Annotated in this window: 47 protein-coding genes and 1 tRNA gene (1 of these 48 running past the window's edge); 21 read left to right on the forward strand and 27 right to left on the reverse strand. The window is 62.6% G+C overall.

Annotation, left to right across the window (positions count from 1 at the left end; genetic code table 11):
* Positions 1 to 6: 6 nt before the first annotated feature.
* Positions 7 to 1,332: an isocitrate lyase gene (gene aceA, locus E8E78_RS21235; RefSeq protein ID WP_012273289.1), complete on the reverse strand. Its 1,326-nt coding sequence runs from the start codon at positions 1,330 to 1,332 to the stop codon at positions 7 to 9.
* A gap of 493 nt (positions 1,333 to 1,825) precedes the next feature.
* Positions 1,826 to 2,590, reverse strand: a complete 765-nt coding sequence (locus E8E78_RS21240; protein ID WP_280314412.1) for a secretin N-terminal domain-containing protein — start codon at positions 2,588 to 2,590, stop codon at positions 1,826 to 1,828.
* A gap of 124 nt (positions 2,591 to 2,714) precedes the next feature.
* Here E8E78_RS21240 and E8E78_RS21245 point away from each other — a divergent pair, with 124 nt between their 5' ends.
* From E8E78_RS21245 to E8E78_RS21255, 3 genes are all read left to right on the forward strand, one after another.
* Positions 2,715 to 3,890 carry a hypothetical protein gene (locus E8E78_RS21245; RefSeq protein ID WP_049274039.1) on the forward strand — a complete coding sequence of 392 codons (1,176 nt, stop codon included), beginning with the start codon at positions 2,715 to 2,717 and terminating at the stop codon, positions 3,888 to 3,890.
* A gap of 53 nt (positions 3,891 to 3,943) precedes the next feature.
* Entirely contained in the window at positions 3,944 to 5,653 is a 1,710-nt protein-coding gene (locus E8E78_RS21250) for a S8/S53 family peptidase (protein ID WP_280314411.1), read from the forward strand.
* A gap of 83 nt (positions 5,654 to 5,736) precedes the next feature.
* Complete coding sequence (locus E8E78_RS21255; protein WP_059395968.1) at positions 5,737 to 7,179, forward strand: SulP family inorganic anion transporter; 1,443 nt, start codon at positions 5,737 to 5,739, stop codon at positions 7,177 to 7,179.
* Between the two features lie 112 nt (positions 7,180 to 7,291).
* On the opposite strand, the gene fusA is transcribed toward E8E78_RS21255, so the two are convergent.
* Both fusA and E8E78_RS21265 read right to left on the reverse strand, forming a co-directional pair.
* Entirely contained in the window at positions 7,292 to 9,403 is a 2,112-nt protein-coding gene (fusA, locus tag E8E78_RS21260; protein WP_049276696.1) for an elongation factor G, read from the reverse strand.
* 73 nt (positions 9,404 to 9,476) lie between these two features.
* On the reverse strand, positions 9,477 to 9,902 hold the full coding sequence (locus E8E78_RS21265) for a hypothetical protein (protein ID WP_049276698.1): 426 nt from the start codon (positions 9,900 to 9,902) through the stop codon (positions 9,477 to 9,479).
* Positions 9,903 to 10,042: 140 nt separating this feature from the next.
* Here E8E78_RS21265 and E8E78_RS21270 point away from each other — a divergent pair, with 140 nt between their 5' ends.
* Positions 10,043 to 10,345: a hypothetical protein gene (locus E8E78_RS21270; protein WP_049276699.1), complete on the forward strand. Its 303-nt coding sequence runs from the start codon at positions 10,043 to 10,045 to the stop codon at positions 10,343 to 10,345.
* 3 nt (positions 10,346 to 10,348) lie between these two features.
* Here the strand turns inward: E8E78_RS21270 and E8E78_RS21275 are convergent, their stop codons facing one another.
* Together E8E78_RS21275 and gcvA are read right to left on the reverse strand one after the other, a co-directional pair.
* On the reverse strand, positions 10,349 to 11,599 hold the full coding sequence (locus E8E78_RS21275) for an aminotransferase class III-fold pyridoxal phosphate-dependent enzyme (RefSeq protein WP_049276700.1): 1,251 nt from the start codon (positions 11,597 to 11,599) through the stop codon (positions 10,349 to 10,351).
* Positions 11,600 to 11,834: 235 nt separating this feature from the next.
* Positions 11,835 to 12,731 (reverse strand): transcriptional regulator GcvA, encoded by an 897-nt coding sequence (gcvA, locus tag E8E78_RS21280; protein ID WP_016488207.1) that lies wholly within the window; start codon positions 12,729 to 12,731, stop codon positions 11,835 to 11,837.
* A gap of 255 nt (positions 12,732 to 12,986) precedes the next feature.
* Between gcvA and E8E78_RS21285 the strand changes: the two genes are divergently transcribed.
* From E8E78_RS21285 to E8E78_RS21295, 3 genes are all read left to right on the forward strand, one after another.
* Positions 12,987 to 14,369 (forward strand): amino acid permease, encoded by a 1,383-nt coding sequence (locus tag E8E78_RS21285; RefSeq protein ID WP_016498761.1) that lies wholly within the window; start codon positions 12,987 to 12,989, stop codon positions 14,367 to 14,369.
* 57 nt (positions 14,370 to 14,426) lie between these two features.
* Positions 14,427 to 14,924 (forward strand): PaaI family thioesterase, encoded by a 498-nt coding sequence (locus E8E78_RS21290; protein ID WP_151326180.1) that lies wholly within the window; start codon positions 14,427 to 14,429, stop codon positions 14,922 to 14,924.
* Between the two features lie 87 nt (positions 14,925 to 15,011).
* Complete coding sequence (locus tag E8E78_RS21295) at positions 15,012 to 15,707, forward strand: glutathione S-transferase N-terminal domain-containing protein (RefSeq protein WP_280314405.1); 696 nt, start codon at positions 15,012 to 15,014, stop codon at positions 15,705 to 15,707.
* 88 nt (positions 15,708 to 15,795) lie between these two features.
* Here the strand turns inward: E8E78_RS21295 and E8E78_RS21300 are convergent, their stop codons facing one another.
* Positions 15,796 to 17,412: an inorganic phosphate transporter gene (locus E8E78_RS21300; protein ID WP_156858384.1), complete on the reverse strand. Its 1,617-nt coding sequence runs from the start codon at positions 17,410 to 17,412 to the stop codon at positions 15,796 to 15,798.
* Between the two features lie 127 nt (positions 17,413 to 17,539).
* On the opposite strand from E8E78_RS21300, the gene E8E78_RS21305 reads away from it, so the two are divergent.
* The 7 genes from E8E78_RS21305 (at position 17,540) to E8E78_RS21335 (ending at position 22,144) form a co-directional block, all read left to right on the forward strand.
* Positions 17,540 to 17,926 carry a DUF488 family protein gene (locus E8E78_RS21305; RefSeq protein ID WP_049276673.1) on the forward strand — a complete coding sequence of 129 codons (387 nt, stop codon included), beginning with the start codon at positions 17,540 to 17,542 and terminating at the stop codon, positions 17,924 to 17,926.
* A gap of 11 nt (positions 17,927 to 17,937) precedes the next feature.
* On the forward strand, positions 17,938 to 18,369 hold the full coding sequence (locus E8E78_RS21310) for a GNAT family N-acetyltransferase (protein WP_084967517.1): 432 nt from the start codon (positions 17,938 to 17,940) through the stop codon (positions 18,367 to 18,369).
* Positions 18,370 to 18,489: 120 nt separating this feature from the next.
* Complete coding sequence (locus E8E78_RS21315; protein WP_049276675.1) at positions 18,490 to 18,879, forward strand: helix-turn-helix transcriptional regulator; 390 nt, start codon at positions 18,490 to 18,492, stop codon at positions 18,877 to 18,879.
* A 63-nt stretch (positions 18,880 to 18,942) separates the two neighbouring features.
* Complete coding sequence (gene uvrY / locus E8E78_RS21320) at positions 18,943 to 19,581, forward strand: UvrY/SirA/GacA family response regulator transcription factor (protein ID WP_049276677.1); 639 nt, start codon at positions 18,943 to 18,945, stop codon at positions 19,579 to 19,581.
* A 6-nt stretch (positions 19,582 to 19,587) separates the two neighbouring features.
* Positions 19,588 to 21,411 (forward strand): excinuclease ABC subunit UvrC, encoded by a 1,824-nt coding sequence (gene uvrC, locus E8E78_RS21325; protein ID WP_061203192.1) that lies wholly within the window; start codon positions 19,588 to 19,590, stop codon positions 21,409 to 21,411.
* A 33-nt stretch (positions 21,412 to 21,444) separates the two neighbouring features.
* A complete protein-coding gene (gene pgsA / locus E8E78_RS21330; RefSeq protein ID WP_016498771.1) occupies positions 21,445 to 22,005 on the forward strand; it encodes a CDP-diacylglycerol--glycerol-3-phosphate 3-phosphatidyltransferase in 561 nt (186 codons plus the stop codon).
* A 63-nt stretch (positions 22,006 to 22,068) separates the two neighbouring features.
* Positions 22,069 to 22,144: transfer RNA gene (locus E8E78_RS21335), tRNA-Gly, on the forward strand.
* A gap of 270 nt (positions 22,145 to 22,414) precedes the next feature.
* Here the strand turns inward: E8E78_RS21335 and E8E78_RS21340 are convergent.
* The 5 genes from E8E78_RS21340 to E8E78_RS21360 all read right to left on the reverse strand — a co-directional run bounded on the left by E8E78_RS21340 (position 22,415) and on the right by E8E78_RS21360 (position 27,994).
* On the reverse strand, positions 22,415 to 23,761 hold the full coding sequence (locus E8E78_RS21340) for an OprD family porin (RefSeq protein ID WP_049276627.1): 1,347 nt from the start codon (positions 23,759 to 23,761) through the stop codon (positions 22,415 to 22,417).
* Positions 23,762 to 23,948: 187 nt separating this feature from the next.
* On the reverse strand, positions 23,949 to 24,965 hold the full coding sequence (locus tag E8E78_RS21345) for a histone deacetylase family protein (RefSeq protein ID WP_174370012.1): 1,017 nt from the start codon (positions 24,963 to 24,965) through the stop codon (positions 23,949 to 23,951).
* 26 nt (positions 24,966 to 24,991) lie between these two features.
* Positions 24,992 to 25,924: a glyoxylate/hydroxypyruvate reductase A gene (locus E8E78_RS21350; RefSeq protein WP_197863786.1), complete on the reverse strand. Its 933-nt coding sequence runs from the start codon at positions 25,922 to 25,924 to the stop codon at positions 24,992 to 24,994.
* Between the two features lies 1 nt (position 25,925).
* Complete coding sequence (locus tag E8E78_RS21355; RefSeq protein ID WP_280314397.1) at positions 25,926 to 26,684, reverse strand: class II aldolase/adducin family protein; 759 nt, start codon at positions 26,682 to 26,684, stop codon at positions 25,926 to 25,928.
* On the reverse strand, positions 26,684 to 27,994 hold the full coding sequence (locus E8E78_RS21360; protein WP_280314394.1) for an MFS transporter: 1,311 nt from the start codon (positions 27,992 to 27,994) through the stop codon (positions 26,684 to 26,686). Before E8E78_RS21360 ends, E8E78_RS21355 begins: the two co-directional genes overlap by 1 nt.
* Before the next feature lie 155 nt (positions 27,995 to 28,149).
* Between E8E78_RS21360 and E8E78_RS21365 the strand changes: the two genes are divergently transcribed.
* Positions 28,150 to 29,127: a LysR family transcriptional regulator gene (locus tag E8E78_RS21365; protein WP_280314391.1), complete on the forward strand. Its 978-nt coding sequence runs from the start codon at positions 28,150 to 28,152 to the stop codon at positions 29,125 to 29,127.
* A gap of 19 nt (positions 29,128 to 29,146) precedes the next feature.
* Here the strand turns inward: E8E78_RS21365 and E8E78_RS21370 are convergent, their stop codons facing one another.
* Positions 29,147 to 29,662, reverse strand: coding sequence for a DUF4880 domain-containing protein (locus E8E78_RS21370; protein ID WP_019473643.1), 516 nt, complete (start codon positions 29,660 to 29,662; stop codon positions 29,147 to 29,149).
* 432 nt (positions 29,663 to 30,094) lie between these two features.
* On the reverse strand, positions 30,095 to 30,406 hold the full coding sequence (locus E8E78_RS21375; RefSeq protein ID WP_016498800.1) for a hypothetical protein: 312 nt from the start codon (positions 30,404 to 30,406) through the stop codon (positions 30,095 to 30,097).
* Between the two features lie 130 nt (positions 30,407 to 30,536).
* On the opposite strand from E8E78_RS21375, the gene E8E78_RS21380 reads away from it, so the two are divergent.
* The gene (locus E8E78_RS21380; RefSeq protein ID WP_049276622.1) at positions 30,537 to 31,190 is read left to right on the forward strand and encodes a S24 family peptidase; all 654 of its coding nucleotides are present in this window, start codon (positions 30,537 to 30,539) and stop codon (positions 31,188 to 31,190) included.
* 45 nt (positions 31,191 to 31,235) lie between these two features.
* A complete protein-coding gene (locus E8E78_RS21385; protein ID WP_059396385.1) occupies positions 31,236 to 31,892 on the forward strand; it encodes a LexA family transcriptional regulator in 657 nt (218 codons plus the stop codon).
* A gap of 336 nt (positions 31,893 to 32,228) precedes the next feature.
* Here E8E78_RS21385 and E8E78_RS21390 read toward each other — a convergent pair whose 3' ends face one another.
* Genes E8E78_RS21390 through E8E78_RS21405 form a run of 4 tightly spaced genes read right to left on the reverse strand, consistent with a single transcriptional unit; the run spans position 32,229 to position 37,787 of the window.
* A complete protein-coding gene (locus E8E78_RS21390; RefSeq protein WP_061203159.1) occupies positions 32,229 to 34,181 on the reverse strand; it encodes an acetyl/propionyl/methylcrotonyl-CoA carboxylase subunit alpha in 1,953 nt (650 codons plus the stop codon).
* Positions 34,178 to 34,993 carry a gamma-carboxygeranoyl-CoA hydratase gene (locus E8E78_RS21395; protein ID WP_049278012.1) on the reverse strand — a complete coding sequence of 272 codons (816 nt, stop codon included), beginning with the start codon at positions 34,991 to 34,993 and terminating at the stop codon, positions 34,178 to 34,180. Before E8E78_RS21395 ends, E8E78_RS21390 begins: the two co-directional genes overlap by 4 nt.
* A gap of 3 nt (positions 34,994 to 34,996) precedes the next feature.
* Positions 34,997 to 36,604, reverse strand: coding sequence for a carboxyl transferase domain-containing protein (locus tag E8E78_RS21400; RefSeq protein ID WP_016498805.1), 1,608 nt, complete (start codon positions 36,602 to 36,604; stop codon positions 34,997 to 34,999).
* A 19-nt stretch (positions 36,605 to 36,623) separates the two neighbouring features.
* On the reverse strand, positions 36,624 to 37,787 hold the full coding sequence (locus E8E78_RS21405; protein WP_049276703.1) for an isovaleryl-CoA dehydrogenase: 1,164 nt from the start codon (positions 37,785 to 37,787) through the stop codon (positions 36,624 to 36,626).
* Positions 37,788 to 38,109: 322 nt separating this feature from the next.
* Here E8E78_RS21405 and E8E78_RS21410 point away from each other — a divergent pair, with 322 nt between their 5' ends.
* Positions 38,110 to 39,792, forward strand: a complete 1,683-nt coding sequence (locus tag E8E78_RS21410) for an AMP-binding protein (protein WP_049276704.1) — start codon at positions 38,110 to 38,112, stop codon at positions 39,790 to 39,792.
* A gap of 190 nt (positions 39,793 to 39,982) precedes the next feature.
* Here E8E78_RS21410 and E8E78_RS21415 read toward each other — a convergent pair whose 3' ends face one another.
* The 3 genes from E8E78_RS21415 to E8E78_RS21425 all read right to left on the reverse strand — a co-directional run bounded on the left by E8E78_RS21415 (position 39,983) and on the right by E8E78_RS21425 (position 41,726).
* The gene (locus E8E78_RS21415) at positions 39,983 to 40,813 is read right to left on the reverse strand and encodes an RHS repeat-associated core domain-containing protein (RefSeq protein ID WP_049276705.1); all 831 of its coding nucleotides are present in this window, start codon (positions 40,811 to 40,813) and stop codon (positions 39,983 to 39,985) included.
* A gap of 416 nt (positions 40,814 to 41,229) precedes the next feature.
* On the reverse strand, positions 41,230 to 41,466 hold the full coding sequence (locus E8E78_RS21420; RefSeq protein WP_059395757.1) for a hypothetical protein: 237 nt from the start codon (positions 41,464 to 41,466) through the stop codon (positions 41,230 to 41,232).
* 98 nt (positions 41,467 to 41,564) lie between these two features.
* Positions 41,565 to 41,726 (reverse strand): hypothetical protein, encoded by a 162-nt coding sequence (locus E8E78_RS21425; RefSeq protein WP_162838450.1) that lies wholly within the window; start codon positions 41,724 to 41,726, stop codon positions 41,565 to 41,567.
* A 139-nt stretch (positions 41,727 to 41,865) separates the two neighbouring features.
* Here E8E78_RS21425 and E8E78_RS21430 point away from each other — a divergent pair, with 139 nt between their 5' ends.
* The 3 genes from E8E78_RS21430 (at position 41,866) to glgB (ending at position 49,568) form a co-directional block, all read left to right on the forward strand.
* A complete protein-coding gene (locus tag E8E78_RS21430; protein WP_084967441.1) occupies positions 41,866 to 43,884 on the forward strand; it encodes an alpha-1,4-glucan--maltose-1-phosphate maltosyltransferase in 2,019 nt (672 codons plus the stop codon).
* Positions 43,885 to 44,039: 155 nt separating this feature from the next.
* On the forward strand, positions 44,040 to 47,357 hold the full coding sequence (gene treS, locus E8E78_RS21435; protein WP_059395759.1) for a maltose alpha-D-glucosyltransferase: 3,318 nt from the start codon (positions 44,040 to 44,042) through the stop codon (positions 47,355 to 47,357).
* The gene (gene glgB, locus E8E78_RS21440) at positions 47,358 to 49,568 is read left to right on the forward strand and encodes a 1,4-alpha-glucan branching protein GlgB (protein ID WP_061203153.1); all 2,211 of its coding nucleotides are present in this window, start codon (positions 47,358 to 47,360) and stop codon (positions 49,566 to 49,568) included.
* A gap of 101 nt (positions 49,569 to 49,669) precedes the next feature.
* Here glgB and E8E78_RS21445 read toward each other — a convergent pair whose 3' ends face one another.
* The 6 genes from E8E78_RS21445 to malQ all read right to left on the reverse strand — a co-directional run.
* Positions 49,670 to 50,746: an autotransporter outer membrane beta-barrel domain-containing protein gene (locus tag E8E78_RS21445; protein WP_049275047.1), complete on the reverse strand. Its 1,077-nt coding sequence runs from the start codon at positions 50,744 to 50,746 to the stop codon at positions 49,670 to 49,672.
* Positions 50,747 to 51,065: 319 nt separating this feature from the next.
* Positions 51,066 to 51,860, reverse strand: coding sequence for an endonuclease/exonuclease/phosphatase family protein (locus E8E78_RS21450; RefSeq protein ID WP_059395761.1), 795 nt, complete (start codon positions 51,858 to 51,860; stop codon positions 51,066 to 51,068).
* Between the two features lie 181 nt (positions 51,861 to 52,041).
* On the reverse strand, positions 52,042 to 54,195 hold the full coding sequence (gene glgX, locus E8E78_RS21455; protein ID WP_059395762.1) for a glycogen debranching protein GlgX: 2,154 nt from the start codon (positions 54,193 to 54,195) through the stop codon (positions 52,042 to 52,044).
* A 152-nt stretch (positions 54,196 to 54,347) separates the two neighbouring features.
* Positions 54,348 to 54,632 carry a DUF2934 domain-containing protein gene (locus E8E78_RS21460; protein WP_084967438.1) on the reverse strand — a complete coding sequence of 95 codons (285 nt, stop codon included), beginning with the start codon at positions 54,630 to 54,632 and terminating at the stop codon, positions 54,348 to 54,350.
* Positions 54,633 to 54,646: 14 nt separating this feature from the next.
* The gene (locus E8E78_RS21465) at positions 54,647 to 57,421 is read right to left on the reverse strand and encodes a malto-oligosyltrehalose synthase (protein ID WP_059395763.1); all 2,775 of its coding nucleotides are present in this window, start codon (positions 57,419 to 57,421) and stop codon (positions 54,647 to 54,649) included.
* Positions 57,418 to 57,671 carry the end of a 4-alpha-glucanotransferase gene (malQ, locus tag E8E78_RS21470; protein ID WP_280314369.1) on the reverse strand. It continues 1,816 nt past the right edge of the window, so 254 of the gene's 2,070 nt are visible here — the last part of the coding sequence; its start codon lies off the right edge, out of view — the gene reads right to left on this strand; its stop codon occupies positions 57,418 to 57,420. Before malQ ends, E8E78_RS21465 begins: the two co-directional genes overlap by 4 nt.

Below are 57,671 nucleotides of genomic sequence, written 5' to 3' on the forward strand. Positions count from 1 at the left end.
CCACTATCAGTGGAACTGCTCTTCCTCGGTCGAGCCGGTCAGCGCAGTCACCGACGATGCGCCACCCTGGATCACGGTGGTCATGTCATCGAAGTAACCGGTGCCCACTTCCTGTTGGTGCGCCACGAAGGTGTAGCCCTTGCTGGCGTCAGCGAATTCCTGCTCTTGCAGCTTCACGTAGGCGGTCATGTCGTTGCGGGCGTAGTCGTGCGCCAGGTTGAACATGCCGTGCCACATGTTGTGGATGCCCGCCAGGGTGATGAACTGGTGCTTGTAGCCCATGGCCGACAGCTCGCGCTGGAACTTGGCGATGGTGGCGTCGTCCAGATTCTTCTTCCAGTTGAACGAAGGCGAGCAGTTGTACGACAGGATCTGGTCCGGGTACTCCTTCTTGATCGCTTCGGCGAAGCGACGGGCTTCGTCCAGGTCCGGCTTGGCGGTTTCGCACCAGATCAGGTCGGCATATGGCGCGTAGGCCAGGCCGCGGGAGATGGCCTGGTCGAGGCCGGCGCGGACCTTGTAGAAGCCTTCACGGGTACGCTCGCCAATCACGAACGGCTGATCGTACGGGTCGCAATCGCTGGTCAGCAGGTCGGCGGCGTTGGCGTCGGTACGGGCCAGGATGATGGTCGGTACGCCCGACACGTCAGCTGCCAGGCGCGCGGCCACCAGCTTCTGTACGGCTTCCTGGGTTGGTACCAGCACCTTGCCGCCCATGTGGCCGCATTTTTTAACCGAGGCCAGCTGGTCTTCGAAGTGCACGCCAGCGGCGCCTGCTTCGATCATGTTCTTCATCAGCTCGTAGGCGTTCAGTACGCCACCGAAACCGGCTTCGGCGTCTGCCACGATCGGCGCGAAGTAGTCGATGTAGCCTTCGTCGCCCGGGTTCTTGCCGGCTTTCCACTGGATCTGGTCGGCGCGGCGGAACGAGTTGTTGATGCGCTTGACCACGGTCGGTACCGAGTCAACCGGGTACAGCGACTGGTCAGGGTACATGGACTCGGCCGAGTTGTTGTCGGCGGCAACCTGCCAGCCGGACAGGTAGATGGCCTGGATGCCAGCCTTTACCTGCTGTACTGCCTGGCCGCCGGTCAGGGCGCCCATGCAGTTGACGAAATCTTTTTCTGGGCGGAAGGACGGGTGGGCACCTTGGGTGACCAGCTTCCACAGTTTTTCTGCACCTTGGCGTGCCAGGGTGTGCTCTGGCTGAAGGGAGCCACGCAGGCGAACGACATCAGCGGCGGTGTAGGTACGGGTCACGCCTTTCCAGCGCGGGTTCTCGGCCCAGTCTTTCTCGAGGGCTGCAATTTGCTGTTCGCGTGTCAGTGCCATGGAAATAAACCTCGTCGCATCGATCTTGGGTTAATTGTGCTGATGCTCGGGTGCAGATCAGGGCGCTTGGCGGCTGTCCTGTTCGCAGGAGTGCGGCGGCGAACGCGAAGGCTCGAAGGGGGAAGGGTGGGCAGACCAGGCGAAGGTGTGCTCCAGCAGGTCGGCTCGTGGTTGCCTTGCTGCGGTGCTACGCGATTGCCAGTACTGCGGTGATGCGCTTCCGTCCCTCGGGACAACTTCTTCGTTGCAGTCGCAATCCCGTCGAACCGCCTTGTGGGCCGTATAGACACGAGGCGCCTCCAGGGGTGGGAGGAGCACGCCTCGAAGGCCCTTGCCAGGGCCCCTGATTAGCGGGAGCGAGGCCATCATGCCCTTGGGAAAAAGACCCTGTCAAATGTTTTGTAGTGACTTTTTTCACTTACTACATCTTTGGTCTAATGCGACTTGGCGGTCAGTTTCTAGGCCTTTGGTCGAGGCCTTGAGTTGCCTGGGTTCAGTCGAGAAGGTCGACTTTTACACGCAAAGTCATGTTTTCACCGCGCTGGGTGCTGTAACTGCGGCTTGACGCGTTGCGGTCGGCTTGGCTCTGCTGGTTGTAGCCGGCCAGGGTGATCCATTCGCCGAGCTTGCCGGTGATTGTCGTGTCGGTACTTTGCACGTTCACTACATCTGCACGTTCCTGGCTGATGCGGTCATTATTGGTGCTTATTTGCAGACGAACCGTGTCACCGCTCAAGCTCGGCGTGACGTAGAAGCCCTGGGTCACATTGCGGTATTCGGTGTTGCTCTGTATGCGCCCATAGCCGTCGGTGCTGGTGCTGGTAATCGGGATACTCTGGCCAACCTGAATGAGCGCAGGCTGGCCTTCGCTGGCCTGCACCTGCTGCATGCCGCCGTCGCGGTTGCTGGTGCCGTAGTGGATGATGCGTGCGTTGCCGCGGTTGTCCTGGAAGTTGCTGTCGTTGTTGTCGACGCTGATCAGCAGCCGCTTGGGAGCGGTGTCCAGTTGCTGCAGCAAGGCGCGCAGGTCGTCGATGCGCTCGGGGCTGGCGTTGACGATCAGCTTGTTCTCGAAGGCGTTCACCGTGCCGTCCTTGCCGATGAATGCCTGCGCGGCAGGCAACAGTTCGGCGATGGCGCGGTGCTGCAGCGGCAACACCTCGGTGGCGGCCTGGGCGGCGAGGCTGGCAACCAGCAGCAGGGAAGTGAAAAGGGGGCGTAGCGGCATGTCCATGATCTCCGCAGGTGGAATCAACATGATGGCAAATTTGCCGGCTTCCTGCCGGATCTGGATCACGCCGGCGCTGTTCAGAAGGTCGTAATATCCTTATTTATCTTGTAGGCTATAAATTATAGTAGGAAAGATAATTTAGGATAATGACATGGCTCCTGTTCGTCCGCTCCTGCGCCGTGATCAACTCGCCAACGCTCTGGCCCAAGACCTGGCGGGCGAGTCGCTGATCGATTACAGCGCTGGCATGTTCCTGGCCGCGCCCCGGCGCACGGGCAAGAGCACCTTCCTCAACAACGACTTGATACCGGAATGCGTACGGCGCGGATGGCGACCGGTTTACGTGGACCTGTGGTCGGACCGCGACGCGGCCCCGGCGCAGCTCATCAGTGGCGCCATCGGCACTGCGCTGGCCAGTTTCGAAGGTGCGCTGGCCAGGACCGCGAAAAAGGCCGGTATCGAAAAAATAAACCTGCTGCGCACCCTGAGCTGGGATTTCACCCGCCCGCAACTGCCTGCGGGTACTACCTTGGCGCAGGCACTTTCCGTGCTGCATCAAGTGTCAGGGCAGATGGTAGTGCTGATCATCGACGAGGCTCAGCACGCCCTTAACAGCGAAGATGGCGTCAATGCCATGTTCGCGCTGAAAGCCGCGCGTGACCACCTCAACCGTGGCGACCGTCCGGACGGCTTGCGCCTGGTGTTCACAGGCTCCAGCCGCGACAAGCTGGCCAACTTGGTACTCAAGAGCAAGCAGCCGTTCTTTGGTGCCAGCATCACGCCATTCCCGTTACTGGGGCGTGAATATGTCGAATTCATCACGGGCTTGTGGAACCGGCGCCTTGCCGATAGCAATCAGTTCAAGGTAGAGGACCTGGCGTACGCTTTCGAGCGGGTCGGCCGCCGCCCGGAAATGCTCAACAAGCTGTTGGCCGAAGTCAGCGTCGGCCTGGGTGAGGCGGGCAACTTGGGCGATCTGCTGCGAACTGGGGCACTCAACCATCAGGCTGGTGTCTGGAGTGACTACGAAAGTGCCTGGAACGAGCTTTCGCCGTTGCAGCAGGCGGTGCTTGAGGTAATGGCTGAACGCACGCTAAGCCGACATTCATTTTCGCCGTTCACAGAGCAGACCTTGATCGACATCAGACGCAAGCTGGAGCAGGCCCAAGCAGAAGTCAACGCTAATACGCCTAACGTACAGAAGGCCCTCGATGCTCTGCGCGACAAGGAGCTGGTGTGGAAGGCCAATCGTGGCGAGTACGCGCTGGAGGATGCTTCCATGGCTGAATGGCTTGCACGCGACAAGGCAGTTGCTGGCCGTAGATGAACCTTTGAGTTGTCCCGCCAGTCGCACTCACAGGGAACGCGTGGGGTGATTGCATGAGGGGTGGTCTGATCCTGCTGTTATGGCTTTGCAGCCTTGGTGCACAGGCTGCACCGGATACGCTGCGCATCAAGCAACTGCAGCGTTGCGGCGACCTGTCCGGCGAAGGCGGGCAGCAATGGTGCCTGCGTGCCGAGGGGCTCGGTGCAGATGTGCCAAAGGTATGGCTTGGCGGTGTGCGACTGCCAGCAGCCGATATCGAGCGCAAAGGTGACCGGCTTACCCTGAACCTGGCGAAAAAAGCCCAGCGCAGCGCGCCTCTTTGGCTGGAATTTGATGGCCGCACCAGCAACCCGATATGGCTGACCCGCCAGCGCAGTCATGTTGTCGCCGCAGGGCCTGATGAAGTGGCGAAGAACATGGATGGCCTGACTACCTATGTCGACCTGGTCAGCCTGTTGATCGAAGAACAACACGACGGCCTTGGCGAGGCCCGGCGCATTGCCGGTAAATACGGCGCCCAGGTTGTCGGTGCAATACCGCCGCTCAATGTCTACCAGCTGCGCTTGCCGGTGGACGACCTGGTACAGCGTGACGCGATGATCCTGCGCATGGGTAGTGAGGTCAGCGTGGATGCCGTAATTGTCGAGGAGTCCGCCCCGGAGCGTGAGGAAGAGGGAAGTGGGCGTGACACTCGCGCCATCGACCAGGCAGACGAATGGGCCGCCAACCGCTTCATGGACGCCCTGTATTTCTACCAGCGACGGATTGGCGCTTCGCGCTTGCCGGTGCAGCCCGTGCGGGTTGGGGTAATCGAGCGTGAGGTGGACTTTGATGCCCCTGGATTCAGCCAATACCGAGGCGGCTGCGAGCAGGGCCAGACATGCCTGTACGCTCGCGACGGGGATCGCGCGACAAGCCATGGCAGCCATGTCGCAGGCATTCTCGCCGCGCACGGTGAGGGATTTTTGCCGGGGCTGGGCAAGCACAGCCCTGGCTTCGAGGTGATTGTAGAGCGCAACTCGGATGCAGGTATCACCGCCAACATCGCTGCATCGGTGAACCTGGTCGAGGATGGCGTGCGGGTGCTGAACTGGAGCTGGGGCATCCACCGGGTCGGCGCACGCGACGTCAACGGTGATGAGGTCGATTCGCTGGTGCGTTCCGGCCTGGCGATGAGTGGCTACGAGGAGTTGCTTGAGGAGTTCTTCCTCTGGCTGCGCAAAGAGCACCCGGACGTGGTGGTGGTGAACTCGGCGGGCAACGGTGCGTCGTGGTCAGGTACCGATGAATACCGCCTGCCGTCGTCGTTCATCACCGAACAACTGCTGGTGGTGGGCGGGCACCAGCGTAGCGACAAGGCGACGGCGGTCGAAGCCCCCGATCATGTGCGCAAGCGCCACAGTTCCAACATCGACATGCGCGTGGATGTCAGTGCCGCTGCCTGCGTGCGCCCGGCGACCGCCGCGGCTGCGCATTGCGGCACATCGTACGCAACACCCCTGGTGACTGCCACCGTGGCGGCGATGCTGTCGATCAACCCGGCCCTCACCCCGGAACAGGTGCGCATGCTGTTGCGGCGCAGTGCCCTGACCCTGGGTACCGAGCAGGATTTCGAGGCGATGGATGCCGAAGACCTGACGGCGCCGATCCTGCCTTCGGAGCGTGGTGGGCGCCTGAACCACCCCGACTTGGGGCGTTCGGCGCGCCTGGACATGCAGCGCGCGCTGGACCTGGCAGTGCAAAGCCGGGAGCGGGTGCGCTGAACGGTGGCCGCTGTCAGACAAATTCCGTAACATCGCGTCCCTCGTTTTTGTAACGTCCGCCCGTACTGCCCCACAGGAAACCCATGAAACCCGCCCGACTACGCGCCGACCTGCTCGCCGGCCTGACCACCTCGTTTGCCTTGGTGCCCGAGTGCATCGCCTTTGCCCTGGTGGCGCACCTTAATCCGCTAATGGGCCTGTATGGCGCGTTCGTCATCTGCACCCTTACGGCGCTGTTTGGCGGTCGACCGGGGATGATTTCCGGCGCGGCCGGCTCGATGGCGGTGGTGATCGTGGCACTCGTTGTGCAGCACGGCGCGCAATACCTGCTGGCCACGGTTTTGCTGGGTGGCGTGGTGATGATCCTGTTCGGCTTGCTACGGCTGGGCAAGCTGGTACGCCTGGTGCCGTACCCGGTCATGCTCGGCTTCGTCAACGGCCTGGCCATCGTCATTGCCATGGCGCAGCTTGAGCACTTCAAGGCGGGTGAGCACTGGCTCAGCGGCGCGCCGCTGTACCTGATGATCGGCCTTGTGGCACTCACCATGGCGGTGGTCTACGTGCTGCCGAAACTGACCCGTGCGGTGCCGCCAGCGTTGGTGGCGATCCTTGGCGTGGGCCTGCTGGTGTACCTGCTCGACCTGCCCACCCGCACTTTGGGCGACATGGCGCATATCGCCGGTGGCCTGCCGGGGCTGGCACTGCCGGATGTGCCCTGGAACCTGGAAACCCTGAAGATCATCGCCCCCTACGCCGTGCTGATGGCTATGGTCGGCCTGCTGGAAACCTTGCTCACCCTCAACCTGACCGATGAAGTGACCGAGAGCCGTGGCTTCCCGGACCGCGAGTGCGTGGCATTGGGCGCGGCGAACATGGTTTCGGGCCTGTGCGGTGGGATGGGCGGTTGCGCAATGATCGGCCAGACGGTGATCAACCTCAGTTCCAATGGCCGCGGCCGGCTGTCCGGGGTAGTGGCCGGGGTGATGATCTTGCTATTCGTGTTGTTCCTGTCGCCGCTGATCGAGCGTATTCCGCTGGCGGCGCTGGTCGGGGTGATGTTCGTGGTGGCTCAGCAGACCTTCGCCTGGGCGTCGCTGCGGGTGCTGCACAAGGTGCCGGTGAACGATGTGCTGGCGATCATTGCAGTTACCGTGGTCACCGTGTTTACCGACCTGGCCATGGCGGTGCTGTTCGGCATCATCATCGCGGCGCTGAACTTTGCCTGGCAGCATGCGCGGGAACTCTATGCAGACAGCCATGAGGATGCGGAAGGCGGCAAGCGTTATCAGGTACATGGCACGCTGTTCTTTGCCTCGACCGCCTCGTTCCTCAACCAGTTTGACCCGGCCCAGGACCCGGACCAGGTCACGCTGGATTGCCAACATTTGAGCTTTGTCGACTATTCGGCGGTTGCGGCACTCAAGACCCTGCGTGAGCGGTATGCGAAGGCGGGCAAGCATTTGCGCGTGGTGCATTTGTCAGAGCGGTGCAAGAAGCTATTGAAGCGGGCAGGTGAGCAGCACTGAGCCTGATTGTGGCCTGTACCGGCCTCTTCGCGGCTAAAGCCGCTCCCACAGGGGTATGCGATCCCTTGTGGGAGCTGCTTTAGCCGCGAAGGGGCCGGTACAGGGGAGCCGCTTACTCCCCGCGGTTTTTCTTGACGATCCCATCGGCAATGCTCGCCGGGGCTTCGGCATAGCGGGTGAACTCCATCGAGAAGCTGGCCCGGCCCTGGGTCATCGAGCGCATCGAGGTGGCGTAGCCGAACATCTCGCCCAACGGCACTTCGGCACGGATTACCTTGCCGGCGGGTGTTTCGTCACCGTCCTGAATCATCCCGCGGCGCCGGCTGAGGTCGCCCAGAATGTCGCCCTGGTATTCCTCCGGCGTCACCACCTCCACTTTCATCACCGGTTCCAGCAACACCGCGCCGCCTTTCTGCGACAGCTGCTTGGTGGCCATTGAAGCCGCGATCTTGTAGGCCATTTCGTTGGAGTCGACATCGTGGTACGAACCGTCGAATACGGCGGCCTTGAGGCTGATCAGCGGGTAGCCGGCAAGCACGCCGTTCTTCATCTGCTCTTCGATACCCTTCTGGATCGCCGGGATGTACTCGCGCGGTACCACCCCGCCGACAATCTCGTTGATGAACTCCAGGCCCTCCTTGCCTTCGTCGCCAGGGGCGAAACGGATCCAGCAATGGCCGTATTGGCCACGGCCGCCGGACTGGCGCACAAAACGCCCCTCGATCTCGCAGGTGTTGCGGATTTTTTCCCGGTAGGCCACCTGCGGCTTGCCGATGTTGGCTTCGACGTTGAACTCGCGGCGCATGCGGTCGACGATGATGTCCAGGTGCAACTCGCCCATGCCCGAGATGATGGTCTGGCCGGTTTCTTCGTCGGTACGCACGCGGAATGACGGGTCTTCCTGGGCCAGCTTGCCCAGGGCGATGCCCATTTTTTCCTGGTCGGCCTTGGTCTTGGGCTCCACGGCCACGGAAATCACCGGGTCAGGGAAGTCCATGCGTTCGAGGATGATGGGTTTGTCCATGTCGCACAGTGTGTCGCCGGTGGTCACGTCTTTCATGCCGATCAGCGCGGCAATGTCGCCGGCGCACACGTCCTTGATTTCGGCACGCTGGTTGGCATGCATTTGCACCATACGGCCGATGCGTTCCTTCTTGCCTTTAACCGAGTTGAGTACCGCGTTGCCTGAGCTGAGCACGCCGGAATAAACGCGGGCGAAGGTGAGGGTGCCGACGAATGGATCGGTGGCAATCTTGAAAGCCAGGGCTGAGAACGGCTCTTTGTCGTCGGCGTGCCGTTCGAGGTGCTTGTTTTCATCGTCCGGGTCGGTGCCGCGAATGGCGGGGATTTCCGACGGGGCGGGCAGGTAGTCGATTACCGCATCGAGCATCAGCGGTACGCCCTTGTTCTTGAAAGAGGAGCCGAGGATGGTCGGAACGATTTCGTTGGCGATGGTGCGTTTGCGCAAACCGGCCTTGATCTCGTCGATGCTCAGCTCTTCGCCTTCGAGAAACTTGTTGAGCAGTTCGTCATTGGCCTCGGCGGCTGCTTCTACCATGTGCGCGCGCCATTCGTCGGCAAGCGTCTGCAGTTCGGCGGGTATGTCTTCTTCGCGGTAGCTGGTGCCGTGGTCAGCGTCGTTCCAGTAGATGGCTTTCATCTTCACCAGGTCGATCTGGCCGATGAAATTCTCCTCGCTGCCGATGGCCAGCTGGATCGGTACCGGGTGGTGCCCCAGGCGTTGGTCGATCTGCTTGACCACACGCAGGAAGTCGGCACCCTGGCGGTCCATCTTGTTGATGTAGGCCAGGCGTGGCACATGGTATTTGTTGGCCTGGCGCCAGACCGTCTCGGACTGTGGCTCTACCCCGTCAGCACCGCTGAACACCACCACCGCGCCATCGAGCACGCGCAACGAGCGCTCCACCTCGATGGTGAAGTCGACGTGGCCGGGGGTGTCGATGATGTTGAAGCGGTACTTGTGCTCAAACTGCTTGGTCGAGCCTTGCCAGAACGCCGTGGTCGCCGCCGAGGTGATGGTGATGCCGCGTTCCTGCTCCTGGGCCATCCAGTCCATGGTCGCGGCGCCATCGTGCACCTCGCCCATCTTGTGGTTGACCCCGGTGTAGAACAGGATCCGCTCGGTAGTGGTGGTCTTGCCGGCGTCCACGTGGGCGACGATGCCAATATTGCGGTACAGCTCGATGGGCGTTGTGCGGGCCATGGCGGACTACCTGCGAATGGGCGGATTCCACCACGTTAGCAGACCGGTGGAATCCTGCCCTGCCGCCGGGCCGTCAGTCGGCCTGGGCTTGCAGCATCCACTGGCCATCCACTTCACGGGCCAGGCCGCTGGCCGTCAGCAGCGCCAGCAGACGCGAGTGCAGGGCGGCTTCGGTGAAGGTCTTGAGGGTGGTCAGGTCCAGTGTGCCGACCAGGTTGAGGTCGGCCTTGGTGTACGACAGCCAGGCCTTTTTCAGTACCTGGGCGACATCGCTGCCCGAGGTGCTGGCGAAGCGGCGGTGGCACTGGCCGCTTTCGAAGGTGAAGGTGTGGGCGTGGCTGTAGGTGCTTTCGTCGCCACCTTCAGTGCAGCGGTGGCAGCGGCACGGGCCTTCGCCGAAGGCGTTGCGCAGGTAGCTGTTGAAGTCCACGACGGGCTTGAGGGACAGGCGTTTGTCGACATCGAACAGGTCGGCGATCAGGGGTTCTTCGGCGCTCACTCGGGATCCTCGTGTGGTGGGGCGTGCATCGGCGGGCACCCTAACAGATCGGGGCATTCAGATCACCTGTAGAGACAACAGAGACCGCCTGCCGTACTCTACGCGCCCTTACGCCTATACACCCACTGAGGTAACCCCGCTTGAGCACCAAGTACCCGTACACCGCCACCGTGACCATCAGCGCCGAAGACCGTGGCGGAGATACCGAAGCTTCGGAAAACCCCAGCATGCGCGTGGGCCTGGAAGCGGTGACCGAAACCCTGAAGAAGGTGCATTTCGTCGGTACGCTCGCGGCTCCTGAGAAGCCGGCCACGCACATCTGCGTGACCCTGGAGAACGGCCTGACCTACTACGGCCCGATCGTCAACGGCCATGCCGAACTCGAAGGCGGCTGGATCGCCTTCGAATCCGAAATGCTGACCCCCGAAGAGCTGGGCCTGTAAGCCTCAGTTCAGTTCCACCAGGCACTGCTCGAGGATATCCAGCCCTTCCTCGAGCACCTCGGCTTCGATGGTCAACGGGGCCAGCAGGCGGATGATGTGCCGCGCCTTGCCGCTGGGCATCAGCAGCAAGCCCTTGGCCCGTGCCGACTCCATTACCTTGGCCAGTTGCGCCGGCGCCGGGCTGCCGTCGGCATTGACGAATTCGATGCCGCGCATGGCGCCCACACCCGTCAGGCGGCCGATGTACGGGCTCAGGCCCGACGCCTTCCAGCGCTGGTGGCGGCTGACGATGGCCTGCTCCTGGCGCTCACCCCAGGTGGCGATGTTCTCGTCGGTCATCTGCGCCAGGCTGGCCAACGCCGCCGCACAGGCAATCGGGTTGCCCGAATAGGTGCCACCGAGGCCGCCCTTGGGCAGTGCTGCCATCAATTCCTTGCGCCCGACCACCGCACCCAGCGGCATGCCGCCGGCAATGCTCTTCGCCAGCAGCAGCAGGTCGGGCTCGAGCCCTAAGCGCGGGAAGGCGAAGCGCTGGCCGGTGCGGCCGAAGCCGGACTGGATCTCGTCGATGATGATCAGGATGCCGTGTTGGTCGCAGAAGCGGCGCAAGGCTTGGGCGAAGGCCGGGTCGAGGGCGAGGAAACCGCCTTCGCCCTGCACCGGTTCAAGGATGAACGCTGCCACGTCTTCCACGGCCAGTTCGACGCTGAACAGGCGCTCCATGGCCTTGAGCGCCTGCTCGCAGGTAACCCCGGTATCGGCGCCAGGGTAGGGCAGGTGGTACACCGGCCCGGGCAGCTCGCCGACCCGTTGCTTGTACGGTGCCACCTTGCCGTTGAGGTTCAGGGTGGCCAGGGTGCGGCCATGGAAACCGCCGTCGAAGGCAATGATGGCGCGCTTGCCTGTAGCACCGCGGGCAACCTTCAGGGCGTTTTCTGCCGCTTCCGCACCGCTGTTGGTGAGCATGCCGGCCAACGGGTAGCTGACCGGTACGAACTGGCTCAGCTGTTCCATCAGCGCCAGGTACGGGCCATGGGGCGCGGCGTTGAAGGCATAGTGGGTCAGGCGGGTGGCCTGGGCCTGGATCGCTGCGACCACGGCGGGGTTGCAGTGGCCCAGGTTGAGCACGCCAATACCGCCGACAAAATCGATGTAACGTTTGCCGTCGGTGTCCCAGACTTCGGCATTGCGGCCATGGGAAAGTGTGATCGGGTGAACGATGGCGATGGATTGGCTGATACTTTCCTGGTTCATGGGCACGCGGGACCTTTGTTCAAGTTTCTTATTATCCAAGCGTGCTGAGGGGTTATTCCGCAAACGAATTATTCGATTGCGGTCATTCCCTGAATTCGTGAACTGGCCGGAATGTGTGTTGCCTGTGCGGGCCTCTTCGCGGGCTTGCCCGCTCCCACAGGTTAAGCACATTGTTCGAACCTGTGATGATCCTGTGGGAGCGGGCAAGCCCGCGAAGAGGCCCGCACAGGTCAAATCAGTCCCCCTCAGCCACCCGCTCCCGAATCCACTGCACAAAGGCCCTGATCTTGGGCACTTCGGCCGCATGCTCGGCATGCGCGATAAAGTGCTTCCCATTGCTCGCCACCGGGTGGTCCCAGGCCACCACCAGCTTGCCCTCGCTCAGCTCCTCGGCCACCAGGTAGCGCGGAATCAGGGCGATACCGCAGCCGGCAATCGCCGCGCGAATGCACAGGTAGAACGTGTCGAAACGCGGCCCGTGGTAGCTGTTCTGGCTGTGCAGCCCCAACCCCAGGAACCATTCATGCCAGGCCTCCGGCCGTGACACGCACTGCAACAGGCGGTGCTCGGTCAGCGCCTGGGCGCTTTCAAAGGGGTGGTTGGCCAGCAACTGCGGGCTGCACACCGGCACCACTTCTTCGCTGAACAGCTCGATGCAGGTTGCCCCAGGCCAAGTGCCCTGGCCGAAGAAAAAGGCCACGTCGGCCTTGGCCTGCACCAGGTCGAATGGCTCCAGTTCGTTGCGCACATCCAGGTGGATACGTGGGTAGCGATCGCCGAAACCCTTGAGTTTGGGCACCAGCCAGCGCGCACCAAAGGTGGGCTGGGTGGCGATGCGCAGTACTTCGGTTTCGTCGCCGTAGCTGAGGATGTAGCGGCTGGAAATATCGATCTGGGTGAGGATCTTGTTCACTTCGGTGAGGTACAGCGCGCCGGCCGGTGTCAGGTGCAGGCGCCGGCGAATGCGCTGGAACAGCGAGTGCGAAAGCATGTCTTCGAGCTGCGCGACCTGCTTGCTGACGGCGCTTTGGGTCAGGTGCAGTTCCTGGGCCGCGCGGGTGAAGCTGAGGTGGCGGGCGGCCGCTTCGAAGCACTGAAGGGCGGTGGTCGAAGGCATCAGGCGTTTGGACATGACAGGCAAATACCGAGCAAAAAAGGAAGGAGTTCATTCCAAAGCGGAATCATGTGGTTCGAAAAGGTCGTTTGTTGACCCCGGCCTATAGATTAATACTGACCTGGATCAACGATTACAACCGGTCATGTGAAGAGGAGGTCTGTACCCGCTTCCGGCATCTGCAAAACAACAAAAACGACTATCAGAAATTTACAAGAATTCTGCTCCGACCTTCAGCCGCCTCAAAGCGGCCGACCCATTCGAGGGTTCTTCATGGCTTCGCAAGACAACAAGAAACAGCGTTCCCTGCAGCACGGCCTGACCTCCCGTCAGGTTTCCATGATCTCCATTGCCGGCATCATCGGCGCCGGCCTGTTCATCGGCTCGTCGAACGCCATCGCCACCGCCGGCCCGGCCATCCTCATTTCCTACGCCATGACCGGCCTGCTGGTATTGCTGGTGATGCGCATGCTGGGCGAAATGGCCATCGCCAACCCTAACAGCGGGTCGTTCTCCACCTATGCCTCCGAGGCAATCGGCCCTTGGGCAGGCTTTACCATCGGCTGGTTGTACTGGTGGTTCTGGGTGCTGATCATTCCGGTCGAGGCGATTGCCGGCGCCGACATCCTGCATGCTTACTTCCCAGGCGTACCGTCCTGGTTGTTCGCCTTCCTCATCATGCTGGTGCTGTCGGGTACCAACCTGATCAGCGTGAAGAACTTCGGTGCCTTCGAGTACTGGTTCGCGCTGGTCAAGGTGGTGGCGATCATCGCCTTCATCGTGGTCTGCAGCCTGGCGGTATTCGGCTTCTGGCCGCTGGCCGAGGTGTCCGGGGTCAGCCGGCTGTGGGAAAACGGCGGCTTCATGCCCAATGGGTTCGGCACTGTGCTCGGTGGCGTGCTGATCACCATCTTCTCGTTCTTCGGCGCCGAAATCGTCACCATTGCCGCTGACGAAACCGCCAACCCGAAAGACAAGATCCGCCGTGCCACCAACCTGGTGGTGTACCGCATTGCCATCTTCTACCTGGCGTCGATCTTCCTGGTGGTGTCGCTGGTAGCCTGGAACGACCCCGCGCTGAAAGCGGTCGGTTCGTTCCAGCGCGTACTGGAAGTGCTGAACGTGCCGGGCGCCAAGCTGCTGGTCGACCTGGTGGTGCTTGTGGCGGTGACCAGCTGCATGAACTCGGGCTTGTACACCGCGTCACGCATGCTCTATTCGCTGGGCGCGCGCGGCCAGGCACTGAGCATGACCAAGCGTATCTCCGGTTCGGGCGTGCCGACCGTGGCGGTCATCTTCTCGACGCTGGCCGGTTTTGCCGGGTGCCTGGTCAACTATGTGTTCCCGGGTAAGGTCTTCGGCTTCTTGCTGTCCACCACCGGCGCCATCGCCTTGCTGGTGTACTTGGTGATTGCCGTGTCGCAGCTGCGCATGCGTGCCCGCGCCGACCGTGAAGGGCGCCCGCTGGAGCTGAAGATGTGGCTGTTCCCATGGCTGACCTGGCTGGTGATCGGCACCATCGTCATGGTGCTGGGCTACATGCTGTTCAGCGATGCCTACCGCTATGAAACGCTGATGACCGCTGGGGTGACTGCGTTCATCCTGCTGGTTTCGCTGACCCAGCGGCATGCCAAGGTGGTTGCCCAGACGGCCTGATGTATCTGCTTTAATGGGGGCGTTGCGCGCCCCCATTCCAACAAGCACAGGAAGCGTATGACTGACCACCCACTTTCCCTTCAGGCCCTCGCGGCGCCGGAAGGCACCTGCTACGGCTGCGGTTGTTCCCACCCCAGTGGCCTGCACCTGCAAAGCCACTGGGACACCGATGGCATCCACCTGGTATGCCGCCATGCACCCGACAGCACCTTTATCGGCTGGCCTGGCCTGGTCTACGGTGGCCTGCTGGCGATGCTGGTCGATTGCCATTCCAACTGGACGGCCATGGCCTACCACTACCGCAACGAAGGCCGCGAGCCGGGCAGCCTGCCGCGTATCGACTGCGTTACCGGCACACTCAACCTGACCTACCTGAAACCCACGCCGATGGGCGTCGAGCTTTTGCTCAAGGCCCGAGTGGAAGGGGAAGTGGGGCGCAAGAGCCGGGTGCTTTGCGAAGTCTGGGCCGAGGATGTGCTGACCGTGACCGCCGACTCGGTGTTCGTCCGTGTCGATACCGAAAAGCTCAAGCTCAAGGCCCACGGCCAGGCTTGAGTGACCCGGGCTGATGAGTGGTCGGTGATGGTCAGCGGCCGGGGATGTCTCTAGAGTGACAGGTCCATTCCCCAGGCAAGGTTGATCATGACCGATCTCAGTGCTTTCCCTGTTACCCGCAAGTGGCCCGCCAAACACCCCGAACGCCTGCAGCTGTACTCGCTGCCGACGCCCAACGGCGTCAAGGTGTCGATCATGCTCGAAGAAATCGGCCTGGCCTACGAGGCGCACAAGGTCAGCTTCGACAACGATGACCAGTTGAGCCCTGAATTTATCTCGCTCAGCGCCAACAACAAGATACCGGCCATCCTGGACCCCAACGGCCCGGGCGGGCAGCCGTTGCCGCTGTTTGAGTCAGGGGCCATCTTGCAATACCTGGCGGAGAAAAGTGGGCAACTGCTCAGCCAGGAGCCTGCACAGCGTTACCAGACCCTGCAGTGGCTGATGTTCCAGATGGGCGGTATCGGGCCGATGTTCGGCCAGGTCGGGTTCTTCCATTTCTTTGCTGGCAAGGACTATGAAGACAAGCGTCCGCGTGACCGTTATGTCAACGAGTCCAAGCGGCTGCTGGGTGTGCTGGACCGGCACTTGAAAGGCCGGGAGTGGATGGTGGACGATTACAGCATTGCCGACATCGCCATCTTCCCCTGGGTGCGCAATTTGGTGGATCGCTACAATGCCCGTGAGTTGGTGGGCTTTGACCAGTTCAAGGAAGTGCAGCGGGTGCTAGCGACGTTCCTCGAACGGCCAGCGGTGCAGCGCGGCCTGAAAATCCCGAGCTGATAACGCAGAGCCAGCCACGTACACCGCTCCCTGTAGGAGCGGCCTTGTGCCGCGAAAGGGCCGCTCCTACAAAGGGCGCAGTACAGGTTTAGAAAATGTGGCTCAGCAACCAGTACAGGCTGCCAGCCAACAGCATCGCCGCCGGCAGGGTCAGCACCCAGGCCATCAGCAAGTTGAACAGCGTGCGCTTCTGAATCCCCGACCCATTCGCCACCATGGTCCCCGCCACCCCCGAGCTCAGCACGTGGGTGGTCGAAACCGGCAACCCGAACATGTCCGCTGCGCCAATGGTGCACATGGCAACGACCTCCGCCGAGGCGCCTTGGGCATAGCTCAGGTGGGTCTTGCCGATCTTCTCGCCCACGGTCACCACGATGCGCCGCCAGCCAACCATGGTCCCCAGCCCCAGCGCGATGGCCACGGCCACCTTGACCCACAGGGGAATGTAGCGGGTGGCGTCGTCCAGTTGGGTCTTGAACAGTTGCACATGGCTGTGGGTGTCGGCGTCGAATGCCACCAAACGGTTCTTCTCGATCAGGCGAATGGCTTCGCTGGTCAGGTACATGTCATTGCGTACGTTGGCCATGGCTTCGGCGGGTATGCGCTTGAGTGAGCCGTAGCCTTTGACCTCTTCACCGATCATCCCGGTCAGCGCGGCCAGCGCCGGTACCAGTTGCGGGCTGGCCTTGGGTTCGCCAATGAATGCGGTCAGCGTCTGGCGTGGGTCGGCCGGAGGCGCTTGCGGGTTGCTGCGCACCAGCGCCTGTCGGGTCACTTCGGCGACGGCGGAAAACTGCAGGGCCTGCTCATTGGGCATGGTCTTGTTCAACGCATACGCCATTGGCAGGGTGCCGACCAGAATCAACATGATCAGGCCCATGCCTTTCTGGCCGTCGTTGGAACCATGGGCGAAGGACACCCCGGTGCACGTCAGGATCAGTACGCCACGAATCCACCAGGGAGGCGGTGTCTGGCCTTGCGGCGCCTGGTATAGCGCTTGACGCTTCACCAGAGCTCGAAGGGCGAGCAACAACAGGGCGGCGCAGGCAAAGCCGATCAGGGGGGAGAACAGCAAGGCGTAGCCCACCTTGCTGGCCTGGGCCCAGTCCACGCCGCTGGTGCCGTCACGCCCATGCATCAGGGCATTGGCCACACCCACACCGATGATCGAGCCGATCAGGGTGTGCGAGGATGACGCCGGCAGCCCCAGCCACCAGGTACCGAGGTTCCAGATGATCGCCGCCAGCAGCAGGGCAAAGACCATTGCAAAGCCGGCCGAGGAGCCCACCTGTAGAATCAGTTCCACCGGCAGCAGGGCGATGATGCCGAATGCCACTGCGCCACTGGAGAGCAGCACACCGAGTAAGTTGCATAGCCCGGACCACACCACTGCGATCGGTGCCGGCAGCGCGTTGGTGTAGATCACGGTGGCCACCGCGTTGGCGGTGTCGTGGAAGCCATTGACGAATTCGAAGCCCAGGGCAATCAACAGTGCCAGGCCCAACAGCAGAAACGGCGTGACTGTGGTGATCACCGTGCCGCTGGCGTTTACATCCTGCTTCAGGCTCCAGGCGGTGTAGGCGATACCGGCCAGCAGCAGGCCGAAGAACAACACGAGGGTGGCGCGCCCAGGCTTGTGGGCAAGCTGCGGGCGGGCGTCGCGCTGGGCCAGGTGCGGCTGGCTGGCCAGTGACGGGGTTGCCATGATGGCTCCGGTTGGCGTTGGGCAAGTTGCCGAAGGCCTTGAGCATAGAAACAATTCGCAACCCGACCGTGACCTCGATCAATGAATTATCTAGGCTCAAGACGGACGGTAAAAGCAGGAGAAACCCATGATCCGCTGCAAGCGTGTCTACGAAGCAGCCGCAGCCGACGATGGCCAGCGTGTGCTGGTAGACCGCCTATGGCCGCGCAACCTGCGCAAGGAAAACCTCCACGCGCAGTGGTTGCGCGAAGTGGCACCCTCGGATGATTTGCGTAAGGCGCTTCACCAAGGGGAGGTGGACTTTGCCGGTTTCACCCAGCGCTACCAACGAGAGCTCGCCGCTCACCCCGAGTATTGGTATCCGCTGCTGGACCTCGCCGGGAAGGGCCCGCTGACCCTGCTTTATGCAGGCAAGGACACCGAGCACAACAATGCCCGAGTGCTGGCCGAATGGCTGGAAAGCGAACTGGACCGGCGTGGGCCTTGCAGTTCACCCGTGTGCTATGCCCAATGAGTGATGTGGTAATGCCCCTGCAACTGATTGCCGCCAACGACAGTCACCGTACGTTCGCCCGCGACCTCACGCGGCGCGCCATGCTGCCGTATTACCGTGAATTTGACCTGCTCTGGATCGAGGACGCCTTCGACCAGGCCTGGGGTTGGCGCGAGCAGTGGCTGATCCGCGAAGGCGACAGCCTGTTGGGTTTCTGCAGCCTCAGCCAGGACCACCAGGCACTGTTTATCCGCGAGTTGCACCTGTTGCCCGAGCATCGCGGGCGCGGTGTCGGCAGCTGGGTGTTGGAGGAGCTGGCGCTGTGGGCCGGGCAGCGGCGCCTGCCGTTGCTGAGGCTGATGGTGTTTCGCAGCAACCCGGCGCGCGGGTTGTACCAGCGCCATGGCTTTGTCGAAATGGGTGAGGACGCGTGCTTTGTGCGCATGCAGCGCACGATTGGCTAGTATCGCAATGATGGCTTGTCGCGATTGGAGCGCAGGGGCATAGTAAACCCAGCGCTCACAGTCGCCCGCAGACGGGGCGGCGGGGGATGAGCGTGATCAGGGGATAAGGAGATGCCCACAATGAACGGGATTGGTCCGCGGCTGCGGGAAGAGCGTGAGCGCCTGGGCATGACCCAGCGCGTGTTTGGCGATATCGGTGGGGTCGAGCCCAATGCCCAGGGCAAGTACGAAAGCGGCGAGCGCACGCCACGGGTCGATTACCTGGCAGCCCTCGCCGTCAGGGGGGTGGATGCACTGTACGTGCTTAGCGGCATCCGCACGCCGGCCCCGCTGGAGGGCCTGAGCACGGATGAGTCGGGACTGCTGGGCGCCTTCCGGCAATTGCCCATCGACGACCAGGCGGCCATCTGGCACCTGCTGGGCCGCTTGAGCAGCGATAGAAAACCAAGGCAAACAGTGAGGCCTGTCACTGTTGAGCGTCAGGCGTTTCTTACAGAAGCAATGCGTTAGCCCCGTTTGGAAAAATTTTGTTAAGGTGGCGGGATCCAATCGCCCTGTTGACGAGGTGTGTGCTTGATTAGGGTCTTAGTGGTCGACGATCACGATCTGGTACGAACCGGTATCACCCGCATGCTGGCCGACATCGATGGCTTGCAGGTGGTGGGTGAGGGGGACTCGGGCGAGTCCGCGCTCAAGCTGGCTCGCGAGCTCAGGCCTGATGTGGTGCTTATGGATGTGAAAATGCCCGGCATCGGCGGCCTTGAGGCCACCCGCAAACTGCTGCGCAGCCACCCGGACATCAAGGTAGTGGCTGTGACAGTGTGCGAGGAAGACCCGTTCCCCACCCGCCTGTTGCAAGCCGGTGCGGCCGGTTACCTGACCAAAGGCGCAGGCCTTGACGAAATGGTCCAGGCCATCCGCCTGGCGTTTGCCGGCCAGCGCTACATCAGCCCGCAAATCGCCCAGCAGCTGGCGCTGAAACCGTTCCAGCCGCAGGGGTCACCGTTCGACACATTGTCGGAGCGGGAAATCCAGATTGCCCTGATGATTGTCGGCTGCCAAAAAGTGCAGATCATCTCTGACAAGTTGTGCCTCTCGCCCAAGACCGTCAATACTTACCGTTATCGGATCTTTGAAAAACTCTCGGTCACCAGCGACGTCGAACTGACCTTGCTGGCCGTTCGCCACGGTATGGTCGACGCAAGCCTGTAAAACCTCATGTCCCAAGCTTTTGATGCCAGCGCATTCCTGGCGACCTGCAGTGGTCGCCCGGGCGTTTACCGAATGTTCGACGCCGAAGCCCGTCTGCTTTACGTGGGCAAGGCCAAGAACCTCAAAAAACGCCTGGCCAGCTATTTCCGCAAAACCGGCCTGGCGCCCAAGACCGCCGCGCTGGTAGCCCGTATCGCCCAGGTTGAAACCACCATCACCGCCAACGAAACCGAGGCGTTGCTGCTGGAGCAGAACCTGATCAAGGAATGGCGGCCGCCGTACAACATCCTGCTGCGCGACGACAAATCCTACCCCTACGTGTTCCTGTCCGACGGCGAGTTCCCGCGGTTGGGGATTCACCGTGGGGCGAAGAAGGCCAAGGGCCGCTACTTTGGCCCATACCCCAGCGCCGGGGCCATCCGCGAAAGCCTCAGCCTGCTGCAAAAGGCCTTTTCGGTGCGCCAGTGCGAAGACAGCTACTACGCCAACCGCACCCGGCCGTGCCTGCAGTACCAGATCAAACGCTGCAAAGGGCCCTGCACCGATCTGGTCACCGCCGAGGAATACGCCGACGACGTGCGCCATTCGGTGATGTTTCTTGAAGGCCGTAGCCAGCAATTGGGCAACGAGCTGAATGCCGAGATGGAGAAGGCCGCCATGGCCCTCAATTTCGAAAAAGCCGCCGAGCTGCGCGACCAGATTGCCCTGTTGCGCCGCGTGCAGGACCAGCAGTACATCGAGGGCGGCAGCGGCGACGTCGATGTCATCGCCGCCTTCGTGAACCCGGGTGGTGCCTGCGTGCACCTGATCAGCGTGCGTGGTGGCCGGGTGCTGGGCAGCAAGAACTTCTTCCCGCAGGTGGGCATCGAGGAGGATGTGGCCGAGGTCATGGCCGCATTCCTCTCCCAGTACTACCTGGGCAACGCAGAGCGCGAACTGCCCGGCGAGCTGATCGTCAACGTTGTTCACGAAGACTTCGACGCCATCACCGAAGCACTGCACACGCTGCGGGGCCGCGAGCTGAGCATCAGCCATCGGGTACGCGGCACGCGCGCGCGGTGGCAGCAGCTGGCAGTGACCAATGCAGAGCAGGCGCTCAATGCTCGCCTGGCCAACCGCCAGCACATGGCTGCACGCTTCGAGGCCTTGGCCGAAGTGCTGGGCCTGGACGAAGTGCCGCAGCGGCTGGAGTGCTACGACATCAGCCATTCCAGTGGCGAAGCTACCGTGGCCAGCTGTGTGGTATTCGGCCCAGAGGGCGCGCTGAAGTCCGACTATCGCCGCTTCAACATCGAAGGCGTCACGGCCGGCGATGACTACGCCGCCATGCACCAGGCCCTGACCCGCCGTTACGGGCGCATCAAGGACGGTGAGGGCAAGCTGCCTGACGTGTTGCTGGTGGACGGCGGCAAGGGGCAGCTGAACATGGCTCGCGATGTGATGCAGGAACTGGGCTTCACCGACCTGACCTTGCTGGGTGTAGCCAAGGGCGTAACCCGCAAGGCCGGTTTTGAAACCCTGTACCTGAACGACGTGCACCACGAGTTCACGCTGAAAGGTGATTCACCGGCCCTGCACCTGATCCAGCAGATCCGCGACGAAGCCCACCGTTTCGCCATTACCGGCCACCGCGCTCGCCGCGGCAAGGCCCGCCGGGTGTCCAGCCTGGAGGATGTAGCCGGGGTAGGGCCCAAGCGCCGGCGCGACCTGCTGAAACATTTCGGCGGCCTCCAGGAGCTCAACCGCGCCAGTGTCGATGAAATCGCCAAAGCCCCCGGCATCAGTAAAAAGCTTGCCGAGTCGATTTATGCCAGCCTGCATAGCGAGTAGAATGCCGGGCTCAACTTGCAGCCAGTCGTACCGATGAATATTCCAAACCTGCTCACCGTTCTACGCGTCCTGCTCATTCCGTGCTTCATTCTGCTGTTCTACATGCCCTATCACTGGAGCTACATGGCAGCCAGCAGCGTGTTTGCCGTTGCCGCCGCCACCGACTGGCTGGACGGCTACCTGGCGCGTCGCCTGCAGCAGAGCACGCCGTTCGGTGCGTTTCTGGACCCGGTGGCTGACAAGCTGATGGTGGCGGTGGCTTTGGTGCTGCTGGTGCAGACCCACGCCAACTTCTGGCTGACCCTGCCGGCGGCGGTCATCATTGGCCGCGAAATCGTGGTGTCGGCCCTGCGCGAGTGGATGGCCGAGCTGGGCGCGCGGGCGCACGTGGCGGTGTCCAACCTTGGCAAGTGGAAGACCGCGGCGCAGATGCTGGCGCTGGTGATCCTGCTGGCCAACCCGCCAGCGGTAACGTTCTGGGTCATTCTGGGCTACGGGCTGCTGCTGGTGGCGGCGGGGCTGACGCTGTGGTCGATGGTGCACTACCTGCTGGCCGCCTGGCCGCACCTGCGCGAAGGCTCCGAGCAGAAATAAACTTTTTTTGAATCAAGGGGTTGACGCTGTTTTAGAAATCGCTAGAATGGCACCCATCACGACGCGGGAATAGCTCAGTTGGTAGAGCACGACCTTGCCAAGGTCGGGGTCGCGAGTTCGAGTCTCGTTTCCCGCTCCAAATTCGATCCTCAGTGCGTCGCTGGGATCAAGAAAGAAGAGGCCCTAGGGCCTCTTTTTTTATGCCTGCATTTTATTGACTTTCTCCTTTCTCAAGGCAAACACAAGCTCTGTAGGAGCAGCCTTGTGCTGCGAAGAGGTCATTGCAGCCGAAGATAATCTCAGCCTTACCGGCCACTTCGCAGCACAAGGCTGCTCCTACAGGTTGATGCGTTAGCCTGAGTGATGGTGCAAGACCGTTGCTCCGATAGCCCCGCGCAGGTTTGCGGGGCTATTTAAGAAAGCTCAGGTCCAGTGGGTAGTCCAGAATGATCCGGGTCTGGTCCAGGTCATTGGCGATTGCCCCGTAATCGCCGCCCGTGCGCATCGACGCGTGCAGCAGCCGCAGGGACAGGTTTTTCGCAGGCCCTGACTGCACCACGTATTTCACCCACAGGTCCCGTTCCCATTGCGACCCGTCGCGCACCGCCTGGAACCGTGAATAGGCACCGCCAGCGTCGCGGCCATCGATATCGCTACCGCGTATGTAGCGCGCCGTGAAGCTCAGCCCGGGTACGCCAAAGATGACGGCGTCCAGGTCGTAACGTGCACTCCAGGCTCTTTCGTTGGGGCTGTTGAAGTCGCTGCCTTGGGAGGCCGCATCCAGTTCGATGTCGAAACTGTTCCAGACATAGTCGAAAGGCTGGTCGCCGTCGATGCGGGTATAAGCAACTTCGAACTTGTGACCACCCATTGCGTAGCCCACCCGTGCACTCCAGGCATCGTTGCGTATGTCGCCAAGCCGCGAGGTGCCGGTGTCGCGGGTGCGGTAGTAATTGGCGCCGGTATTGAACACGCCACCCGCCTTCAAAGGCACCCGGTATTCGAACGATGCAAATTGCTGGTTCCAGATATTGTCGAGTTCCGACCCGAACAACTTGATCTTCACATTGTCGAGGCCGGTGTAGATACCGCCGTAATAACTGACAAAGTCACTGTCGGCCTGGCGGCCACCGTAAGCGGTACCCAGCTTGCCGCCGTGATTGGTGGCTGCACGGTCGCTGCTGGAGGTAAAGCGCCCTGCATTGAGGGCCAGCCCGGCGAAGGAACGATCGGTGACGTTCCAGCCTCGGAGCGTTTGCGGCAGCAGGCGGATATCGCCGTACTTCAGCACCGGTGAATCGGGGAACAGGTCGCCATAGGCCAGTTCGGTGCTGCCGACGCGCATCTTTACCGCACCACCGGCCTTGGAATATTCAGCCTTGGGGTCGCCCTGGTTATCGCGGGAGACGATACCGCCATTGCCGATACCGTCGCCAACCCGGCCCTTGCCACCGTCGAGCTTTATTGCGCCCATGTAATGCAAGTCTAGGCCGAACCCCACCAGCCCTTGGGTATAGCCGGAATTGAACTTGGCTAGCACACCTTGCGCCCATTCCTGGCGATAACTTTGCCGCTCGCCGGCCGGGTTGAGGTAGCTGCCGTTGCGGTTGTCGGCGTTCCAGTAGAAGTTTCGCAAGCCCACCGTGGTGGTACTGTCTTCAATAAAACCAGGGTCCGATTCAGCCGCGCAGGCAATCGAGCCCAACAGACAGGCGCTGGCGCCTGCCATCCCCAAGGTGAAAGTTTTAAGCGACATGAACACTTCCTTATTGCCAGATTCAAGAACGGCAGCGTGAAGATTTATTGTTATTGCCCCTGCGTCTGCGGCGGGCAGCCGGGGGCCTGATCGCTAACTTGCGGGTGCGGCAAGTTGCGCTCTTTATTGTTGTATTACTCGGTAGGCCGGGTTGCTCAAGGCAACCCGGAGCACATGGGGTTTTGCCTCAGGCAGTCATGCCGGTAAAGAAGCGCGCGGCATTTTCATCCAGGGTCGCAATGTCGTAGCCACCCTCCTGGACCACCACGCAAGGCAGGCCCAGTGCCTTGATCCGCTGCCCCAGCAGGCGGAACCCTTCATGGCTGACGTGTACCTTGGACTGCGGGTCGTTTTCGTAGATGTCAAAGCCCAGCGACAGCACCAGCACGTCCGGGGCGAAGGCGCGCAGCGCCGTTGCTGCCTGGTCCATGCAGGCAAAGAAATCCGCTTCGCTGGCGCCATGGGCCATGGGCAGGTTCAGGTTGAAGCCAGCCCCTGCGCCAGCCCCGGTCTCATCATCGAAACCGGCGACCACCGGGTAGAAGTTGGTCGGGTCGCCATGAATCGACACGTACAACACATCGTCTCGCTCGTAGAAGATTTCCTGGATGCCTTGGCCGTGGTGCATGTCGGTGTCGAGCACTGCGACTTTGCCGAACTTGCCACGCAGCACCTGGGCGGCGATTGCGGCGTTGTTCAGGAAGCAGAAGCCACCTGCGGCTTCGGCGCGGGCATGGTGCCCTGGTGGCCGGCACAGGGCATAAGCGGCCTGGTCGCCTTCGATTACCGCATGTGCCGCGGCCACCGCGCTCTGCGCCGACCAGTAAGCGGCCTGCCAGGTGTGCTCGCCGATCGGGCAGCTGCCATCGGCCAGGTAGCGGGCGGTCTTGCCGAGGATGCCGCGCAAGGGGTTGCCTTCACGGATGTAGATGTTGGACATCACCTCGTCGCCCCAGTCTTCCGGCACTTCGTGCCACTGCTGGTAGGCGCTGCCCAGGTAGTCCAGGTACGCCTGGCCATGCACGGCCGCCAGCGGGGCGAGGCCGTGGTCGGCGGGTTCGAGCAGCGGGTAGCCGAGTTTTTCGACTACTGCCAGTAGCGGGTCGATGCGGGCCGGCACTTCCTGCGGTTGGCGCATCTGGCCACGCGACAGATAGGAGCGGGGGTGGTGCAGGCGTTGAGCAGGATGGAAAAACGTTTTCATGAATCACCTCTTGGTAACGCGTGCGGTCAATAACCCAGTTCGGGATCGACCAGATTGTTCAGTCCCAGCCCGGCACTCAGGCGCGACACGTTGTCGGCCACTTGCCGGGCGATGCACAGGTCGGACGCGGCCGAGGCCATGTGCGGTGTCACCCACACGCCGGGCGTGTGCCACAGCGGCGAATCGGCAGGCAACGGCTCCTGTTCGAACACATCGAGCAAGGCGCCGCGCAACTGCCCGCTGGCCAGCGCCTGGCGCAAGTCGTGCGGGTTGAGGTGCTGGCCACGACCACAGTTGATCAGGGCGCTGCCTTCGGCCATGTGCCGGAATACGGCATGGTTCAGTACGCCATGCGTGCTGGCGGTGAGGGGCAGCAGGTTGACCAGCACATCCAGCCCGGCGAGGAAGCCTTGCAGCGAAGCCGGGCCTGCGAAGGTGTTTACGCCATCGACCTGGCGCGGCGTGCGGGCCCAGCCGCGCACGTCATAACCCGCCGCCGCCAGCCGCTGCGCCACCGGTGCGCCAATCGCGCCCAGGCCCATCACGCCGACCCGGAAATCCCCCGCCTTGCGCTGCACCGGGCGCTGCCAGTGCTGGCTGGCATTGCCGGCGATTACCCGGTCGAAGCCCCGGTGAAAGTGCAGCACGCCCCAATGCACGTACTCGCTCATGCCCTGGGTGTGGTCAGGGTCGACCACCCGGCACACCGGCAGCGACGCATCGCGTGAGCTGTCCTGCGCCAGGTGATCGATGCCCGAGCCGATCGAGTGCACCAGGCGCAGGTTCGGCAAGCGGCCAAGGCTACCTTCGGGCGGGAACCAGCATACGGCCACTTCGGCGTGCCTTGCGCCGGCATCTTCCGGGCGCAACACGTTCAGCTGCGGGACGTGCTCGGTGAACAGCGCGGCCAGCCAGTCAGTCAGCGCCGGGTTCTGGCAAAGCAATACGAGGCTGGCCATGTCAGCTGCACCACTCGCTGCGCTGCGCGTCGATCAGGCTGAGCGCGGCCTGCCAGGCCATGTCGATGATGCCGTCGATGCCATCGCGCCCGAACTGTGCGGCGGTGTGCCGGCACACTTCCTCATTGGGGATGTTCAACGCCACGCCGGCAGACATCGCCTGGATTTGAGCCTGGCAAGCGCGCTCCAGGAAGTAGATCTCGTGGAACGCTGCCGCCACGCTGCTGCCTGCGGCCAAAAGCCCATGGTTGCGCAGGATCATCGCCTTGTGCGTACCAAGGTCGGCGACCAGCCGTTCGCGTTCTTCCATTGACAGCGCGATGCCTTCGTAGGTGTGGTACGCCAGGTTGCCGTAGAACTTCAGCGCGTGCTGGGTCAGTGGCAGCAGGCCGTCACGTTGTGCTGCCACCGCCATGCCCGCTGCCGTGTGGGTGTGGATGATGCAGTGCAGGTCCGGGCGCGCCTCGTGGATCGCCGAGTGGATGACAAAGCCGGCCGCATTGACCTTGCCGCCGTTGAAATGGCTGTCGACCACGTTGCCGTCCAGGTCGATCAGCACCAGGTCGCTGGCGCGCATCTTCTCGAATGCCACGCCATAGCGGTTGATCAGGAAGTGCCGGTCAGGCCCGGGTAAACGCAGGGTGATGTGCGTGTCGATCAGGTCGGTCATGCGGTAGTAGGCGATCAGGCGATACAGCGCAGCCAGCTCGCAGCGTGCTTGCCATTCGGTTTCTGACATGGCGTGAGGCTTGTTGCTCATCAGGCGATTCCTTGCGAAGTGGAGAGGGCGACCGGCCTGGCGCTGGCGTTGCGCAGGTGCGAGAGCCCCAGCACGCCGGCCAGCGACATCAAGGCCAGCACGCTGAAGAACAGCGCCAACGGTAGCCATTGCCCGGCGAACTGGCCGGCAACGAACGTGCCCAGCATTGGCGTAAGGCCACCGGTCAGGCCGCTGCCCAGCTGGTAGGCGATCGAAATGCCCGAGTAACGGACCCGGGCCGGGAATGCTTCGGCCATGTAGCCGGCAATCACGGCATACAGCGCCGACAGCAGGACCACGGCCAGGGCGATACCAGCGGTCATGTAGACCACGTTGCCGGTCTGCACCAGCAGGAACATCGGGTACGGCACCACCATGCACAGCGCCGCGACCCACTTCAGGAAGCGCCCTTCACCAAGGCGCTCGGCGAGCATGGCCGAACAGGGTTGCGAGAGAAACTGCAGGATGGTGACCACGAACAGGCAATCGAGAATGGTGGTCTTGGCTATGCCCTGATACTGGGTGACGTAGGTGATCATGAAGGTGTTGGTGAAGAAGAACCCGCCAGAGCCTATGGTTACGGCCAGGGCTGCGAAGACGATGTTCCGCCAGTGGTTGCGCAGCACTTCGCGCACCGGGTTGTCGCTGGTCTGGTCGCTGTCCTTGACCTCGGCAAACTCTGGTGACTCCGGCACGCCGAAGCGGATCAGCAAACCGACGATCATCAGCAGCCCGCTCATCAGGAACGGAATACGCCAGCCCCAGCTCATCAGGTCTTCCGTCTCCATCGCAGTAATGAAGCGGAAGGCGATTAGCGCCAGCAGCAGGCCCGCCGGGCTGCCCCACTGGGCAAACGAAGCGAAGAACACCTTGCGGCCCTTGGGCGCATGCTCGCTGGCCATCAGCACCGCGCCGCCCCATTCACCACCGACCGAGATGCCTTGTAGCAGGCGCAGGAATATCAGGCCGATGGGGGCCCAGATACCGGCCTGTGCGTAGGTCGGCAGCAGGCCGATGCAGGTGGTGGCCACGCCCATCAGCACAATCGTGACCAGCAGCATTTTCTTGCGCCCCAGGCGGTCGCCCAGGTGGCCGAACACCATGCCGGCGAACGGCCGTGCGATAAAGCCCACGGCAAAGCTGCCGAACGCGGACATGGTGCTGAGCATCGGGTTTTCGCTGGGGAAGAACAGCTGCCCGAGCACCAGGGCTGCGGCGAAGGCGTAGATGTAGAAATCATAGAATTCGATGGTGGTGCCAATAAAGGCAGCCGCCGCGGCACGACGCGGGGTGGGGGTATTGCTCTTCATCTGAGGCTCCTGGGCGTCATTGTTATAGGCAGGAGAAGGAGAGCCCTGCACGGGCAGGGCAAAGGCACTCTGGCGGTGCGTTGCTAGATGTTGAGCCAAGTCCTATGCTAGGAAAAGCTTCTAATTTAAATACTCAAGTATAAGACCAACAAATAATGACGCCGACGACAACGACCCTCGCAAGAGACCCCGAAGCCAAGCGTTTCCTCAATGACCGCCTCGATTGGAACCTGTTGCGGACCTTTCTGGTGATCGGCCAGGAGGGCAGCATCAGCCGGGCCGCGGCACGCCTGCACCTCAGCCAGCCGGCCGTTAGCCAGGCGCTCAGGCGCCTGGAGGAGCAGCTGGAGAGTGCCTTGGTGGTACGCCGCGGGCCACGCATCAACCTGTCAAAGGCGGGGGAGGAAGTAATGCAGATCGCGGCCGAGCTGTACGGCACGGTCTCGCGGCTGGGGCCTGCGCTGGACAGCCCGGCCGAGACGGTGACGGGCAAGATCCGTCTGCTCAGCATCAGCCGCATCCAGTCGCGTGCCTACGATGACTTCCTTGCACAATTTCACAGCGACTATCCGCAGGTGGAGCTGGAAATAGACGTGCTGCGCAGTTCGGATGTGGCCAGTGGTTTGTTGCAGAAGACCGCATCATTCGGTTTGAGCCTGTGCCGCACCCCCCAGCCCCGGCTGGAGCAACGGGTGCTGCTCGAACAGCGCTACGCGTTTTTCTGTGGCAAGCGCCATCGCTTGTTTGGTCGCAAGAACCTTACCGTGGCCGACTTGCAGGGCGAGAACTTCGTGAGCTTCACCAGTGACCAAATGGGCGGCAACCTGTCGCCGCTGACGGTGTTTCGTGATCAGCAGGGGTTTACCGGGCGTATCGTCGCATCTTCACCGAGCCTGGATGAAATCCTGCGGCTGGTGGGGGCCGGTTATGGCATTGGTTGCCTGCCGGAGCACATCGTCGCGGCGGATGTACAGGCCAATGAGCTGTGGCGTCTGCCGCCGTGGGAAGGGGTGATCGATGTGAACGTGTATCTGCTGTGGAACCGTGAACAGAAGTTTACCCAAGCCGAGTCGATCTTTCTGGAGCGGTTCCAGCAGATGCTCATGACCACAGACCCGGCGGAGCGCTTTTGACCGGCTTGCCAGTGCGCGATCAGGCCCAGAGACCAAACACTACCAACGCCGCCACGCCAAGCCCGACCGCAATCGAGCACCCACCCAGCGACAGCGCCGCCCGGCCTTGCCGGTACCAGCCGTCATGGCCCAGTTGCCGTGCCGGCGCCAACAGGCTGCGCCAGCGCAGTTCGGTTTCGTGAAACGCGTGCAGGTTTGCCGTATCCGCATCCAGCCAGCGACGAAAGTCGATCCGTTCGCAAGCTGTCACCTGGGGGCTTTGCAAGCGCACATACCATTGCCCGGCCACACTCGACAGTACATCACGGCGCGAGCGACCGGCCTGCAGCGCCTGGTCCATATTCCGCTCGATGCTCGCCAGGGGCAGGTCGAGGCGGGCGGCGATGGTGGCGAAGTCCAGTTGGTCGAGGCGGTTGAGCAGGAATACTTGCTGCACGCGCCGGGGCAGCCGCTTCAGGGCGTGCAGCAGGGCGTGGTCGGCATCGTGTTCGGCAACAGGCGTTGGGTGTTCAAGCGGCAGTAGCAGACGGGTCATGGACAGCTCCTTGCTTGAAGGGGGAGGGGTGGGGGCATCTTCCTTGATGCGAGACCAGCGTAGGCGAAACGAGATTGATTCTCAAGTGCTGATTCCGCAAAGTTTTGTAATGAGCGTTCACGCCCTGAAACACCTTTGCTATCATGCGCGCCATCACGATCTTCATTAGCCTGAAGAGCAAAAAAAAAGACCCGGCAAAAAGCCGGGTCAAAAACCGTGATTAGCCTGATGAGGAGATAATCTGAGAGCGACCTAAGCTCCAGGTTATCCAGCAGATCTCGCGATCAGCTGAGTGCAATAATAATCGTTATCATTTGCCAGTCAAATGAATTTTCGCTAATTCGGTAAAAAAGTTTTACCGATGCGCTTCCTTGTCCCGGCAGTCGGGGCTTCTGCCGTTCGCGGCCATCACGTTCTCTCCCTCCTTTTTACTCAGAAATCCGGATCTGCGGCGCGCTTGTGCTCCAGCAGGGCGCGGGCCATATCCACCATGTGCATCAACGCGTAGGTCAGCTCGCGCTGGCTGCCGTGCTGGTGGCTGGCGGTTTCCTGCGCTGTAGCGGCGGCGCAGCGCAGCAGGGCGATGGCGTGCTCCCGGGCCTGGTCGCCGGTGACGCTCTCGTGCAGGGTCCAGATCTTGTTGTCGAGGGTCGGGCGCTGCGGCTTGGGGTTGAGGTAGTAGTCGAGGGCGCGGCGGGCGGCTTCGCTGTCGAGATCTGTTTCGTCGTTTTTCGGTGGTTTCATCGCGATACCTTGTGATTTCCCTTCAAACACAATGGAATCAGAGGATAGGTCAATCTGTACTGGTTATGCTCAAATAAATAATTCAGATTGTGTATTGCTGCGGATAATACAGTCCGTATTGTTTCCGCTCATGGAAAACTGGAACGCATTTCTCAAGCGCTACAAGCGCGAACACAACCTCAGCCAGCTGAAGCTGGCCGAACGGCTGGGCATGACTCAGGGTGGCGTGGGTCATTGGCTACGTGGCACGCGGCGGCCGACGCTGGAAACCATCAACGAAAAGCTGGAGAAACTTGGCCTGGTGTTTCTGGAGGCACAAGTCATGGTGGTAGAGCGTGACATCTTGCGCGAAGCCCCTGGGCGCTATGCGGTCGAGCAGCCGGTATCAGCCCAAGCGCTGCTTTATGCAAGCTTCCGCTTCCCGGTTCTGACCTGGGCTGACTTGCAGGGGCCTTTACCTGAAGCGGGCAAATGCCACGAACAGACGGATTACATGCCCGCAGGCAATGCGTTCTGGCTAGTGGTGGAAAACGACTCGATGAATGCAGCCAGTGGCAAGAGCGTGCCTGAGGGCATGCGAGTGCTGGTGGACACCGGCCTGCAGGCAGAACCCGGCAGGTTGGTGATTGCGCGGCAGCCGGGGCGGCCTGCAGTGTTGCGGCAGTTGGTCGAGGAGGGTGGCGACAAGATGCTCAAACCGTTGAATACGCGCTATCCGACAATCCTGTGTGAAGAGGGCTGCGAGTTCCTGGGTGTTGTCGTGCGGGTGCATGGGGCCTTCTAGATTGCCGGGGCTGGGCAGGGCTCGATAAGGAGTATCGTGTCAACGATGAATATGGATAGATGGATTGCCCTCGTCCGGAAGAGGATGGAGACGTTAGGGCTCACTCAAGAGCAGCTTGCCGAGCGCGTTGGAGTGTCTCAGGGCAGCGTGGGGCATTGGGTGAACAAGCGGCGACAGCCAAAGATCGAGTCGATGAACCGCACGTTTGTCGAGCTTGGTATTCCTCATTACAACGTCAGCCTGGAGTTGCGTATTCATGGTCTGGTTGAAGAGGTTTGCCGGGAGGAGGGCGCTGATAACAATCTGGATCTCATGCAGTGCATCGCGTGTTTCCGCTACCCGGTGCTGGCCTGGAATGAGCTGGGTGTTGCAGAGCGTGAGGAGCCGGGTGTGTTCGAGCAGACGGACTACCTGGCCCAGGGCAAGGCTTTCTGGCTGACGGTTGAAAATGACGCGATGAGCGCTGTCAGTGGTCGCAGTGTGCCGCAGGGCATGCGGATGCTGGTCGACCCGGGCGTGGAGGCTGAGGCTGGGCGCTTGGTTATCGCTCGTCAGCCGGGCAAGTCGGCGATTTTCCGCGAGTTGGCCGAGGAAGGTGGGCAGCGTTATTTGAAGGCACTGAACGGCAACTACCCGGCGCTACTATGCGAAGAAGGTTGCGAGATCCTGGGAGTAGTCGTGCGGGTGCATGGGGCCTTCTAGATTGCCGGGGCTGCTGTGCAGCCCATCGCCGGCAAGCCGGGCTCCCACAAGTACGGTGCCGACCTCAAGCATTGCGCTGCCCTTGTGGGAGCGGGTTCACCCGCGAAGAATGCAACGCGGTGTATGGCACCGGCTTTGCCGGTGTTCGCGGCTAAAGCCGCTCCCACAGGTACAGCGTTGCGTTGAAGTTGGCGCATCACTTGTGGGAGCGGGCGCGCCCGCGAAGAATCTAACGCGGTGTATGGCACCGGCTTTGCCGGTGTTCGCGGGCATGCCCGCTCCCACAGTGATCGCGCAAACCTTCACAATCTGAGCAAGGCAGTTGCCCCGCTTTCCTCACTCAGCCAGTTCGACCAACACAGTCCCTTCGCTGACCATATCCCCTTCCTGGCAGAACAACGCCTTCACCGTTCCGCCATGCGGCGCACGAATGCTGTGCTCCATCTTCATGGCCTCCAGCACTACAAGCGCTGTACCGGCTTCAACCACCTGCCCCGGCTCTACCAGCACCCGCACGATGCTGCCGTTCATGGGCGCACCCAGGCCGCCTTGATGGCCATGGCTGGCTTCGGCTTCGGCAATCGGGTCGAAGGCCTGAATGGCGTGCATCTCGCCATGCCAGTGCAGGTACAGGGTGCCATCGCGGCGGATTGCCAAATGCTGGCGGCGCACGCCTGCCTGATCGTGCACCAGTTGCTCACCCGCTAGCTGCCAGGTGGACGCAGCGCTGCGCTCAAGGGCAACCGCCTGGTCCTGCCCGGCGCTTGCCAGATGCAGGCTGCTGCGTGCCGGCAGGCCCAAGCGCAGGCCGTTGTGCGCACCCCACGGCGAACTGCGGTCGTCATCACGCTTATGCCCGGGCTGCCCCTGCAGCCAGGCTTCGGCTGCCGCTTCCCAGAAGCCCGCCGGCAGCGCATGGGGCGCCGGCAGCAACACATCCTGGTGGCGGGGAATGAAGCCGGTGTCCAGCTCTGCCGCCGCAAACGCCGGGTGGGCGAGAATGCGGCGCAGGAAAGCAATGTTGGTCTTCACCCCGCCAATGGCGAACTCGTCAAGCATGGCCAGCAAGCGTAGGCGCGCCTGTTCGCGGTTTTCACCCCAGGCAATCAGCTTGCCGAGCATCGGGTCGTAGAAAGGCGACACCACGTCGCCTTCGCTGACCCCGCTGTCCACCCGCCGGCCTTCGCCTGGCGCCGACTCACGGTACAGCGCCAGCGTGCCGGTGGCAGGCAGGAACTCATTGGCCGGGTCTTCGGCGTACAACCGCACTTCGATGGCATGGCCGATCAGCGGCACCTGCTCCTGAGTGATCGGCAGGGGCTCGCCGCAGGCCACGCGAATCTGCCAGGCCACCAGGTCCAGGCCGGTGATGGCCTCGGTGACCGGATGTTCCACTTGCAGGCGGGTGTTCATCTCCATGAAGAAGAACTCGCCACGGGCATCGAGCAGAAACTCCACGGTGCCGGCACCCACATAGCCGATCGCCTGGGCCGCACGCACCGCCGCTTCGCCCATGGCCCGGCGCAGTTCGGGCGACAGGCCGGGGGCAGGGGCCTCTTCGACCACTTTCTGGTGGCGGCGCTGAATCGAGCAGTCGCGTTCGTTGAGGTACAGGCAGTTGCCGTGCTGGTCGGCAAATACCTGGATTTCGACGTGACGCGGCTTGAGCACATACTTTTCCACCAGCATGCGCGCATCGCCGAACGACGACTGCGCCTCACGCTGGGCTGAGGCCAGGGCGTCGGCCAGCTGGCTTTCTTCCTCCACCACTTTCATGCCCTTGCCGCCGCCGCCGGCGCTGGCCTTGAGCAGCACCGGGTAGCCAATGCGTTCGGCGGCGGCGCGGAAGGTGTCCAGGTCCTGGGCTTCGCCGTGATAGCCCGGCACCAGCGGCACGCCAGCGGCGTCCATCAGCGCCTTGGCCGCCGACTTGCTGCCCATGGCGTCGATGGCGGTGGCAGGTGGGCCAAGGAAGATCAGCCCGGCCTGTTCGATAGCGCGGGCGAAGCCAGCGTTCTCCGACAGAAAACCATAGCCCGGGTGAATGGCCTGGGCACCGCTGGCCTTGGCAGCGGCCAGCAGCTTGTCGACCAGCAGGTAGCTTTCGGCGGCCTTGGTGCCGCCCAGGTCGACGCGGATATCCGCTTCGCGGCTGTGCCGGGCGTCACGGTCGGTGGCGCTGTGCACGGCAACAGTGGTCAGGCCCATGGCCTTGGCGGTGCGCATTATCCGGCAGGCGATTTCGCCACGGTTGGCGACCAGCAGGGTGGTCAAAACGGGGCGGCTCATGGGCGCGGTTCCTTCTTGTCATCGGTTTGCCAGGCGGGGCGGCGTTTTTCCAGGAAAGCGCGTAGGCCCTCCTGGCCTTCGGCGCTGACGCGGATGCGGGCGATGGTGTTCTCGCAGTAGCGGCGCAGGGCCGGGCTGAGTTCGCCGTCGTCCACTTCGCGCAGCAAGTCCTTGGTGGCGCGCAACGCTTGCGGGCTGTTCTGCAGCAGGTTGTTCACCCACGCTTCGACCTGGGCGTCCAGCTCACTGGCCGGGTACACCTCGGCCAGCAGCCCCAGCTCGCGGGCCCGTATGCCGCTGAAACGCTCGGCAGTGAGGGCATAGCGGCGCGCGGCGCGTTCACCAATCGCCTTGACCACGAAGGGGCTGATGACTGCCGGGGCCAAGCCAATGCGGACTTCCGACAGGCACAACTGGGCGTCTTCGGCGCCGATGGCCATGTCACAGCAGCTGATCAGGCCCAGCGCGCCGCCAAAGGCTGCACCTTGCACCACGGCCAGGGTAGGCGCCTTGAGGCGGTGCAGGGCGTACATCAGCTCGCCCAGTTCGTGGGCATCATCCAGGTTGGTGTTGAAGTCCAGCTGCGCCGACTGCTGCATCCAGGCCAGGTCGGCACCGGCGCTGAAGTGCCGGCCACGGCCGCGCAGCAGCACAAAGCGCAGGCTGGCGTCTTCGGCCAGGCGGTCGATGGCCACGATCAGCTCGCGGATCATCTGCGCGTTGAAGGCGTTGTTCTTGTCCTCGCGGCTCAGCCACAAGGTGGCGAAGCCGCGTGGGTCGCGGATCACTTCAAGGGTGCTGAAATCGCTCATGGGTCACATCCGGAAAATGCCGAAGCGGCTCTGTTCGATCGGTGCGTTCAGCGCGGCAGACAACGCCAGGCCAAGTACATCGCGGGTTTGTGCCGGGTCGATGACGCCGTCGTCCCACAGGCGGGCGCTGGAATAGTAGGGGTGGCCCTGGTGCTCGTACTGGTCGAGGATCGGTTGCTTGAGCCTGGCCTCGTCCTCGGCACTGAAGGGCTGGCCGCTGCGCTCGCTTTGCTCGCGCTTGACCTGCGCCAGCACGCCAGCGGCCTGTTCGGCACCCATCACGCCAATGCGCGCGTTGGGCCACATCCACAAAAAGCGCGGGTCGTAGGCGCGGCCGCACATGCCGTAGTTGCCGGCGCCAAAGCTGCCGCCAATGATCACCGTGAACTTCGGCACCTGGGCACAGGCCACGGCGGTGACCAGCTTGGCGCCGTGCTTGGCGATGCCGCCTTCTTCGTACTTCTTGCCCACCATGAAGCCGGTGATGTTTTGCAGGAACAGCAGCGGGATGCCACGCTGGCAGGCCAGCTCGATGAAGTGCGCACCTTTTTGCGCGGCTTCGGCGAACAGGATGCCGTTGTTGGCCAGGATCGCCACCGGGTAGCCATGCAGGTGGGCGAAGCCGCACACCAAGGTGGTGCCGAACAGGGCTTTGAACTCATCGAACACCGAGCCATCGACCAGCCGCGCGATCACTTCACGCACGTCGAACGGTTGCTTGGCATCGGCTGGCACCACGCCATACAGCTCGTCGGCGGCATACAGCGGCGCCACCGGTGCCAGGCGCTGCAGCTTGCCCAGCTTGTGCCAGTTGAGGTTGGCCACACTGCGCCGGGCGATGGCCAGGGCGTGCTCGTCGTTATCCGCGTAGTGGTCGGCCACGCCGCTGGTGCGGCAATGCACATCGGCGCCACCCAGGTCTTCGGCGCTCACCACTTCACCTGTGGCGGCTTTTACCAGCGGCGGGCCGGCGAGGAAGATGGTCGCCTGCTGGCGCACCATGATCGCTTCGTCGGCCATGGCCGGTACGTAGGCGCCGCCAGCTGTGCACGAGCCCATCACCACGGCAATCTGCGGGATGCCCTGGGCGCTCATGTTGGCCTGGTTGAAGAAGATCCGCCCGAAATGCTCGCGGTCGGGGAACACTTCGTCCTGGCGCGGCAGGTTGGCGCCGCCCGAATCTACCAGGTAGATGCACGGCAGGCGGTTCTGCTGGGCGATGGTTTGCGCACGCAGGTGCTTCTTCACCGTCAGCGGGTAGTACGAACCGCCTTTGACCGTGGCGTCGTTGGCCACGATCATGCATTCCACGCCTTCGACGCGGCCGATGCCGGCGATCACGCCAGCGGCGGGCACGTCTTCGCCGTATACCTCATGGGCAGCCAGCTGGCCGATTTCGAGGAATGGCGAGCCCGGGTCCAGCAGGCGGTCGATGCGTTCGCGCGGCAGCAGCTTGCCACGCGACGTGTGCCGTTCCTGGGCTTTGGGCCCGCCGCCCTGTGCCACCTGGGCGAGCAGGCCGCGCAGGGCCTGAACCTGTTCGAGCATGGCCGCGCTGTTGCCGGCGAACTCCGCCGAACGCGGGTTGATCTGGGTGTGCAAGGTAGCCATGTGCGCCCGTCCTTTATGTTCAGCGGGTTTCGTTGAACAGTTCGCGGCCAATCAGCATCCGGCGGATTTCGCTGGTGCCTGCACCGATTTCGTACAGCTTGGCATCGCGCAGCAGGCGGCCCGCCGGGAATTCGTTGATGTAGCCGTTGCCACCGAGAATCTGGATCGCCTCCAGGGCCATTTGTGTGGCGCGTTCGGCGGTGTAGAGGATGACCCCTGCGGCGTCCTTGCGGGTGGTTTCGCCACGGTCGCAGGCCTGGGCCACGGCATACAGGTAGGCGCGGCTGGCGTTCAGTTGGGTGTACATGTCGGCGATCTTGCCCTGGATCAGCTGGAATTCACCGATGCTCTGGCCGAACTGCTTGCGGTCATGGATGTAGGGCACCACCAGGTCCATGCAGCTTTGCATGATGCCGGTGGGGCCACCGGACAACACCACACGCTCGTAGTCCAGGCCGCTCATCAGCACGCGTACGCCGCCGTTGAGCTGGCCGAGGATGTTTTCTGCCGGCACTTCCACGTCATCGAAGAACAGCTCGCAGGTGTTGGACCCGCGCATGCCCAGCTTGTCGAACTTGTTGCTGCGGCTGAAACCTTTCCAGTCACGCTCGACGATGAACGCGGTAATGCCGTGCGCGCCCTTGTCCAGGTCGGTCTTGGCGTAGATCACGTAGGTGTTGGCGTCGGGGCCGTTGGTGATCCAGGTCTTGCTGCCGTTGAGCACGTAGTGATCGCCGCGCTTTTCGGCGCGCAGTTTCATCGATACCACGTCGGAGCCGGCGTTGGGCTCGCTCATGGCCAGCGCACCGATGTGCTCGCCGCTGATCAGCTTGGGCAGGTACTTGAGCTTCTGTTCATGGGTGCCGTTGCGGTTGATCTGGTTGACGCACAGGTTGGAATGGGCGCCGTAGGACAGTGCCACCGAGGCCGAGGCACGGCTGATCTCTTCCATCGACACCACGTGGGCCAGGTAGCCAAGGCCGGCGCCGCCATACTCTTCCGACACCGTGATGCCCAGCAGGCCCATGTCGCCGAACTTGCGCCACATGTCGGCGGGGAACAGGTTGTCGTGGTCGATCTGCGCGGCCCGCGGTGCCAGTTCGGCGGCCACGAAGGTGCGCACCTGGTCGCGGAGCATGTCGATGGTTTCGCCCAGGGCGAAGTTCAGGGAGGGGTAATGCATGCTGGGGCACCTTCTTGTTCTTGAAATTGGGTTACACCGTAGCTCAAGGGCTTTGCGCCGACCCTGTGGGAGCGGGTTTACCCGCGAATGCGTCAGCAGGGTCACCGTCATTGCCTGACTGATCGCATTCGCGGGTGAACCCGCTCCCACAGGGTCGGTGCCGTGCCGATGAATCCCGGTGTCGTTCATCACCTTTACGTTAACGTAAACCTGCGTGAGATCACTGTCAATCCACTCATCACCTTTACGTAAACGTAAATCTGCGCCAGAGTATTCCCGCTTGCTTCAGTCGTGCCCAGAACAACCACAAGAAGGGACACCCATGAGTCAACCGAGCTATACCCGCGGTCGCCAGGACCAAGCCTTGCTGACCCAGACCATCGGCCAGGCCTTCGATGCCACGGTGGCCCGCTGTGCCGATGCAGAGGCGCTGGTGTCGCGCCATCAGGGTCTGCGCTACAGCTGGCGGGAGTTGGCCGAGCAGGTCGAAGTGCATGCCCGCGCGCTGATGGCCTTGGGCGTGAACACCGGCGAGCGTGTCGGCATCTGGTCGCCCAACTGCGCCCAGTGGTGCATTTTGCAGCTGGCCAGTGCCAAGGTCGGCGCCATCCTGGTCAACATCAACCCGGCCTATCGCGTGGGTGAGCTGGAATACGTGTTGCGTCAGTCCGGCTGCCGCTGGCTGGTGTGTGCAGATGCCTTCAAGACGTCTGATTACCACGCCATGGTCCAGGAACTGGTGCCAGAATTGGCCTGCGCCTCGCCAGGTAAACTGGTCAGTGAGCGCCTGCCGGACTTGCGCGGCGTGATCAGCCTGGCCGCCAACCCGCCTGCCGGCTTCCTGCGCTGGCATGCACTGGCCGAAAAGGCTGGGCAGACAACGCTAGAGGCCTTCACCGCCCGCCAGCAAGGCCTGCAGTTCGACCAACCGGTGAACATCCAGTACACCTCCGGCACCACCGGTGCGCCCAAAGGTGCCACGCTCAGTCACTACAACATCCTCAACAACGGTTTCATGGTGGGAGAAAGCCTTGGCCTGACGGCCTGCGACCGCATGGTGATCCCGGTGCCGCTGTACCACTGCTTCGGCATGGTCATGGCCAACCTCGGCTGCATCACCCACGGCAGCACCATGATCTACCCCAACGACGCCTTCGACGCCGAGCTTACCCTGCGCGCCGTGGCCGAGGAGCGTGCCAGCATCCTGTACGGCGTACCGACCATGTTCATCGCGATGCTCGATCACCCCTCGCGTGCGCAGATGGACCTGTCGACCCTGCGCAGCGGCATCATGGCCGGTGCCACCTGCCCGATCGAGGTGATGCGCCGGGTCATCGACCAGATGCACATGGCAGAAGTGCAGATCGCCTACGGCATGACCGAAACCAGCCCGGTGTCGCTGCAGACCGGCCCGGACGACGATCTGGAGCTGCGCGTGACCACCGTCGGCCGCACCCAGCCGCAGCTGGAAAACAAACTGGTGGACGCTGATGGCTGCATCGTCGTGCGCGGTGAGATTGGCGAGCTTTGCACCCGCGGCTACAGCGTCATGCTGGGCTACTGGGACAACCCCCAGGCCACGGCGGATGCTATCGACCCGGCCGGATGGATGCATTCGGGTGACCTGGCGGTGATGGACGAGCAGGGCTATGTGCGCATCGTCGGGCGCAACAAGGACATGATCATTCGCGGCGGCGAAAACATTTACCCACGTGAGCTGGAGGAGTTCTTCTACACCCACCCGGCGGTGGCCGATGCGCAGGTGATCGGCATCCCGTGTAGCCGCTATGGCGAAGAGATCGTAGCCTGGATAAAGCTGCACCCGGGGCATAGCGCCACGGTCGAGGAACTGCAGGCTTGGTGCAAGGCACGCATCGCCCACTTCAAGGTGCCACGGCATATCCGTTTCGTTGACGAATACCCAATGACGGTGACCGGCAAGGTGCAAAAATTCAGGATGCGTGAGATCAGTGTCGCAGAAATTTCGGCTGTTTCTGCAGGTTGATGCACTGGGTTATCCGGCCTCATCGCGGGTGAACCCACGATGAGGCCAGGCCATGCCAGCATGAGATTTCGGATCTACCCTTACATCGGCTCGATAGTAAGGTCACTGCGTACCAGGAAGAGTTGCATTCCTCAGCTTTCCACGTCGCTCGTCGTGGTCAATGATAGAGGTCACCCTTCGGCAAGCGCACTCACCTTCGAACTCCGAGGGAATGGTAACTATCATCGCCATTGAGAAAGGATTCAGCATCTCTTATTGACCATTGTGCCGATGACAGGTCTCCACACTCGAGCCACCTAGCCTTGTACCTCCAGCTATGCTCTTCCCGGAACGGCGCGTAGGCGTTTATCAAGCTTTCATCTAAGTCGGTTAAGAAGTAAATGTGCTTATCGGTTAAAAGAACATCATTAGCATACCGTTGCGTGCGGCCGTCTAATATATTCTTCGTGTGCTCTGCAAATGCCTTGTTACTAGCCTTGATGAGCTTTTCGCGGACGAAAGGGTTTTTACGAGTGATGCTATGAAAATCCAATTCTTTCAGATGCTTTGTCACGGCATTGAATAGATCAACTTCATGATTTAAGAGATCCAGAGCGATATCGACTCCCTGCACCTTCTCATTCTCCCGCATTGCGTTCCTATAGGATTTTACTTGATGCGATGTGTTGCCAATACCAAATTGCCCTTTCGCGGTGGCCCTCCAAGAACGAAGGGTGTTCCCAATCGGTACTCCGGCTGTGCCCTGGGGATCGCCGTAGTTAACAGGGTCGCCTTTACAATAGGCATACGCGTTCAGTCCACCGAGCCCGAACGGGCTAAGGCTATCGGCGCTGGAGAATCGCATTAACCCAGGAAAGAATGCCCGATAGCCCTGGCCTAAGTGGTAGCAATTGGCGTGAATATCAATCGGAACACCATTGAAACCAGTGGCGATGGCCGCGTCGCCGATCGCCCCACTATGGCCATAGGGGGCAAAGCATACAGGCTGAGGGCGTTGAGTGTGTCGCGTTGATGGGGGCATTCATGACTCCTTTGCTTCGCGCAGTTCGCGGCTTGCTTCTTGAAAGTGCTGTGATTTCGCCTCGTTCTATGAACTGCCAAGCGAACCCGCTTTTAGTAGGGTAATCACGGGAAGCATGCGCTAAAGTAAACACCTGTGCTGCTGGCAGAAATGTCAGTTGTATCGATCTCTGTGCATATCCTAAAGTGATGGATTTAATAGCCATCGCGACTCAATGATCCAGTAACGGTCATTCGTAGCGGCGAGCACAGTTAAACCGCGTCAACCTGGATAATGTGCTGGGCTGTCCGGCCCCTATTTCGCGCAGGCAAGGCCAGCATCCACGAGAAGACAGTTGCTCTTACAGGGCCCGAGCCGACCTATGATACGGCGCAGTACCTGTGGGGGCGGGCAAGCCCGCGAGAGGGCCGAAATGATCAACGCTCATCCAACGCCTTGTAGAGTGCGTCGGCAACCTCGGCAACGCTCAGGTAATCACGCCGCAAACGAACGCTGTAACGCGCCTCTAGGCGCATCAACGCAAATTCGCATTTGTCCCTGTCCAGATGTGCCAACAAGGTACCTGGCCCCGAGTCGACCACACCTGCATCCTGAAGCATATCGACCACTTGTCGCTCGTATTCCTCACGCTGCCGGCGGGTTGCGCTATCCACGATGAAGGAGGCTCCTGGCTTGATATCTGGAGCCTCAATCTTCAGCGCAACCCATCGGCACCGCTACTGGCAAAAATATCAGGTGGCGTGGTCTACCCTTAAGCCTTCACCGGTGGCTCCTGGCTCGGCGGGTCGCCCACCGTTGGCGGCATGGTTGGCTTGATCGGCAGCTCGTCCGGGTCTTCTTCCGGTACGGGCGGCGGCAAGCTGGGGTCGTCGATATTGGGATCGGGGGTTTCCGGTGGAATGGGAATGTTCATGGCCTGACCTCGCGTGGGTGGGTGAAGAGGTGCTGTAGGCTCTGACCGCTGGCAGCTGCCGTTCGCTCAAGTTTTTTGAACCCCGCGCCTGTACCCGGCTCTGAACCCTTACCGCCACCAGCCTGAGGGAGCAAGGTCGATGTCACGAAACGAGCCCTTTGAAAGCGTGCCCACGGCGAACGATCACCCGGACCAGGCCATCAGCCTGTCCCAGGCGCTGCTGGCGCCGCGTATCGTGATCGAAGACACCGAACCCGCGCTCGAAGCCGGCACCTTCGCCGCCAAAGCCATCAGCGGCCAGACAGTGGCGGTCAGCAGCAAGGTCTATAGCGATGGCCACGACCGCCTGGCGGTGATGCTCAACTGGCGCCAGGCCAACAGCCGGCGCTGGCATTGCGTGCCGATGCAATCGGCGGGCAACGACCTGTGGCTGGCCGAGTTCACCCCCACCGAACTTGGCCCGCACCTGTTCAGCATCGAGGCCTGGGTCGACCCGTTCGCCACCTATAGCCATGACCTGGAGAAAAAGTACAACGCCGGTGTCGAGGTAAAACTGGAACTGGAAGAGGGCCGCTTGATGCTGGGCAAAGGCATCGAGCTGTGCAGCGGTGCCTTGCGCGATGAGCTCGAAGCGCTACAGCAGCGCCTGGCGGCGCTGGATACCGACGGGCAGGTGGCACTGTTGCTGGGCCCGGACGTTGCGCACCTGATGAGCGAAGCGGGGCACCGCAGTTACCTGGCCCGCAGCCGCGAGTTCCCCGTCGATGTCGACCGCCCGGCCGCGCAGTTCGCCAGTTGGTATGAGCTGTTCCCGCGCTCGATCACCGATGACCCGCAGCGCCACGGCACCTTCAATGACGTGCACCAGCGCCTGCCCATGATCCGTGACATGGGCTTCGATGTGCTGTATTTCCCGCCCATCCACCCCATCGGCACGCAGCACCGCAAGGGCCGCAACAACGCCCTCAAGGCCGAGCCCGGCGACCCTGGTAGCCCGTACGCTATCGGCAGTGCCGAAGGCGGCCATGACGCCATCCATCCCCAGCTGGGCACGCGGGAAGACTTTCGTCGACTGGTTGCCGCCGCCGCTGAGCATGGCCTTGAAATCGCCCTGGATTTCGCTATCCAGTGCTCGCAGGACCACCCATGGCTCAAAGAGCACCCCGGCTGGTTCAGCTGGCGCCCTGACGGCACCATTCGCTACGCCGAGAACCCGCCGAAAAAGTACCAGGACATCGTCAACGTCGATTTCTACGCCCCGGACGCCGTCCCTTCGCTGTGGCTGGCGCTGCGCGACGTGGTGCTCGGCTGGGTAGAGGAGGGCGTGAAGACCTTCCGCGTCGACAACCCGCACACCAAGCCACTGCCGTTCTGGCAATGGATGATCGCCGATGTGCGCGCCCGCTACCCGGATGTGATCTTCCTTGCCGAGGCATTCACCAAGCCCGCGATGATGGCGCGCCTGGGCAAGGTCGGCTACGCGCAAAGCTATACCTACTTCACCTGGCGGAACACCAAGCAGGAACTGCGCGAATTCTACCAGCAGCTCAACCAGCCGCCGTGGAGCCAGTGCTACCGGCCGAACTTTTTCGTCAACACGCCGGATATCAACCCGTTCTTCCTGCACACCTCCGGTCGCGCCGGCTTCCTCATCCGCGCCGCGCTGGCCACCATGGGTTCGGGCCTGTGGGGCATGTACTCCGGCTTCGAGCTGTGCGAAAGCGCGCCGTTGCCAGGCAAGGAGGAATACCTGGATTCGGAGAAATACCAGATCCGCCCGCGCGATTTCACACAGCCGGGCAACATCATTGCCGAGATCGCCCAGCTCAACCGCATTCGCCGGCAGAACCGCGCCTTGCAAACCCACCTGGGCGTGGCGTTTTTCAACTGCTGGAACGACAACATCCTGTACTTCGCCAAGCGCACCCCAGAGCGTGACAACTACATCCTGGTGGCGATCAGCCTCGACCCGCACAACGCCCAGGAGGCGCATTTCGAGCTGCCACTGTGGGAGTTGGGGCTGGATGACGATGCTGACACCCAAGGCGAAGACCTGATGAACGGCCACCGCTGGACCTGGCATGGCAAGACCCAGTGGATGCGTATCGAGCCCTGGCATCAGCCATTCGGGATCTGGCGCATCGAAAAAGCCCGTTAACAAGGCTCAGACTGTGCACCTGTAGGAGCGGGTTTACCCGCGAACACCGGCGAAGCCGGTGCCATGCACCGCGGTGTCATCTTCGCGGGTAAACCCGCTCCCACAGGGATCGAGCAAGCTCGGATGTCTGTGCATGCAATTGAAAGGAGTCACCCATGGCCAAGCGTTCCCGCCCGGCAGCCTTCATCGACGACCCGCTGTGGTACAAGGACGCCGTCATCTACCAGTTGCACATCAAGTCGTTCTTCGATGCGAACAACGACGGCATCGGCGATTTCGCGGGCCTGATCAGCAAACTCGACTACATTGCCGAGCTGGGCGTCAATACCCTGTGGCTGCTGCCGTTCTACCCCTCGCCGCGGCGCGACGACGGCTATGACATTGCCGAGTACAAGGCCGTGCACCCCGATTACGGCAGTATGGCTGACGCCCGCCGCTTCATCGCCGAGGCACACAAGCGCGGCCTGAGGGTAATCACCGAGCTGGTCATCAACCACACCAGCGACCAGCATCCGTGGTTCCAGCGCGCCCGCCATGCCAAGCGCGGCAGCAAGGCGCGGGATTTTTACGTGTGGTCGGATGACGAACAGAAGTACGACGGTACGCGCATCATCTTCCTCGATACCGAAAAGTCCAACTGGACCTGGGACCCGGTCGCCGGCCAGTACTTCTGGCACCGCTTCTACTCGCACCAGCCAGACCTGAACTTCGACAACCCGCAGGTGCTCAATGCGGTGATCAAGGTGATGCGCTTCTGGCTTGACCTGGGCGTCGACGGCCTACGCCTGGATGCCATCCCCTACCTGATCGAACGCGACGGCACCAACAACGAAAACCTGCCCGAGACCCACACGGTACTCAAGGCCATTCGCGCTGAAATCGACGCCAACTACCCCGACCGCATGCTGCTGGCCGAGGCCAACCAGTGGCCCGAAGACACCCGCCCATATTTCGGCGAAGGCGAGGGCGACGAATGCCACATGGCCTTCCACTTCCCGTTGATGCCGCGCATGTACATGGCCCTGGCCATGGAGGACCGCTTCCCGATCACCGACATCCTGCGCCAGACGCCGGAAATCCCGGCCAACTGCCAATGGGCAATCTTTTTGCGCAACCACGATGAGCTGACCTTGGAAATGGTCACCGACCGCGAGCGCGATTACCTGTGGAACTACTACGCCGAAGACCGCCGCGCCCGCATCAACCTGGGTATCCGCCGGCGCCTGGCGCCTCTGCTGCAGCGTGACCGGCGGCGTATCGAGCTGCTCACCAGCCTGCTGCTGTCGATGCCCGGCACGCCCACCTTGTACTACGGTGACGAGCTGGGCATGGGCGACAACATCTACCTGGGCGACCGAGACGGCGTGCGCACTCCCATGCAGTGGTCGCCCGACCGCAACGGCGGCTTTTCCCGCGCCGACCCGCAGCGCCTGGTGCTGCCGCCAATCATGGACCCGCTATACGGCTACCAGACGGTCAATGTCGAGGCCCAGAGCCACGACCCCCACTCGCTGCTCAACTGGACCCGGCGCATGCTGGCCGTGCGCAAGCAGCAGAAGGCCTTTGGCCGCGGTACCCTGAGAACCCTCACGCCCAGCAACCGGCGCATTCTCGCGTATATCCGCGAGTACACCGATGCCGATGGCCACACCGAGGTCATCCTGTGCGTGGCCAACGTTTCCCGTGCGGCCCAGGCCGCGGAACTCGAACTGTCACAATACGCCGACAAAGTACCGGTGGAGATGCTCGGCGGCAGTGCCTTCCCGCCCATCGGGCAACTGCCTTTCCTGCTCACCCTGCCACCCTATGCCTTCTACTGGTTCCTGCTGGCCGCCCATGACCGCATGCCCAGCTGGCACATCCAGGCCACCGAGGGGTTACCCGAATTGACCACGCTAGTTTTGCGCAAGCGCATGGAAGAACTGCTGGAAGCACCCGCCCGCGACACCCTGCAAACCACCATCCTGCCGCAATACCTGCCCAAGCGGCGCTGGTTCGCCGGCAAGGAGGGTCCCATTGACGAGGTGCGCCTGCGCTACGGCGTGCGCTTCGCTACCGCTACCACGCCCGTGTTGCTCAGCGAAATCGAAGTGCTCAGCGGGGGGACGGCCAACCACTACCAACTGCCGTTTGGCCTGCTGCCCGAAGACCAGATCAACACAGCGCTGCCGCAGCAGCTGGCCTTGTCGCGGGTGCGCCGTGCCCATCAGGTTGGCCTGATTACCGATGCCTTCGTGCTCGAACCGTTTATCCGCGCAGTGCTGCACGCCTGCCAGGATGGCCTGCGCCTGCCCTGCGGCAGCGGCGCGGGCGAACTGCGTTTCGAATGCACCGACCTGCTGGCAGCCCTGGGGTTGAACGATGAAAGCGCCGTGCGCTACCTCAGCGCCGAGCAGTCCAACAGCTCGGTGGTGATCGGCGACCGCGTGGTGCTCAAGCTGATCCGCCGGGTCAACCCGGGCATTCACCCGGAACTGGAAATGAGCGCCTACCTGACCGCTGCCGGCTTTGCCAATATCTCGCCATTGCTGGCTTGGGTCAGCCGGGTGGATGAGCAAAACGCCCCACACCTGCTGATGATCGCCCAAGGCTACCTGAGCAATCAGGGCGATGCCTGGGCCTGGACCCAGAACACCCTGGAACGGGCTATCCGCGACCAGATGGCCCCACCCAGCCGCGATGCCGAGGCACACACCGATGCCTTGCTGGAACTCACCGGCTTTGCCGCCTTGCTTGGCCAACGCCTGGGCGAGATGCACCTGCTGCTGGCCGCGCCCACCGACGATGAGGCCTTCCGCCCACGCCCTAGCGATGCTGACGACAGCCAGCGCTGGGGTACGCAGATCAGCGCCGAACTGAACCACGCCCTCGACCTGCTGGCCCAGCACCGTGACGCCCTCGACCCCGATAGCCAGGCCCTGGTCGACGACCTGCAACAGCAGCGCGACGGCCTGGCCCAGCACATCGCCAGCCTGGCGGAGCAGGCCGAGGGTGGCTTGCTGATGCGGGTGCACGGCGACCTGCATCTGGGCCAGGTGCTGGTGGTGCAGGGGGATGCCTACCTGATCGATTTCGAGGGCGAACCGTCCCGTCCACTGCAAGAACGCCGGGCAAAACACAGCCCGTACAAGGATGTCAGCGGCGTGTTGCGATCCTTCGACTATGCTGCTGCGATGATCCTGCGCAGCGCCTCTGCGGTCGACCTTTCCGGCCCGGCGCAGCAGGCTCGTCAGCGGGTTGCCCGGCAGTACCTGCATCAGTCGCGCCACGCCTTTGTCGAAGCCTATGGCCTGGCCACCGCCGCCATGCCCCATGCCTGGCAACAGGCCGAGGGCGAGCGCGCCGCACTGGAATTGTTCTGCCTGGAAAAAGCCGCCTACGAGATCACATATGAAGCCGAAAACCGTCCGAGCTGGCTGGCCGTGCCTTTGCATGGCCTGCATGGACTGATCAGTACTTGGGGAGAGTCATAAATGAATGCAACCACGCGTGAAAACGGCGGCCTTCGGCAACGGGACCTGGATGCCCTGGCCCGCGCCGAGCACGCCGATCCCTTCGCAGTGCTAGGCCCCCACGACGATGGCCAAGGCGGGGTGTTTATCCGCGCCTTCCTGCCCAATGCGCTGAGTGCACGGGTGCTGGCGCGCCATGATGGGCGCGTACTGGCCGAAATGGTGCAAAGCGCAGTACCGGGCTTGTTCACGGCGCACCTCGATGATGCACAAGCCTATCTGCTGCAAATTGGCTGGGCCGGTGGCGAGCAAGTCACCGAAGACCCTTACAGCTTTGGCCCGCAACTGGGCGACATGGACTTGCACCTGTTCGCAGAAGGCAACCACCGCGACCTGTCCGGGCGCTTCGGCGCCCAACCGATCCAGGTCGAGGGCGTCGACGGTGTATGTTTCTCGGTGTGGGCGCCGAATGCCCGGCGGGTGTCGGTGGTGGGTGACTTCAATAACTGGGACGGCCGCCGCCACCCCATGCGCTTGCGCCACAGCGCCGGGGTGTGGGAGCTGTTCGTGCCGCGCCTGGGCGTGGGCGAAACCTACAAGTACGAGGTGCTGGGCAAGGACGGGATACTGCCACTGAAAGCAGACCCGCTGGCCCGCGCCACTGAATTGCCGCCGAGCACCGCATCCAAGGTGGCCGGTGAACTCAGCCACGCGTGGCAAGACCAAGACTGGATGGCACAACGCGCGCAGCGCCATGCCTACAGCGCACCCCTGTCGATCTACGAGCTGCACCCAGGCTCCTGGCGCTGCGAGCTGGACGAGGCAGGCGAAGTCGGGCGCTACTACAACTGGCGCGAACTGGCCGAGCGGCTGGTGCCCTATGTGCAGGAACTGGGCTTTACCCATATCGAATTGCTGCCGATCATGGAGCACCCGTTCGGCGGCTCCTGGGGCTATCAGCCACTGTCGATGTTCGCGCCCACCTCACGCTATGGCAGTGCCGAGGACTTTGCCGCCTTCATCGATGCCTGCCACCAAGGCGGCATAGGCGTGCTGCTGGACTGGGTGCCGGCGCATTTCCCCACCGACGAACACGGCCTGGCGCGTTTCGACGGCACTGCCCTGTACGAATACGACAACCCCCTGGAGGGCTACCATCAGGACTGGAACACGCTGATCTACAACCTCGGCCGCAACGAAGTGCGTGGCTTCATGATGGCCTCGGCGCTGCACTGGCTGAAGCACTTCCACATCGACGGCTTGCGGGTCGATGCGGTGGCCTCGATGCTGTACCGCGACTATTCGCGCAAGGCCGGCGAATGGGTGCCCAACCGCCACGGCGGGCGCGAGAACCTGGAGGCCATCGACTTCATCCGCCACCTCAACGGCGTGGCTGCCCACGAGGCCCCCGGTGCATTGATCATCGCCGAGGAGTCCACCGCCTGGCCCGGCGTCAGCCAGCCGACCCAGCAGGGCGGCCTGGGCTTTGCCTACAAGTGGAACATGGGCTGGATGCACGACACCCTGCATTACATCCAGAATGACCCAGTGCATCGCAACCACCACCATAACGAGATGAGCTTCGGGCTGATCTACGCCTATTCCGAACACTTCATCCTGCCCATCTCCCACGACGAAGTGGTGCACGGCAAGCACTCGCTGATCGACAAGATGCCCGGCGACCGCTGGCAGAAATTCGCCAACCTGCGCGCCTACCTCACTTTCATGTGGGCGCACCCAGGCAAAAAGTTGCTGTTCATGGGCTGCGAGTTCGGCCAGTGGCGTGAGTGGAACCATGACAGCGAGCTGGACTGGTATCTGCTGCAGTACCCCGAGCACCAAGGCGTGCAGCGCCTGGTGGGCGACCTCAACCGCCTGTACCGCGAAGAGCCGGCGCTGCACGAGCAGGATTGCCAGCCGCAGGGCTTCCAGTGGCTGATCGGTGACGACGCGCAAAACAGCGTGTACGCCTGGCTGCGCTGGAGCAGCAGCGGCGAGCCGGTGTTGGTGGTGGCCAACTTTACCCCGGTGCCGCGTGAGGGCTACCGTATTGGCGTGCCGTTCGGCGAGCGTTGGCAAGAGTTGCTGAACAGCGATGCCGAGTTGTATGCCGGGTCCAACGTAGGCAATTTGGGGGCAGTGGCCAGTGAGGCACTGGCCAGCCATGGGCAGCCATTGTCGCTGGCGCTGAATTTGCCGCCGCTTGGGGTTCTGATAATGAAGCCGGCCTGATAGGTTGCCTGTACTGGCCTCTTCGCAGCACAAGGCTGCTCCTACAGGTGGGCGCATTCCCTTGTAGGAGCAGCCTTGTGCTGCGAAAGGGCCGGGCCTGCCTACCACCGCATCCGCACGCCAAGGCTGCCAATCAGCCCGTTCAGGTCATTGTCATCCACATCGCTGCTGTAATCGGCGCTGACAAACAAGGCTACCGAAGGCGTCACCCGCGCCACCAGCCCCAAGCCCAGTTCCACCGTAGTCGAGTAGCGTGAGCTGGAGATCTTGTCGACCTGGTCCAGCTTCACCTCGTCGGGATTGCTGAAGTCGTACCACACGTTGGTCCGCACATAGGGTTCGATGGGCATGCCGCGCACTTCGTAGCGCCCGGACAATTTCGCACCGACCCGACCGCTCCAGCTCGGCTGGCTGTCGAAGGCCTGCAGGGTTTCTTCCTGCACCTGGTTGCCGGGGAAGAACTGCTGGTTGATCAACTGTGCCTGGGGTTCGATCACCCAGTTGCCGCCCAGGCGGATCGGGTAGCCGCCTTCCACCGAGAACGTCATCGCATGGCCGCTTTCGTCAAGGCGCTGGCCGTTTTCACCCCGGCCCATTACATCGATGCGTGAGCCCATGGCCACCGCATCCAGGTGCCAGCCCTGTTCATGGGTCATGCTCCAGTACACGCCCAGGCTTTCCCCGCTCAGGTTCACCGCGTTGCGCTGCTTGTCGCCCAGCAGCGGGCGCATGCCGTTCAAGCTGCTCTGCAGGTTGTTATGCCCCACGAAAATCCCTGCGCGGTGCACATTTCCCGCTGCAGTTTCACGCACGAACAGGTCCGGGCCGATTGTCAGTTGCTGGCTGGGGGCCTCCAGTTGGTCTGGGGGTTGCGTGCCACTGCGCGAGGTGGTCGGGAAAAACTGTGCCCACTGGCTGGCGATCAGGTCCGGTGCTGTCTGCCCGTGGCGCGCGCTCATGGTTTGCGAAAACGCACTCAGGGTGCCGATGCTCAAGCCACTGGCGCTGACCGGGTCGAGCGACATCTGCGGCATTGCAGGCTGTTGCAGAAAACCGGGCGAGGTGGGGTCACCCTGCAGTTCGTACGCGAAAGTTTCCACCGGGGTTGCCAGAAGCAGCGACGTGGAAACCGCGTAGAAAATGCTGTCGAAGCGCAAGGGGTTCGAGGTGCTTTTCATGGCGGATCTCCTGTTGTTTTTGTGGGGTACAGCCCGAGGACCTGGCCTGTTGTCACGAGCTGTACGGCAAAAACAGTGGGCGACCCAAACCAGCACGCCAGCCTTTGCAAGCGCGCACGAAGGCGCGAGCTAGAGGCCCGGCGCGAGATCTTTACTGCATGGTAATGTTCAGCTAAGGAGAGGACGCCGCTTGCGTCAAGAAAGCGTGAAAGAACTGTTCAGGTTGTGTAATTTCTCTCAAGTACTTGATTCCGCGAGAAAAACGCCATGGTATAGCGGGGTTCGCTATTTCCCGCTTCGTGGCTATGAAGAATGATTGCTAGAGCCTGACCTCCACCGCCAAGGGCAAGTGATCTGACAGGTGCGACCAAGGTTTGTGCCCCAGAATCCGCGGCCCATGGCTTTCGGCGTTGCGCAGGTAGATGCGGTCCAGGGGCAACAGCGGCAGGCGGGCAGGGTAGGTGCGGGCGAGGTGGCCGTGGTGGCGCTCGAACGCTTCGTGCAGGTCAGGCTGCAGGCCGAGGGTGCGGTTGCCGCGGCTTTTCCAGTCGTTGAAGTCGCCGGCAATGATCACCGGCGCGTCGGCGGGCAATGACTCGAGCAATTTGCGCAGCAGTTGCAGTTGCTTCTGCCGGTGGCTTTCCAGCAATGACAGGTGCACACAGATGGCATGCACCTGATGCTGGCCGGGTACGTCGAGGATGCAGTGCAACAGGCCACGGCGTTCGGGGCCGGTGATCGACACGTCGAGGTTGCGGTGTTCGATGATCGGGTACTTGGACAGCAGCGCATTGCCGTGGTGGCCGTCGGGATAGACCGCGTTGCGGCCGTAGGCAAAGTCGCTCCACATACTGTCGGCGAGGAATTCGTACTGCGAGGTCTGCGGCCAGCCCGGGTAGCGCGCTGCGTGGCGGTCGTGGCTGCCAAGCACTTCCTGGAGGAAGACGATGTCGGCCTGGGTGCTGCGCACCGCCTCGCGCAGTTCCGGCAGGATGAAGCGCCGGTTGAAGGCGGTGAAGCCCTTATGGGTGTTCACCGTCAGTATCCGCAGCCGCTTCACGGCCGCGGCCTGGTTGACGCTGGCAAAACCTGTGCTGCCGGCTTCGGGGTTCACAATTCCTCCTCGATCGCAGGTGCATGTGTGTTGCATCTACCGGCCCTATCGCCGGCAAGCCAGCTCCCACAGGTTCTGCACCGTCTGATGGCCTGCACCATACCTGTGGGAGCTGGCTTGCCGGCGATAGGGCCGATACAGGCAACCAATACACAGTCGGACAGGCGCGGCCACCCCAGGTTCACTCCTCCTCGTGCTGCAACACCATCAGCAGCATCGACCGGCCTTTGACCTCGAACGTGCTGTCGAACTGCAGGTGCTGCCCCTTGCGCAACTCCGGCCGGTCGGTATCGACCAGGCAGCTCCAGTAATCACCTTCAGGTACCGTCGGCAACTTGAATGGCACAACATCATGGTGGGCATTGACGATCAGCAGCACCGTGGCCTCGGAACCCGGCCGGGCGATACCGCTGACCTGCGCGCGGCCATCGATCAGCATGCCCAGGCAGCGCCCGTGCGGGTCCTCCCACTGTTCCACGCTCATCTCGTTGCTATCCGGTGCCAGCCAGGTCACGTCCTTGACCCCGATTGCCTCATTGTAGTCACCCACCAGGAAGCGTGAGCGGCGCAGCACCGGGTAGGCCAGACGCAGGCGGGTCAGGCGTTTGACGAAGGCCAGCAGCTCTTTGCCCTCCTGGTCCAGGTCCCAGTTCACCCAGCCGATTTCGCTGTCCTGGCAGTAGGCGTTGTTGTTGCCGTGCTGGGTGCGGCTGAACTCGTCGCCGGCGACGATCATCGGCGTGCCTTGGGCCAGCAGCAGGGTGGCAAAGTAGTTGCGCATCTGGCGCATGCGCAGCGCGTTGATGTCCGGGTCGTCGGTCGGCCCCTCGGCACCGCAGTTCCACGACAGGTTGTTGTCCGTGCCGTCCTGGTTGTTCTCGTCGTTGTCTTCGTTGTGCTTGTGGTTGTACGACACCAGGTCGCGCAGGGTAAAGCCATCGTGGGCGGTGATGAAATTGACCGAGGAGTACGGCCGGCGCCCGCGGTTGTTGAACATGTCGCCCGAGGCGGTCAGGCGTGCGGCGAAGTCGGCCAGCTGGCCTTCGTCGCCTTTCCAGAAGGCGCGTGCGGTATCGCGGAAGCGGTCGTTCCACTCGGCCCAGCCCGGGGCGAAGTTGCCCACCTGGTAACCACCGGGGCCGCAGTCCCACGGCTCGGCAATCAGCTTCACCTGGCTCAGCATCGGGTCCTGACGGCAAGCGACGAGGAAGCCGTGGCGCTCGCTGTAGCCGTCGTGGTAACGGCCAAGGATGGTCGCCAGGTCGAAGCGAAAGCCATCCACGTGCATTTCACCGGCCCAGTAGCGCAGCGAGTCGGTGACCAGTTGCAACACGCAGGGGTGGCTCAGGTCCAAGGTGTTGCCGGTGCCGGAATCGTTGATGTAGTAGCGTTTGTCGTCCGGCATCAGCCGGTAGTACGAGGCGTTGTCGATGCCGCGCATCGACAGGGTCGGGCCACGTTCGTTGCCTTCGGCGGTGTGGTTGTAGACCACGTCGAGGATCACCTCCAGCCCGGCGTCGTGCAGGTGCGCGACCATCTCCTTGAACTCGGCGATCTTGCCACTGGCCAGGTAGCGCGGATGGGGCGCGAAGAAGGCGATGCTGTTGTAGCCCCAGTAGTTGTTCAGGCCTTTGTCCAGCAGGTGCTGGTCGTTTACGAAGGCGTGGATCGGCAGCAGTTCGATGCTGGAAACGCCCAGGTCCTTGATGTGCTTGAGCAGCTCGTCATTGGCAAGGCCGGCGAAGGTGCCGCGCAGCTCTTCCGGTACTGCCGGGTGGCGCATGCTGATGCCGCGGGTGTGCGCCTCGTAGATGATCGTGCGCTCCCACGGTATCAGCACACGCTGGTCGCGGCCCCAGGTGAAGGCCGGGTCGATCACCTTGCATTTGGGCACGAAGGGCGCGCTATCGCGCTCATCGAACGACAGGTCGCCGTCGGGGTGGCCGATGGTGTAGCCGAACAGTGCCTCTGACCATTCCAGGCTGCCGACCAGTTGCTTGGCGTAGGGGTCGATCAGCAGTTTGTTGGGGTTGAAGCGGTGACCATTTTCCGGCTCGTAGGGGCCGTACACCCGGTAGCCGTACACCAGGCCGGGGTGAGCGTCGGGCAGGTAGCCGTGGTAGATCTCGTCGGTGTATTCGGGCAGTTCGATGCGCTCGAGTTCCTGTTCGCCGGTGGAGTCGAACAGGCACAGCTCGACCTTGGTGGCGTTGGCCGAGAACAAGGCGAAGTTGACCCCAAGGCCATCCCAGGTGGCGCCGAGGGGGAAGGGCATGCCTTCGCGGATGCGCGATGGTGCGACCGAGCGGGTTTTCTTAGGGGTGCGGGGGCTCATGACGATCCTCAAATGGCCGTGATGGAAGGGGAATGTGGTGTCCTGCATTGGCCACTTCGCGGGTAAACCCGCTCCCACAGGTACTGCACTGCTTTGAGCGCCTGTGATGACCCTGTGGGAGCGGGTTTACCCGCGAAGTGGCGGGGACAGGCTTACCCGGCAGTAGGCTTTTTCACCGCCCGAGGCTTTTTCGCCGCAGCGGGTTTGCCCCCCGGCAGGGCAGCTACCTTGGGCTCTGCAGGCGCCTTGGGCTCAGCGGCTGCCTTGGGCTTCGCCGGCGCCCGCTTGCGGGGCTCGGCCTTGGGGGCCAATGCCTCGGCCTCGGCCAGCTTGCGGGCCATATCCCAGTGGCGTTCTTCCTCCCCTACGGGCTTACCTTCAGATTCCCAGATCTGGTAGGCAAATTCGCGAATACGCTTTTCATCGACACTCATCATGACGCTCCTGATGCTCAAGATTGTTGTATCAACACGTTGACCGGAAACTCCGCCAGCACAGCACTCAACATCAACTCCTTGGAAGAGCTGACCGCCGTGCAGGGGAAAAGTCCCGTCGAGTTGGCAGGTGACAAGGCAAACGGCAGTACCAGCCGGGTGTCGTCCCAGTTCTGTGCCGGGATCAACGGTGTAGGGTTGCCACCGAGCAGGGTACTGGCCAGGCGTGGCGCAACGATGACGGCCCGCTCGCCGTCACCCAACCGGGCAAACGCGATCACCTTGTCAGCGTGTTTGCCCAGCACGGTCAGCGGCAGATAGGCGCCACGGCGGAACAGTTCGGCGTGCGCCTGGCGGCAATCCAGCACCCGGGCGATCAGGGCCTGCTTGATGCGGCCGTCGCGCCAGTGCGCAAGCAGCTCGGCTGGCGGCGTGGCGTCGTCCAGGGTGCGACGCCTCGAAGCGTAGTCCACGGGGCGGCGGTTGTCCGGGTCGACCAGGCTGAAGTCCCAGTACTCGTTGCCCTGGTACAGGTCGGGCACACCGGGTGTGGTCATGCGCAGCAGGGCCTGCACCAAGCCGTTGAGGGCGCCGGGGCAGGCGAGCAGTTGCGCGGCGTCTGCCACGGATTTGCGCAGTTGCTGGTTCTCGCTGTCCAGCAGCAAGCCCTCGATGTAGCGGGCACAGGCGCCTTCGTAGGCCTCGTTCGGCGCGCTCCAGCTGCTACGCAACTTGGCTTCGCGCAAGGCCTTCTGCTGCCACTGGCGGATACGCTCGGCGTACTGGCGCAGGGCGTTGTCGTCGTGCAGGTCGAGGCCCAGCGGCCAACTGCCAAGCAGGGTTTGCAGCAGCATCAGCTCGTCGCCGGGGCTGGGTGCCAGGCCATCGTCCAGCTGTGCGCGCAGCGGGGCTGCCAGTTCACGCCAGTGTTCCACCCGGCTGGCCAGCCACGGGCCGCGTTCGCTGAGCACGGCCAGGCGCGCGCGGGTGTCTTCCCCGCGCTTGTGGTCATGGGTGGCAGTGGCGAGCAGGTTGTCGGGGAAGTCGCGCAGGCGCCGCTGGGCTTCGTTATGGAAGTGCATGGGAGGCGCGCTGAAGTGCTCGGCCTCGAAGCCCACGTCGTTGCGCGACAGCAGCCGGGCGCTGCGGTAGAAGGTGGTGTCTTCCACGGCTTTGGCGGCGCTGGGCGCGGTCAGTTGCTGGAAGCGCACGCAGGCGTGGCGCAGTTGCTTGCGGGCGCGACCCGGTGGCAACTGCCGCCAGGCTTGCCCGCCCAGCCATTGTTCAAGGTGGTCCAGTAACGGCCAATCGGCTTCTCCGAGGTCGTGCCGGGCGTTGGCCAGCGCCTGCTGGAAAAACCCTTCGTCTTCAGCGGGGCGCCCGCAGGCGTTGAAGTAGGTGCGGTACACCGGGTAATGCGCCACCAGTGCCTGCAACGCCCGGCGGATCGCGCCCAGGGTCAGGTCGCGGGTCATCAGGTCGTTGCGCGCAACCTGCAGCAGCGCCTGGGCCACCGATTCGCAGTCACCGGCGAGGCTGGCATTGAGCACAAGGTAACGCGCCTGACGCACTTCTTCAGGGAAGTCCGGCCGTTCGGTGACGTTCGCCCAAAGCTCGGTCAGCGGCGTTTCGCCGGCTGGGTCATGCTGCAGCAGCGAGACCTGGTTCATGAATTCGTAGCCGGTGGTGCCGTCGGTGAGCCAGTCGCGGTGCAGGTGCTCGCCGGCGCCGAGGATTTTTTCCACATAGATCGGGAAGTGCTCCAGGGCCGCCTGCAAAGGCCGCTGCGCCAACAGGCCATCGACCCGACGGCGCAGCTTGCGGCAGTAACCACGAGGGTCGGCCAAGCCGTCGATATGGTCGATGCGCAGGCCGTCCACCAGGCCGCGTCCGATCAGCTCGAACAGCTTGGCGTGGGTGGCCTCGAACACCACGGCGCGCTCCACCCTCAGGCCACCCAGCTCGTTGATGTCGAAGAAGCGCCGCCAATTGATGTCGTCGGCAGCGGTTCGCCAACTGGCCAGGCGGTAGGTCTGGCGCTCCAGCAGCAGGTGCAGGCGCTTGAGGCCATTTTCGGCGCGGCTGTCGAATGCCACCAGCGCCGATTCCAGGTCGGCACCTTCACGCACCAGGCGTGCCAGTTCGGTGTGCAGCGGCAGGGCATCGGCCAGCGGGGTGGTCGATTCGGCCAATGCCGTGAAGTGCTCGGCCAGAGTCTTGAGCGCCGGCTCCGGGCTGAGGGCGAGAATCCAGCCATAGTCGACCGGGCACACCGGGAAGCGGTGATCGTAATGGGCGATTTGCAGCGTGCCGTGCTGCTTGTCGAATTCAAGCGGTATCTCGCCCTTCTTCAGCGCTACGCCATAGTCGCTGCCAAGGAACGGCAGCAGCAGTTGCCCGGCCAGCAGCGGGTCGCTGGAGTGCCACTGTATGTCGAAGAACTCCGCATACGGGCTACGCCGGCCCCAGGCCAGCAGGCTTTGCCACCAGGGGTTGTCGGCACCGCCCACGGCCATGTGGTTGGACACGGTGTCGAGGATCAGCCCCATGCCATGCTGGCGCAGCGCGGCGACCAGCCGCTCCAGTGCCGCCTCGCCGCCCAGTTCGGGGTTGACGCAGGTTGGGTCGACCACATCGTAACCGTGGCGCGAGCCAGCCCGGGCCTTGAGGATGGGCGAGGCATACAGGTGGCTGATGCCCAATTGGGCGAAGTACGGCACCAGCGGTACGGCGTGATCGAGGGTGAAGTCACTGTGAAACTGCAGGCGCAGGGTCGCGGTCAGCGGCTTCATCGGTCACGCTCCCAAGCCTGTTCGCGGGCCTGGGCCAGCAGCTCCAGGCGCCGCGCGGCATCCTCGTCATCGAGCAGTTCTGTCACCGGCCGGGTGAAGCGCCGCCGCCAGTTGGGGTGCCCGCTGGTGGTGCCCGGCAGGTTGGGTTGCTCGTCGCAGCCTAGCAGGTCTTCGAGCGGTATCAGCACCAAGGGCGCACGGGTATGGCCAACGAAGCGGATGGCCGCATCGATCACCGCGTCGTTGTCCT

The sequence above is a fragment of the Pseudomonas sp. BN505 genome, from assembly GCF_029873175.1.
Classification (GTDB): domain Bacteria; phylum Pseudomonadota; class Gammaproteobacteria; order Pseudomonadales; family Pseudomonadaceae; genus Aquipseudomonas; species Aquipseudomonas putida.

Coding starts and splice junctions, on each gene's coding strand:
- aceA (WP_012273289.1), bottom strand. CDS start 1,332: ATGGCACTGACACGCGAACAGCAAATTGCAGCCCTCGAGAAAGACTGG.
- E8E78_RS21240 (WP_280314412.1), bottom strand. CDS start 2,590: ATGTTGATTCCACCTGCGGAGATCATGGACATGCCGCTACGCCCCCTT.
- E8E78_RS21245 (WP_049274039.1), top strand. CDS start 2,715: ATGGCTCCTGTTCGTCCGCTCCTGCGCCGTGATCAACTCGCCAACGCT.
- E8E78_RS21250 (WP_280314411.1), top strand. CDS start 3,944: ATGAGGGGTGGTCTGATCCTGCTGTTATGGCTTTGCAGCCTTGGTGCA.
- E8E78_RS21255 (WP_059395968.1), top strand. CDS start 5,737: ATGAAACCCGCCCGACTACGCGCCGACCTGCTCGCCGGCCTGACCACC.
- fusA (WP_049276696.1), bottom strand. CDS start 9,403: ATGGCCCGCACAACGCCCATCGAGCTGTACCGCAATATTGGCATCGTC.
- E8E78_RS21275 (WP_049276700.1), bottom strand. CDS start 11,599: ATGAACCAGGAAAGTATCAGCCAATCCATCGCCATCGTTCACCCGATC.
- gcvA (WP_016488207.1), bottom strand. CDS start 12,731: ATGTCCAAACGCCTGATGCCTTCGACCACCGCCCTTCAGTGCTTCGAA.
- E8E78_RS21285 (WP_016498761.1), top strand. CDS start 12,987: ATGGCTTCGCAAGACAACAAGAAACAGCGTTCCCTGCAGCACGGCCTG.
- E8E78_RS21290 (WP_151326180.1), top strand. CDS start 14,427: ATGACTGACCACCCACTTTCCCTTCAGGCCCTCGCGGCGCCGGAAGGC.
- E8E78_RS21295 (WP_280314405.1), top strand. CDS start 15,012: ATGACCGATCTCAGTGCTTTCCCTGTTACCCGCAAGTGGCCCGCCAAA.
- E8E78_RS21300 (WP_156858384.1), bottom strand. CDS start 17,412: ATGGCAACCCCGTCACTGGCCAGCCAGCCGCACCTGGCCCAGCGCGAC.
- E8E78_RS21305 (WP_049276673.1), top strand. CDS start 17,540: ATGATCCGCTGCAAGCGTGTCTACGAAGCAGCCGCAGCCGACGATGGC.
- E8E78_RS21310 (WP_084967517.1), top strand. CDS start 17,938: ATGCCCCTGCAACTGATTGCCGCCAACGACAGTCACCGTACGTTCGCC.
- E8E78_RS21315 (WP_049276675.1), top strand. CDS start 18,490: ATGAACGGGATTGGTCCGCGGCTGCGGGAAGAGCGTGAGCGCCTGGGC.
- uvrC (WP_061203192.1), top strand. CDS start 19,588: ATGTCCCAAGCTTTTGATGCCAGCGCATTCCTGGCGACCTGCAGTGGT.
- pgsA (WP_016498771.1), top strand. CDS start 21,445: ATGAATATTCCAAACCTGCTCACCGTTCTACGCGTCCTGCTCATTCCG.
- E8E78_RS21340 (WP_049276627.1), bottom strand. CDS start 23,761: ATGTCGCTTAAAACTTTCACCTTGGGGATGGCAGGCGCCAGCGCCTGT.
- E8E78_RS21345 (WP_174370012.1), bottom strand. CDS start 24,965: ATGAAAACGTTTTTCCATCCTGCTCAACGCCTGCACCACCCCCGCTCC.
- E8E78_RS21350 (WP_197863786.1), bottom strand. CDS start 25,924: ATGGCCAGCCTCGTATTGCTTTGCCAGAACCCGGCGCTGACTGACTGG.
- E8E78_RS21355 (WP_280314397.1), bottom strand. CDS start 26,684: ATGAGCAACAAGCCTCACGCCATGTCAGAAACCGAATGGCAAGCACGC.
- E8E78_RS21360 (WP_280314394.1), bottom strand. CDS start 27,994: ATGAAGAGCAATACCCCCACCCCGCGTCGTGCCGCGGCGGCTGCCTTT.
- E8E78_RS21365 (WP_280314391.1), top strand. CDS start 28,150: ATGACGCCGACGACAACGACCCTCGCAAGAGACCCCGAAGCCAAGCGT.
- E8E78_RS21370 (WP_019473643.1), bottom strand. CDS start 29,662: ATGACCCGTCTGCTACTGCCGCTTGAACACCCAACGCCTGTTGCCGAA.
- E8E78_RS21375 (WP_016498800.1), bottom strand. CDS start 30,406: ATGAAACCACCGAAAAACGACGAAACAGATCTCGACAGCGAAGCCGCC.
- E8E78_RS21380 (WP_049276622.1), top strand. CDS start 30,537: ATGGAAAACTGGAACGCATTTCTCAAGCGCTACAAGCGCGAACACAAC.
- E8E78_RS21385 (WP_059396385.1), top strand. CDS start 31,236: ATGAATATGGATAGATGGATTGCCCTCGTCCGGAAGAGGATGGAGACG.
- E8E78_RS21390 (WP_061203159.1), bottom strand. CDS start 34,181: ATGAGCCGCCCCGTTTTGACCACCCTGCTGGTCGCCAACCGTGGCGAA.
- E8E78_RS21395 (WP_049278012.1), bottom strand. CDS start 34,993: ATGAGCGATTTCAGCACCCTTGAAGTGATCCGCGACCCACGCGGCTTC.
- E8E78_RS21400 (WP_016498805.1), bottom strand. CDS start 36,604: ATGGCTACCTTGCACACCCAGATCAACCCGCGTTCGGCGGAGTTCGCC.
- E8E78_RS21405 (WP_049276703.1), bottom strand. CDS start 37,787: ATGCATTACCCCTCCCTGAACTTCGCCCTGGGCGAAACCATCGACATG.
- E8E78_RS21410 (WP_049276704.1), top strand. CDS start 38,110: ATGAGTCAACCGAGCTATACCCGCGGTCGCCAGGACCAAGCCTTGCTG.
- E8E78_RS21415 (WP_049276705.1), bottom strand. CDS start 40,813: ATGCCCCCATCAACGCGACACACTCAACGCCCTCAGCCTGTATGCTTT.
- E8E78_RS21425 (WP_162838450.1), bottom strand. CDS start 41,726: ATGAACATTCCCATTCCACCGGAAACCCCCGATCCCAATATCGACGAC.
- E8E78_RS21430 (WP_084967441.1), top strand. CDS start 41,866: ATGTCACGAAACGAGCCCTTTGAAAGCGTGCCCACGGCGAACGATCAC.
- treS (WP_059395759.1), top strand. CDS start 44,040: ATGGCCAAGCGTTCCCGCCCGGCAGCCTTCATCGACGACCCGCTGTGG.
- glgB (WP_061203153.1), top strand. CDS start 47,358: ATGAATGCAACCACGCGTGAAAACGGCGGCCTTCGGCAACGGGACCTG.
- E8E78_RS21445 (WP_049275047.1), bottom strand. CDS start 50,746: ATGAAAAGCACCTCGAACCCCTTGCGCTTCGACAGCATTTTCTACGCG.
- glgX (WP_059395762.1), bottom strand. CDS start 54,195: ATGAGCCCCCGCACCCCTAAGAAAACCCGCTCGGTCGCACCATCGCGC.
- E8E78_RS21460 (WP_084967438.1), bottom strand. CDS start 54,632: ATGATGAGTGTCGATGAAAAGCGTATTCGCGAATTTGCCTACCAGATC.
- E8E78_RS21465 (WP_059395763.1), bottom strand. CDS start 57,421: ATGAAGCCGCTGACCGCGACCCTGCGCCTGCAGTTTCACAGTGACTTC.